General features: G+C 74.3%; 52 protein-coding genes and 1 tRNA gene (2 of these 53 only partly in view). 12 read left to right on the top strand and 41 right to left on the bottom strand.

Features of this window, described 5'->3' with window-relative positions; genetic code table 11:
- From O2V61_RS06450 to O2V61_RS06430, 5 genes are all read right to left on the bottom strand, one after another.
- A protein-coding gene (locus tag O2V61_RS06450) for a cytidine deaminase (protein ID WP_269182476.1) crosses the window boundary here: on the bottom strand, positions 1-325 show its 5' portion. Its footprint begins 14 nt before the window's first position; the window shows 325 of its 339 coding nt (coding positions 1-325); its start codon is at positions 323-325; its stop codon lies beyond the left edge, outside the window.
- 6 nt (positions 326-331) lie between these two features.
- Complete coding sequence (locus O2V61_RS06445) at positions 332-1,672, bottom strand: hemolysin family protein (protein WP_269182475.1); 1,341 nt, start codon at positions 1,670-1,672, stop codon at positions 332-334.
- Entirely contained in the window at positions 1,669-2,166 is a 498-nt protein-coding gene (gene ybeY / locus O2V61_RS06440; RefSeq protein WP_269157199.1) for an rRNA maturation RNase YbeY, read from the bottom strand. Before ybeY ends, O2V61_RS06445 begins: the two co-directional genes overlap by 4 nt.
- Before the next feature lie 2 nt (positions 2,167-2,168).
- Positions 2,169-3,302 (bottom strand): PhoH family protein, encoded by a 1,134-nt coding sequence (locus tag O2V61_RS06435; protein WP_269182474.1) that lies wholly within the window; start codon positions 3,300-3,302, stop codon positions 2,169-2,171.
- A 93-nt stretch (positions 3,303-3,395) separates the two neighbouring features.
- Positions 3,396-3,767 carry a histidine triad nucleotide-binding protein gene (locus tag O2V61_RS06430; protein ID WP_269182473.1) on the bottom strand — a complete coding sequence of 124 codons (372 nt, stop codon included), beginning with the start codon at positions 3,765-3,767 and terminating at the stop codon, positions 3,396-3,398.
- Between the two features lie 151 nt (positions 3,768-3,918).
- Between O2V61_RS06430 and O2V61_RS06425 the strand changes: the two genes are divergently transcribed.
- The gene (locus tag O2V61_RS06425; RefSeq protein WP_269182472.1) at positions 3,919-5,478 is read left to right on the top strand and encodes a GAF domain-containing protein; all 1,560 of its coding nucleotides are present in this window, start codon (positions 3,919-3,921) and stop codon (positions 5,476-5,478) included.
- Between the two features lie 36 nt (positions 5,479-5,514).
- On the opposite strand, the gene O2V61_RS06420 is transcribed toward O2V61_RS06425, so the two are convergent.
- A complete protein-coding gene (locus O2V61_RS06420; RefSeq protein ID WP_269182471.1) occupies positions 5,515-6,309 on the bottom strand; it encodes an SDR family NAD(P)-dependent oxidoreductase in 795 nt (264 codons plus the stop codon).
- A 101-nt stretch (positions 6,310-6,410) separates the two neighbouring features.
- Between O2V61_RS06420 and O2V61_RS06415 the strand changes: the two genes are divergently transcribed.
- From O2V61_RS06415 to O2V61_RS06400, 4 genes are all read left to right on the top strand, one after another.
- Positions 6,411-7,259, top strand: coding sequence for a helix-turn-helix transcriptional regulator (locus tag O2V61_RS06415; protein WP_269182470.1), 849 nt, complete (start codon positions 6,411-6,413; stop codon positions 7,257-7,259).
- A 111-nt stretch (positions 7,260-7,370) separates the two neighbouring features.
- Entirely contained in the window at positions 7,371-8,333 is a 963-nt protein-coding gene (locus tag O2V61_RS06410; protein WP_269182469.1) for a putative selenate ABC transporter substrate-binding protein, read from the top strand.
- A complete protein-coding gene (locus tag O2V61_RS06405) occupies positions 8,330-9,076 on the top strand; it encodes a phosphonate ABC transporter ATP-binding protein (RefSeq protein ID WP_269182996.1) in 747 nt (248 codons plus the stop codon). The genes O2V61_RS06410 and O2V61_RS06405 overlap by 4 nt, the downstream gene beginning before the upstream one ends.
- Positions 9,073-10,689, top strand: coding sequence for a PhnE/PtxC family ABC transporter permease (locus O2V61_RS06400; protein WP_269182468.1), 1,617 nt, complete (start codon positions 9,073-9,075; stop codon positions 10,687-10,689). The genes O2V61_RS06405 and O2V61_RS06400 overlap by 4 nt, the downstream gene beginning before the upstream one ends.
- 85 nt (positions 10,690-10,774) lie before the next feature.
- Here the strand turns inward: O2V61_RS06400 and O2V61_RS06395 are convergent, their stop codons facing one another.
- Genes O2V61_RS06395 through hrcA form a run of 3 tightly spaced genes read right to left on the bottom strand, consistent with a single transcriptional unit; the run spans position 10,775 to position 13,708 of the window.
- Positions 10,775-11,533: a 16S rRNA (uracil(1498)-N(3))-methyltransferase gene (locus O2V61_RS06395; protein WP_269182467.1), complete on the bottom strand. Its 759-nt coding sequence runs from the start codon at positions 11,531-11,533 to the stop codon at positions 10,775-10,777.
- Positions 11,530-12,669, bottom strand: a complete 1,140-nt coding sequence (dnaJ, locus tag O2V61_RS06390; RefSeq protein ID WP_269182466.1) for a molecular chaperone DnaJ — start codon at positions 12,667-12,669, stop codon at positions 11,530-11,532. The genes O2V61_RS06395 and dnaJ overlap by 4 nt, the downstream gene beginning before the upstream one ends.
- A 16-nt stretch (positions 12,670-12,685) precedes the next feature.
- Positions 12,686-13,708: a heat-inducible transcriptional repressor HrcA gene (gene hrcA / locus O2V61_RS06385; protein ID WP_269157207.1), complete on the bottom strand. Its 1,023-nt coding sequence runs from the start codon at positions 13,706-13,708 to the stop codon at positions 12,686-12,688.
- Between the two features lie 245 nt (positions 13,709-13,953).
- Here hrcA and O2V61_RS06380 point away from each other — a divergent pair, with 245 nt between their 5' ends.
- The gene (locus tag O2V61_RS06380; RefSeq protein WP_442929172.1) at positions 13,954-14,322 is read left to right on the top strand and encodes a type II toxin-antitoxin system VapB family antitoxin; all 369 of its coding nucleotides are present in this window, start codon (positions 13,954-13,956) and stop codon (positions 14,320-14,322) included.
- 4 nt (positions 14,323-14,326) lie between these two features.
- Here O2V61_RS06380 and O2V61_RS06375 read toward each other — a convergent pair whose 3' ends face one another.
- The 4 genes from O2V61_RS06375 to O2V61_RS06360 are packed head-to-tail and all read right to left on the bottom strand — an operon-like array spanning position 14,327 to position 17,732.
- A complete protein-coding gene (locus O2V61_RS06375; protein ID WP_269182465.1) occupies positions 14,327-14,935 on the bottom strand; it encodes a response regulator transcription factor in 609 nt (202 codons plus the stop codon).
- A complete protein-coding gene (locus O2V61_RS06370) occupies positions 14,932-16,056 on the bottom strand; it encodes a sensor histidine kinase (protein WP_269182464.1) in 1,125 nt (374 codons plus the stop codon). Before O2V61_RS06370 ends, O2V61_RS06375 begins: the two co-directional genes overlap by 4 nt.
- A gap of 36 nt (positions 16,057-16,092) precedes the next feature.
- On the bottom strand, positions 16,093-16,833 hold the full coding sequence (locus tag O2V61_RS06365) for an ABC transporter permease (RefSeq protein ID WP_269182463.1): 741 nt from the start codon (positions 16,831-16,833) through the stop codon (positions 16,093-16,095).
- Entirely contained in the window at positions 16,830-17,732 is a 903-nt protein-coding gene (locus O2V61_RS06360; RefSeq protein ID WP_269182462.1) for an ATP-binding cassette domain-containing protein, read from the bottom strand. Before O2V61_RS06360 ends, O2V61_RS06365 begins: the two co-directional genes overlap by 4 nt.
- 105 nt (positions 17,733-17,837) lie before the next feature.
- Here O2V61_RS06360 and recQ point away from each other — a divergent pair, with 105 nt between their 5' ends.
- The gene (gene recQ, locus O2V61_RS06355) at positions 17,838-19,691 is read left to right on the top strand and encodes a DNA helicase RecQ (protein ID WP_269182461.1); all 1,854 of its coding nucleotides are present in this window, start codon (positions 17,838-17,840) and stop codon (positions 19,689-19,691) included.
- A 124-nt stretch (positions 19,692-19,815) separates the two neighbouring features.
- Here the strand turns inward: recQ and hemW are convergent, their stop codons facing one another.
- A complete protein-coding gene (gene hemW / locus O2V61_RS06350; RefSeq protein ID WP_269182460.1) occupies positions 19,816-21,048 on the bottom strand; it encodes a radical SAM family heme chaperone HemW in 1,233 nt (410 codons plus the stop codon).
- 39 nt (positions 21,049-21,087) lie between these two features.
- Here hemW and O2V61_RS06345 point away from each other — a divergent pair, with 39 nt between their 5' ends.
- Entirely contained in the window at positions 21,088-21,873 is a 786-nt protein-coding gene (locus tag O2V61_RS06345) for an enoyl-CoA hydratase-related protein (RefSeq protein ID WP_269182459.1), read from the top strand.
- Positions 21,874-21,969: 96 nt separating this feature from the next.
- A complete protein-coding gene (locus tag O2V61_RS06340; protein WP_269171421.1) occupies positions 21,970-22,131 on the top strand; it encodes a hypothetical protein in 162 nt (53 codons plus the stop codon).
- A gap of 27 nt (positions 22,132-22,158) precedes the next feature.
- Here the strand turns inward: O2V61_RS06340 and selB are convergent, their stop codons facing one another.
- The 9 genes from selB to O2V61_RS06295 form a co-directional block, all read right to left on the bottom strand.
- Positions 22,159-23,928, bottom strand: coding sequence for a selenocysteine-specific translation elongation factor (gene selB, locus O2V61_RS06335; RefSeq protein ID WP_269182458.1), 1,770 nt, complete (start codon positions 23,926-23,928; stop codon positions 22,159-22,161).
- Positions 23,919-25,244: an L-seryl-tRNA(Sec) selenium transferase gene (gene selA, locus O2V61_RS06330; RefSeq protein ID WP_269182457.1), complete on the bottom strand. Its 1,326-nt coding sequence runs from the start codon at positions 25,242-25,244 to the stop codon at positions 23,919-23,921. Before selA ends, selB begins: the two co-directional genes overlap by 10 nt.
- A 60-nt stretch (positions 25,245-25,304) precedes the next feature.
- Positions 25,305-25,400 (bottom strand) — tRNA-OTHER (locus O2V61_RS06325).
- Between the two features lie 64 nt (positions 25,401-25,464).
- Positions 25,465-26,538, bottom strand: coding sequence for an ABC transporter ATP-binding protein (locus O2V61_RS06320; RefSeq protein ID WP_269182456.1), 1,074 nt, complete (start codon positions 26,536-26,538; stop codon positions 25,465-25,467).
- A gap of 86 nt (positions 26,539-26,624) precedes the next feature.
- A complete protein-coding gene (gene arfA / locus O2V61_RS06315; RefSeq protein WP_269182455.1) occupies positions 26,625-28,136 on the bottom strand; it encodes an arabinosylfuranosidase ArfA in 1,512 nt (503 codons plus the stop codon).
- A gap of 145 nt (positions 28,137-28,281) precedes the next feature.
- Positions 28,282-29,205, bottom strand: coding sequence for a carbohydrate ABC transporter permease (locus tag O2V61_RS06310; protein ID WP_269182454.1), 924 nt, complete (start codon positions 29,203-29,205; stop codon positions 28,282-28,284).
- Positions 29,202-30,158: a carbohydrate ABC transporter permease gene (locus O2V61_RS06305; protein ID WP_269182453.1), complete on the bottom strand. Its 957-nt coding sequence runs from the start codon at positions 30,156-30,158 to the stop codon at positions 29,202-29,204. The genes O2V61_RS06310 and O2V61_RS06305 overlap by 4 nt, the downstream gene beginning before the upstream one ends.
- Positions 30,159-30,261: 103 nt before the next feature.
- The gene (locus O2V61_RS06300) at positions 30,262-31,620 is read right to left on the bottom strand and encodes an extracellular solute-binding protein (RefSeq protein ID WP_269182452.1); all 1,359 of its coding nucleotides are present in this window, start codon (positions 31,618-31,620) and stop codon (positions 30,262-30,264) included.
- 365 nt (positions 31,621-31,985) lie between these two features.
- Entirely contained in the window at positions 31,986-32,984 is a 999-nt protein-coding gene (locus tag O2V61_RS06295; protein ID WP_269182451.1) for a LacI family DNA-binding transcriptional regulator, read from the bottom strand.
- Positions 32,985-33,193: 209 nt separating this feature from the next.
- Between O2V61_RS06295 and selD the strand changes: the two genes are divergently transcribed.
- Both selD and O2V61_RS06285 read left to right on the top strand, forming a co-directional pair.
- Positions 33,194-34,201 (top strand): selenide, water dikinase SelD, encoded by a 1,008-nt coding sequence (gene selD, locus O2V61_RS06290; protein ID WP_269182450.1) that lies wholly within the window; start codon positions 33,194-33,196, stop codon positions 34,199-34,201.
- Positions 34,202-34,250: 49 nt separating this feature from the next.
- Complete coding sequence (locus O2V61_RS06285; protein ID WP_269182449.1) at positions 34,251-35,216, top strand: zinc-binding dehydrogenase; 966 nt, start codon at positions 34,251-34,253, stop codon at positions 35,214-35,216.
- Positions 35,217-35,218: 2 nt separating this feature from the next.
- On the opposite strand, the gene O2V61_RS06280 is transcribed toward O2V61_RS06285, so the two are convergent.
- On the bottom strand, positions 35,219-35,872 hold the full coding sequence (locus O2V61_RS06280; protein WP_269182448.1) for an MOSC domain-containing protein: 654 nt from the start codon (positions 35,870-35,872) through the stop codon (positions 35,219-35,221).
- The gene (lepA, locus tag O2V61_RS06275) at positions 35,869-37,716 is read right to left on the bottom strand and encodes a translation elongation factor 4 (protein WP_269171407.1); all 1,848 of its coding nucleotides are present in this window, start codon (positions 37,714-37,716) and stop codon (positions 35,869-35,871) included. The genes O2V61_RS06280 and lepA overlap by 4 nt, the downstream gene beginning before the upstream one ends.
- A 212-nt stretch (positions 37,717-37,928) precedes the next feature.
- Here lepA and rpsT point away from each other — a divergent pair, with 212 nt between their 5' ends.
- Positions 37,929-38,189, top strand: coding sequence for a 30S ribosomal protein S20 (rpsT, locus tag O2V61_RS06270; RefSeq protein ID WP_036336679.1), 261 nt, complete (start codon positions 37,929-37,931; stop codon positions 38,187-38,189).
- A 152-nt stretch (positions 38,190-38,341) separates the two neighbouring features.
- Here the strand turns inward: rpsT and holA are convergent, their stop codons facing one another.
- The 16 genes from holA to O2V61_RS06190 all read right to left on the bottom strand — a co-directional run.
- A complete protein-coding gene (gene holA / locus O2V61_RS06265; protein WP_269182447.1) occupies positions 38,342-41,797 on the bottom strand; it encodes a DNA polymerase III subunit delta in 3,456 nt (1,151 codons plus the stop codon).
- Positions 41,798-41,835: 38 nt separating this feature from the next.
- Positions 41,836-42,711, bottom strand: coding sequence for a ComEA family DNA-binding protein (locus O2V61_RS06260; protein ID WP_269182446.1), 876 nt, complete (start codon positions 42,709-42,711; stop codon positions 41,836-41,838).
- A gap of 138 nt (positions 42,712-42,849) precedes the next feature.
- Positions 42,850-43,773: a DegV family protein gene (locus O2V61_RS06255; RefSeq protein ID WP_269182445.1), complete on the bottom strand. Its 924-nt coding sequence runs from the start codon at positions 43,771-43,773 to the stop codon at positions 42,850-42,852.
- A 46-nt stretch (positions 43,774-43,819) separates the two neighbouring features.
- Positions 43,820-44,590, bottom strand: coding sequence for a histidine phosphatase family protein (locus O2V61_RS06250; RefSeq protein ID WP_269182444.1), 771 nt, complete (start codon positions 44,588-44,590; stop codon positions 43,820-43,822).
- Positions 44,587-45,039, bottom strand: coding sequence for a ribosome silencing factor (gene rsfS, locus O2V61_RS06245; protein WP_269182443.1), 453 nt, complete (start codon positions 45,037-45,039; stop codon positions 44,587-44,589). The genes O2V61_RS06250 and rsfS overlap by 4 nt, the downstream gene beginning before the upstream one ends.
- Complete coding sequence (nadD, locus tag O2V61_RS06240; protein WP_269182442.1) at positions 45,036-45,836, bottom strand: nicotinate-nucleotide adenylyltransferase; 801 nt, start codon at positions 45,834-45,836, stop codon at positions 45,036-45,038. The genes rsfS and nadD overlap by 4 nt, the downstream gene beginning before the upstream one ends.
- A 313-nt stretch (positions 45,837-46,149) precedes the next feature.
- Positions 46,150-47,586 carry a vWA domain-containing protein gene (locus O2V61_RS06235; RefSeq protein WP_269182441.1) on the bottom strand — a complete coding sequence of 479 codons (1,437 nt, stop codon included), beginning with the start codon at positions 47,584-47,586 and terminating at the stop codon, positions 46,150-46,152.
- Complete coding sequence (locus tag O2V61_RS06230) at positions 47,586-48,470, bottom strand: AAA family ATPase (RefSeq protein WP_269182440.1); 885 nt, start codon at positions 48,468-48,470, stop codon at positions 47,586-47,588. Before O2V61_RS06230 ends, O2V61_RS06235 begins: the two co-directional genes overlap by 1 nt.
- Before the next feature lie 50 nt (positions 48,471-48,520).
- Positions 48,521-49,771 (bottom strand): glutamate-5-semialdehyde dehydrogenase, encoded by a 1,251-nt coding sequence (locus O2V61_RS06225; RefSeq protein WP_269182439.1) that lies wholly within the window; start codon positions 49,769-49,771, stop codon positions 48,521-48,523.
- Positions 49,772-49,875: 104 nt separating this feature from the next.
- On the bottom strand, positions 49,876-50,355 hold the full coding sequence (def, locus tag O2V61_RS06220; protein WP_269182438.1) for a peptide deformylase: 480 nt from the start codon (positions 50,353-50,355) through the stop codon (positions 49,876-49,878).
- 12 nt (positions 50,356-50,367) lie between these two features.
- Entirely contained in the window at positions 50,368-51,489 is a 1,122-nt protein-coding gene (gene proB, locus O2V61_RS06215) for a glutamate 5-kinase (protein ID WP_269182437.1), read from the bottom strand.
- Positions 51,486-52,973: a GTPase ObgE gene (gene obgE / locus O2V61_RS06210; RefSeq protein WP_269182436.1), complete on the bottom strand. Its 1,488-nt coding sequence runs from the start codon at positions 52,971-52,973 to the stop codon at positions 51,486-51,488. Before obgE ends, proB begins: the two co-directional genes overlap by 4 nt.
- Before the next feature lie 108 nt (positions 52,974-53,081).
- A complete protein-coding gene (gene rpmA / locus O2V61_RS06205) occupies positions 53,082-53,369 on the bottom strand; it encodes a 50S ribosomal protein L27 (RefSeq protein WP_166757520.1) in 288 nt (95 codons plus the stop codon).
- Positions 53,370-53,373: 4 nt separating this feature from the next.
- Positions 53,374-53,685 carry a 50S ribosomal protein L21 gene (gene rplU, locus O2V61_RS06200; RefSeq protein WP_269157473.1) on the bottom strand — a complete coding sequence of 104 codons (312 nt, stop codon included), beginning with the start codon at positions 53,683-53,685 and terminating at the stop codon, positions 53,374-53,376.
- A 246-nt stretch (positions 53,686-53,931) separates the two neighbouring features.
- Positions 53,932-57,357, bottom strand: a complete 3,426-nt coding sequence (locus O2V61_RS06195; protein WP_269182435.1) for an Rne/Rng family ribonuclease — start codon at positions 57,355-57,357, stop codon at positions 53,932-53,934.
- Between the two features lie 303 nt (positions 57,358-57,660).
- A protein-coding gene (locus O2V61_RS06190) for a TIGR03936 family radical SAM-associated protein (RefSeq protein ID WP_269182434.1) crosses the window boundary here: on the bottom strand, positions 57,661-57,671 show its 3' end. The gene runs 757 nt beyond the window's last position; only the last 11 of its 768 coding nucleotides appear in the window; its start codon lies off the right edge, out of view — the gene reads right to left on this strand; it ends in the stop codon at positions 57,661-57,663.

Genomic DNA, 57,671 nt, shown 5'->3' with positions numbered 1-57,671 from the left:
GGACCACCCCGTCGGGGCCGGCGAGCAGCACCGGCGCCGCCGCCGTCAGGTCGTGGACGGCGGCCAGCCCGGCTTCCTCGACGGCTTCGGCCGCGCTGACGACCGCGGCCGCCTCGAGCCCGTCGACCCCACTGGAGACGGCGGCGGCGACGGCGGCCTGCAGCGCGGACAGCTGCAGCGAGGGCAGGGCCACCGTGGCGGCGAGGTAGGTGCGGCCGTCGGTGTCCCTGACCGCGGCGCCCTCCGCGGCGCCGGTCCGGCTCCGGGCGGAGCGGGCCAGCGTGATCAGCTTGGCGTCCTCGGGGTCCAGCTCAGCGGAGGTCACGGCCGCTCAGCTTTCCACGGTCGCCGGTTCGGGTACTCGGGCGGGCTCGTCGGCCTCCTCCTCGGCGCCGGGCTCGGACACCCGGCAGACCAGGATCGTGTCGATCTGGTTGCGCCGCCCGCCGGTGCTCTCGGCGACCAGCCGCAACCCGCCGACCTCGGCCTCCGAGCCCTCGATCGGCACCACGCCGATCTCCCGGGCCAGCAGGCCACCGACGGTCTCGACCCCGTCGTCGTCGGGGAGCTCGACGCGGAACAGGTCGGCGAGGTCCTCGACCGGCAGCCGGGCGGTGATCCGCACCGAGCCGTCCTCCAGCTCCTCGATCGGCGGGCGCTGCACGGTGTCGTGCTCGTCGTCGATCTCGCCGACGATCTCCTCCAGGATGTCCTCGATGGTGACCAGCCCGGCGAAGCCGCCGTACTCGTCGACGACGACGGCCATGTGGGTGCGGGAGGCCTGCATCTCCCGGAGCAGCTCGTCCACCGGCTTGGACTCCGGCACGAAGCTGGCCGGGCGCAGCACGTCCTCGACCTTCGGCTCGCTGGCCCGGGGGTCGGTGGCGCCCTGCGTGCGCCGCACCAGGTCCTTGAGGAAGACGACGCCGATGATGTCGTCGACGTTCTCCCCGATCACCGGCAGCCGGCTGAAGCCGCTGCGCAGGCAGAGCGCCAGGGCCTGCCGCAGCGTCTTGCCGCGCTCGATCCACACCACGTCGGGCCGGGGCACCATCACCTCGCGGGCGATGGTGTCGCCGAGCTCGAAGACGCCGTGGATCATGTTCCGCTCGCCGGCCTCGACGACGCCGCGCTCCTCGGCCATGTCGACCAGCTCGCGCAGCTCGACCTCGCTGCTGAACGGGCCGTCGCGGTAGCCCCGGCCGGGGGTGATGGCGTTGCCGATGAGGATCAGCAGCGTGGCGATCGGACCGAGCAGCCGGCCCAGCAGCCGGATCAGCGAGGCCGCGGCCAGCGCGATCGGGTAGGCGTGCTGGCGGCCGAGGGTGCGCGGGCCGACCCCGATCAGGACGTAGCTGACCACCGTCATCACCGCGATGGCGACGAGGACGCCCACGGCGATGCTGGCGAAGAGCCCGTCGAGGATGACCGCCACGATGACGGTTGCCGCCGTCTCGCAGACGATCCGCAGCAGCAGCAGCAGCGCCACGTGCCGGGCCCGGTCCTCCATGACCTGGGTCAGCGGGCCGGCCCGCTTGGCGCCGTCCCGCCGCAGCTCCTCCACCGCGGCCTTGGAGAGCCGCTGCAGGGCGGCGTCCAGTGCGGCGAAGACGCCTGCGACGAGGACCAGGACGACGGCGATGCCCAGCAGGACGATCGCGGTCGAGCTCATCGGGTCTCCGGCTCCATCGGCTCGCCGGTCACCGGCTCTCGCGGAGTGGCGCGCCAGCCCTCGAGGAGCTTGGACTGCAGGCCGAACATCTCCTTCTCCTCGTCGGGCTCCATGTGGTCGTAGCCCAGCAGGTGGAGCACGCCGTGGGTGGCCAGCAGGAGCAGCTCGTCGGCCGTCGAGTGGCCGGCGGCGCGGGCCTGCCGGACGGCGACGGCCGGGCAGAGCACCACGTCACCGAGGAGCGCCGGACCGGGGTCCGGGTCGTCGGGACGGGCGGTGTCCAGCTCGTCCATCGGGAAGGCCAGCACGTCGGTCGGGCCCTTCTCGCCCATCCACCGCTCGTGCAGGCTGGCCATGTAGTCGACGTCGACGCAGAGCACCGACAGCTCGGCCAGCGGACTGACCTCCATGGCGTCCAGCACGTACCGGCAGACGCCGGCGAGCGCGCCCTCGTCGACGGAGATCTCGGACTCGTTCGCGACCTCGACGGGCACGCTCAGCTCCCCTGCTGCCGGGGCTGGGAGCGGCCGTGCCGGGCCGCGCGCGTGCCGGTCGCCTGCGCCGGGGTCTCCCGGGTGGCGTCCCAGCGCTCGTAGGCGTCCACGATGTCACCGACCAGCCGGTGCCGGACGACGTCGGAGCTGGTCAGCGTGGAGAAGTGGACGTCGTCGATGCCGTCGAGGATCTCGCGCACGATGCGCAGGCCGCTCTGCGCACCCCCGGGCAGGTCGACCTGGGTGACGTCGCCGGTGACGACCATCTTCGAGCCGAACCCCAGCCGGGTGAGGAACATCTTCATCTGCTCGGCGGTGGTGTTCTGCGCCTCGTCGAGGATGACGAACGCGTCGTTGAGCGTGCGGCCGCGCATGTAGGCCAGCGGAGCGACCTCGATGGTGCCGGCCTGCATCAGCCGCGGGATCGACTCCGGGTCGACCATGTCGTGCAGCGCGTCGTACAGCGGCCGCAGGTAGGGGTCGATCTTCTCCGACAGCGAGCCGGGCAGGTAGCCCAGCCGCTCACCGGCCTCCACCGCGGGCCGGGTCAGGATGATCCGGTTGACCTGCTTGGTGGTCAGCGCCTGCACGGCCTTGGCCATCGCCAGGTAGGTCTTGCCGGTGCCGGCCGGGCCGATGCCGAAGATGACGCTGTGGTGGTCGATGGCGTCGACGTACCGCTTCTGGTTCAGCGTCTTGGGCCGGATGGTGCGGCCCCGGCGGCTGATGATGTCCAGGCTCAGCACGTCCGCGGGGCGCTCGGAGCCGCCGGCCCGCAGCATGCCGACGACGCGGCGGACCGAGTCCGGACGCAGCGCCTGCCCGGTCGCCAGCAGGGCGATCAGCTCGTCGAAGACCCGGACGGCGAAGGCGTTGTCGGCCGGCTGCCCGGTGATCGCGATCTCGTTGCCGCGCACGTGCACGTCGGCGACGAGCTCGGTCTCGACCAGGCGGAGGAGCTCGTCCCCGGAGCCCAGGAGGGCCACCATGGAGACGCTGTCGGGGACGGTGATGGAGGTGCGGACGTCGGCCGGTACGGCCGGGGCGTCCGGGACGCCGGCTGCCGCGGCACGCGCGGACAGCTCACGGGAGGACGCGATGGTCTCCGGTACGGCGTCTGGTGAGGTGTCGGGCAAGAACGCTCGACCCTGCCTTCCTGCGACGGGGGTTGTGACCCGGCCCAGCGTACCCGCGCGGGCCACCTCGACACCCCGCTCGGGCCACCGGGCTCAGCCGGGCGGCCAGCCCAGGCCCCGGCCGCCGAGCACGTGCAGGTGCACGTGGTGGACGCTCTGCCCGGCCTGCGGGCCGGTGTTGGCCACCACCCGGTAGCCGGGCTCGGGCGCCTCCGCCGTCACCAGGCCCTCCTGCACGGCCACGGCGTGCGCGGCGGCGACCAGCTCGGCGGTGAGCCCGGGGTCCGCCGCGGCGAGCGCGCCCAGCGTGGCGTGGTGCTCCTTCGGGACGACCAGCACGTGGGTGGGCGCCTGCGGGGCGATGTCCCGGAAGGCGAGCGTGCGGTCGGTCTCCCGGACGACGTCGGGCGGGATCTCCCCGGCCACCATCCGGCAGAACAGGCAGTCGCTCGTCGGCTCGCTCACCCGCCCGACCCTAGGCCCCGCGCAGGATGCGGAACGAGGGAGTACGTCCTGTTGCGCACGACCGGATGGCTCGGCTGGATTCCGCGGTCCGCCTGCCGACCACGTCACCGGGACGTCGAAGACACGGCGCACCCCGACCGTGGAGAGAGCCATGCGCATCGTCGCGTCCCGTCGCGCCGTCCCCGACCAGGGAGCCGAGCTCGCCGAGGCCCGCTCCGACATCGCCGCGGTCACCCGGGCGCTCAGCGCACTGAACCGGGCCACCACCTGCGAGGAGGTGGCCCGGGCCGCGCTGGACACCGTCCGGGACAGCTTCGGCTGGGCGTACGGCTCCTACTGGATGGTCGCGCCGGAGGACGGGCAGCTGCACTTCACCGTGGAGTCCGGTGACGCCGGACCCGAGTTCCGCGCGGTGACCCGGAGCGCCTCCTTCGCCGAGGGCGTCGGGCTCTCCGGGCGGGCCTGGAAGGCCCGTGACCTGTTCTTCGTCGCCGACCTCGGCGAGATGACCGACTGCGTGCGCGCCCCGGTGGCCCAGCGGGTCGGGGTGAAGAGCGGCATCTGCTTCCCGATCATCCAGCAGGGCCGGGTCGTCGGGACGATGGACTTCTTCACCATGGAGACCCTGGCTCCGTCGGCCGAACGGCTCGACGCGCTGCGGGCGGTGGGGCTGCTGGTCTCCCAGGCCTTCGGCCGGGTGGCCGAGGCCGCTGACCAGAAGCGTGCCGCCGGCGACGTCGCAGCGACGAACGGACTGCTCCGCGGGCTCGCCCGGGCACGGACGCTGGAGGAGACGCTGTCCATCGCGCTGGACACCATCCGGCGGGAGTTCGACTGGCACTACGGCTCGTACTGGGCGCTGGACGCCTCGACGAACGACCTGCGGTTCGCCCAGGAGTCCGGCGACCTGGGGCCGGAGTTCCGGCGGATCACGCTGGAGGCGCGCTTCGCCAAGGGCGTCGGCGTCGCCGGTCGCACCTGGGCCGCCGGCGAGCTGGTGTTCGTCGAGGACCTCGGCCAGGTGCACGACTGCGTGCGTGCCCCGGCCGCGCGCAACGCCGGCGTCCGGTCCGGGGTGTGCCTGCCGATCACCGTCGGCGGCCGGATCGTCGGCACGATGGACTTCTTCGCCAAGCGCACGCTGATCCTGGCCGACAGCCGGCGGGACGCGCTGCGCAACACCGCCTTCCTGATCTCCCAGACGCTGGAGCGGCTGGCGGCCACCCAGCGCATCGCCGACGCCGGCCGGGAGATGGTCGCCTCGATCGACGAGGTCGAGCGCAACGTCGCCGAGGCCACGAAGGTGGCCGGTGACGGTCAGCGCGTCGCCGGCGAGGCGACCGAGTTCGTGGCGGGGCTGGGCCGCTCCAGCGCGGAGATCGACAAGGTGGTGAAGGTGATCACCGGGATCGCCGAGCAGACCAACCTGCTGGCGCTGAACGCCACCATCGAGGCCGCCCGGGCCGGGGAGGCCGGCAAGGGGTTCGCCGTGGTCGCCGGTGAGGTCAAGGAGCTGGCCCGGGAGACCGCCCAGGCGACCGACGACGTCAGCAGCCGGGTCGCGGCCATCCAGGGCGACGTGCAGAACGTGGTGGGCGCGCTCGCCTCGATCCGGGACATCGTGGAGCGGATCAACGAGACCCAGCACCTGATCGGGGGCGTGCTCACCGAGCAGGCTGCGGTCACCCGCAGCATCGTCGAGCTGTCCTGACCGCGACCCCGGACCGGGGTGCTCTCCCGTCCTGCGTCAGCTCAGCTTCGTCGCGGTGATGCCACCGTCGACGTAGAGCGTGATGCCGTGCACCATCGCCGCGTCGTCCGAGGCGAGGAAGAGCACCCCGTGGGCGACGTCCTCGGGCCGGACGACGACGCCGGCCGGCGTGGTGGCGGTCATCGCGTCCAGGACGTCACCGGCGGCCTCGTTGCCCGGGGTGCGGGTGACGCCCGGCGACACGGTGTTGACCCGCACACCGCGGGGGCCGAACTCCGCCGCCCAGGCCCGGGTCAGCTGCTCGGCGGCGGCCTTGGTCGCGGTGTACATCGCGCCGAAGGGGCTGCCCACCGAGGCCATCCAGGAGCCGATCGTCACGACCGCACCGGTGCCCCGCTCCGCCATCGCCGGGACGAGGGCGCCGACCAGCACGTGCGGGGCGCGGACGTTGACCGCCAGCATCGCGTCCAGGTCGGCGTCGGGCAGGTCGGCCGTGGCCGTCACCGGGTAGATGCCGGCGTTGTTGACCAGGACGTCGACCCGCCCGCCGAGCGCCGTTGTGGCCGCGGCGGCGAACGTCCGCAGGTCGGCGTGGCTGCCGGCGAGGTCCGCGGGGACGAACACCGCCCGGCCGCCGTCGGCGGTGATACCGGTGACGACGGCCTCGCCGCGGGCGGCGTCCCGGCCGCTGACCGCGACGGTGGCGCCCTCGGCGGCGAGGCCGCGGGCGATGGCGGCGCCGATGCCGCTGGTGGAGCCGGTGACGAGTGCAGTACGGCCGGCCAGGCGGCCGGCAGGAGTCGGTGAGGTCGGTGCGGTCGGGGAGGTCATGGCCCCACTGGACCCGGCGCCGCCGGTCCGGGCCAGGTCCGGCTCAGCCTGGGCATGGCGTGACCAGGCAGTTCCCCTCGCGGCACCCCTACCGTGAGCACGTGCCGACCGACCGCGCCGCGCTGGGCGCCTTCCTGCGCTCCCGCCGCGACCGGCTCACCCCGGCCCAGGCCGGCATGACGGCCTTCCCCGGCCCGCGTCGGGTGCCGGGGCTGCGCAAGGAGGAGCTGGCGGTGCTGGCCGGGCTGAGCCCGGACTACTACTCGCGGCTGGAGCAGGGCCGGCAGGCCAACGTCTCCGACGCGGTGCTCGACGCCCTGGCCCGCGCCCTGCGCCTGGACGACGTCGAGCACGCCCACCTGCGTGACCTCGCCGCACCCACCCGGCGCCGCCGGGCCACACCGTCGCTCCCCCAGCAGGCCGACCCCGGGCTGCTCCGCCTGATGACCGGCCTGGACCACCTCCCGGCGCTCGTCCTCGGCCAGCGCGGCGAGGTCCTGGCCCGCAACGCCCTGCTGACCGCGGTGCTCGGCACGGCGTTCGAGCCGGGGTCCTCGCTGCTGCGCTGGCTGTTCCTGGACGTGCAGGCCCGGGAACGGATCGTGAACTGGTCGCAGTTCGCCGCAGCGTCGGTGGGGTCCCTCCGTCGGGACGCCGCCCGACACCCCGACGACGTCGCGCTGCACGCCCTGATCGAGGAGCTCCGGGCAGCCGACCCCGACGTCGCCCGCTGGTGGGACGACCTGGGGGTCCGCGACTACGCCTCGGTGCCCAAACGGATCCGGCACCCGGTCGCCGGGCCGCTCTCCTTCGACATCGAGATCGTCTCGGCACCACACGACCCCGACCAGCGGCTGATCGTCTACACCGCCGAACCGGGGTCGCTGACCGCCCGCCAGCTGCCGCTGCTGGCCAGCTGGGGCGCGACCGCGCCGGCCCCGGCCGGCTGACGGACCCGGGCAGGACAGGGCAGCGGGCGTGGGTGACGATGGGCCGGTCCACCGTCCCCCACGCTCCTGGAGGTCTCCCGTGTCCGCGCCCCAGCCCCATCCGAGGACGTAGTGAGCAGCCGTCGCGCCGTCCGGTCGGGTGGCTTCGGAGAACACGCACTGAGCAGGCGCAGCCTCCTCGCCGGGAGCGCCGCGGTCCTCGCGGCCGGGCTCGCCGCCTGCGGCCGCGACTCCCCCGTGTCGTCGTCCGGGGGCTCGGCCGGCTCGTCGTCCGGCACCCGCGGCTCGCTCACCATCGGCGCGATCCCCGACCAGGACCCCGAGGTCCTGCAGCGGCTGTTCGGCACGCTGGCCGACTCGATGTCGGAGGCGCTGGACCTCGACGTCACCTACCAGCCGGTCACCGACTACGGCGCCGCCGTCTCCCTCTTCCGCACCGGCGACCTCGACCTCGTCTGGTTCGGCGGTCTCACCGGCGTGCAGGCCCGGCTGCAGACCCTCGGCGCCGAGCCGGTCGCCCAGCGCGACATCGACGAGTCCTTCACCTCGGTGTTCATCGTCAACGCCGACACCGGGCTGACCCCGGCCGACGACCTCACCCCGCTGGCCGACCTGCGCTTCACCTACGGCAGCGAGACGTCGACGTCCGGCCGGCTGATGCCCGCGTACTTCCTGTCCGAGCAGGCAGTCGACCCGGAGGGCTTCCCCGCCGGGCCCGGCTTCTCCGGCTCGCACGACGCGACGATCTCGCTGGTGGCCAGCGGCAGCTACCAGGCCGGGGTGCTGAACGAGCAGGTGTGGGCCGCACGGCTCGAGGACGGCACGGTCGACCCGGCCGCCGTCGTCCAGTACGCCCGCACGCCGGAGTACCACGACTACCACTGGCTGGCCGGCCCCCAAGCGGTCGAGCGACTGGGTGCGGACCTGCCCGACCGGCTGCTCGAGTACTTCACCGGCCTGCCCGCCGGGGACGAGGTGCTGGAGCTCTTCGGCGCCGGGGCGTTCATCCCGACCGAGGCGGCCAACTACGACCAGATCGAGGCGGTCGGCCGCGACCTGGGGCTGATCAGCTGACCGCCGTCCTCCGGCTGGACGGCGTCGAGGTCCGCTACGGCACCACCCGCGCCCTGGCCGGCGTCGACCTCACCGTCGACGCCGGCCAGCGGGTGGCCCTGGTCGGCCCCTCGGGAGCCGGCAAGTCGACGCTGCTCGGGCTGGTCAACGGCTCGGTGCCGCCCACCGCCGGCACCGTCGAGGTGCTCGGGACCGACCCCACGACGCTGCGGGGCCGGTCCCAGCGGGAGCTGCGCGCCCGGGTCGGCACCGTCCACCAGCACCTGGAGCTCGTCGGTCAGCTGCGGGTGGTGCACAACGTCAACGCCGGGCGGCTGTCCCACTGGCCGGCCTGGCGGGCCGCGTGGTCGCTGGTGCGCCCGCAGGGGCTGCCCGAGGTGCTCGCCGCGCTGGAGCAGGTCGGGCTGGCCGACCGGGTGTTCGAGCGCACCGAACGGCTCTCCGGCGGCCAGCGGCAACGGGTGGCGCTCGCCCGGCTGCTGGTGAAGCAGCCGGAGCTGGTGCTCGCCGACGAACCGGCGTCGGCGCTGGACCCGGTGCTGGCCGAGCGTGCCCTCGCCCTGCTCGCCGGGCTGGCCGCCGACCGCGGTGGCGCGCTGGTCGCCTCGCTGCACGACCCGGCGCTGGCGCTGCGGCACTGCACCCGGGTGGTCGGCCTGGTCGAGGGCCGGGTGGTGCTCGACGCGCCCGCGGCCGCGCTGACGGTCGGGGACCTGGCCGACTTCTACGGCGCCCCGCGGTGACCGTCGTCCTGGACCGGCCGCAGGCGCCGCCACGGCTGAACCGGGTGCGGCGCCGCTGGGCGTGGGGGCTGGGCGCGCTCGCCGTCCTCGGCTGGTCGCTGGCCGGGGCCGGGGCGTTCGCCGGCGACGTCGTCAACCCGGCCGGCGCCGGACAGTTCGGCCGGTTCGCCTCCGCCGCCCTCTCCCCCGCCCTGGACGGCGAGTTCCTCCGGGTGCTCGCCGACTCGGTGCTGGTCACCGTCGCCTACGCCGCCCTGGGGGCGGCGCTGGCCGTGCTGCTGGGTGCGGTCGGCGCGGTGGCGGTCGCCCGCACCACCTGGGGACGACGCAGGCTGGGCTGGACGCTGTCCCGCGGGGCGCTCGCCGTCCCCCGGGGGCTGCACGAGGCGGTGTGGGGGCTGCTGCTGGTCAACCTGCTCGGGCTGGACCCCTGGGTGGGGGTGCTGGCGATCGGCGTCCCCTACGGCGCGGTGACCGCGAAGGTCTTCGCCGACCTGCTCGACGAGGTGCCGCGCGGCGGCTACGAGGCACTGCTGGCCGGCGGGGCGGGGCGGGTGCCGGCCGCGCTGTACGGGCTGCTGCCCCCGGCGTCGGGCGGACTGCTGTCCTACTCCTTCTACCGGCTGGAGTGCGCGGTGCGCTCGGCCGTGGTGCTCGGGCTGATCGGCGCCGGCGGGCTGGGCTACCAGCTGCTGCTGTCGTTCAGCTCGCTGCGCTGGGAGCAGGTGTGGTCCTGCGTGTACGCCCTCGCGCTGCTGTGCCTGCTCGCCGACGTCGGCGGCCGCGCGGTACGCCGGCGGGTGGCCGCACCGCGCTCGTCCGGGGACCGGCTGCGTCGGGACCCGATGCTCTCCACGGCGGTGCTGGGCACGCTGGCCGCGATCGTCTGGGCGTGGTGGTACCTGGCGATCTCCCCCGCCACCCTGGTCGCCGACCGGACCGGCGAGCAGCTGCGCTACGTCCTCTCGGCCGCCTGGCCCCCGGACGTCGACGGGCCGCTGCTCTCCGCGGTCGCGGTCGCCGCGGTCGACACGCTGCAGATGTCGGTGATCGCGATCGCCGTCGCCACCGCCGGGGCGGTGCTGCTGGCCGGGGTGGCCGCGCACCCCCCGCGGGACGCACCGGTGCTCCGGCGGGTGACCGGGAGCGCCGTCCGGCTGGCGCTGCTGCTGCTGCGCGCCGTGCCGCCGCCGGTGTGGGCCCTCGTGCTGCTGTTCGTGCTGCTGCCCGGCGTGCTCCCCGGGGCGCTGGCGCTGGGCGTCTACACGCTCGGCGTGCTGGGCCGGCTGGCCGCGGAGGCCACCGAGGAACTGGACCCGCGCCCCCGGGCCGCGCTGACGGCGATGGGCGCCAGGCCGGTGGGCGGCTGGCTCTACGGGGTCCTCCCGGCGGCGACCGGGCCGGTGCTGGCCTTCGCGCTCTACCGCTGGGAGGTGGCGATCCGGGACACCGTGCTGGTCGGGCTGCTCGGCGCCGGCGGGCTCGGCGCACTGCTCGCCTCCCGGGTGTCGGCCTTCGACTGGGGCGCCGTGACCACCGTGCTGGTGGCGGTGATCGCGCTGACCGCCGCGGTCGACCTGGTCAGCGCCCGCGCCCGGGCCGCCCTGCGGTGAGGTCGCCGGCCGCCGAGTGCGCAGTCGTGGTCGTCGTCCCCGGCGTGTCCGGCCGTGTCGGCGACCACAACTGCTCAGTCGAGCGTCAGGCCCAGCGGGTGCGGACGCTCAGCGCAGCCAGTGCGGCGGCGCCGGCGGTCGACGTCCGGAGCACCTCGGGACCGAGGCGCACCGAGTGGGCGCCGGCCGCCCGGAAGGCGACCACCTCGCCGTCGGTGAGCCCGCCCTCGGGGCCGACGATGACGGCGATCGCCCCGGTCGTCGGCACCTCGACCTGCGCGAACGGCTGGCGGGCCTGCTCGTGCAGCACCAGCGCCAGGTCGACGTCGGCGAGCATCCCGCAGACCTGGCGCGTGCTCATCGGCTCCGTCACCTCGGGCACCCGCGGCCGGCGGGCCTGCTTGGTCGCGGCCCGGGCGGCCGAGCGCCACTTGGCCAGGCCCTTGTCGACCCGGTCCTCCCGCCACCGGGTGACGCAGCGGGCCGCCGTCCACGGCACGATCCGGTCGACGCCCAGCTCGGTGGCGAGGTCGACGGCGAGCGGGCCCCGGTCGCCCTTGGGCAGCGCCTGCACCAGCACGAACTCCGGCTGCGGCGCGGGGACGTCGTGCCGGGTGAGCACCTGGACGCGCAGCGCCGACCCCTCGGCCGCGAGCACCGAGCCCTCGACCAGCAGCCCCCGCCCGTCGCTCACCCGGACGCGCTCACCGGCCCCGAGCCGTAGCACGTCGACGGCGTGCCGGCCCTCCGCCCCGTCCACGGTGAGGACGTCGCCGTCCGGCACCTGGTCGAGCAGGAAGAGCGGGGCACCGTCGGCGGTGGGCGCGTCCGGGGCCTGGCTCATCGGCCGTTGAACGCGTCGCGCACCCGGGTGAAGAGGCCACCGTGGTTGGCGCTGTTGCCGTCGGTGAGGTCCTCACCGCGCAGCCCGGCCAGCTCGCGCAGCAGCTCGGACTGACGCCCGTCGAGCCGGGTCGGCGTCTGCACGTCCAGGTGGACGAGCAGGTTGCCCCGGCCGGTGCCCCGCAGCCGCGGGGCTCCGTGGGCCCGCAGGGTGAGCACGCTGCCGGACTGGGTGCCGGCCTTGATCGTGAGGTCCTCGATGCCGTCGAGGGTCTCCAGCTTGAGCGTGGTGCCCAGCGCCGCCGCGGTCATCGGCAGCGTGACCCGGCAGTGCAGGTCCTCGCCGTCGCGGGTGAAGACGTCGTGCGGGCGCTCACGGACCTCGACGTAGAGGTCGCCGGCCGGGCCGCCCCCGGGGCCGACCTCGCCGTAGCCGGCCAGCCGGATCCGCATGCCGTCCTCGACGCCGGCCGGGACCTTCACCGGGATGGTGCGGCGGGAGCGCACCCGGCCGTCACCGGCGCACTTCGGGCACGGGTTGGGGATGACCTGGCCGGTGGCCTGGCAGGTGGGGCACGGGCGGCTGGCGATGACCTGGCCGAGGAAGGAGCGCTGCACGCTCTGCACCTCGCCGCGGCCGTTGCAGGTCGAGCAGGTCTCCGGGTGGGTGCCGGGTGCGGTGCCGGCACCGGTGCAGACGTCGCAGAGCACGGCGGTGTCGACGGTGACCTCCGTCGTCGTGCCGAACACCGTCTCGTCCAGGTCCAGCTCGACCCGGATCAGCGCGTCCTCGCCCTCCCGGGTGCGGCCGCGCGGCCCGCGTCCGCCGCCCGCACCGCCGAAGAAGGCGTCCATGATGTCGCCGAGGCCGCCGAAGCCGGCGGCGTTGCCGAACGGGCTGCCGCCGCGGCCACCCCCGGTCTCGTAGGGGTCACCGCCGAGGTCGATGATCCGACGCTTGTCCGGGTCGGTCAGCGCCTCGTAGGCCCGGCTGACCTCGCCGAACTTCTCCTTCGCGCCCGGCTCGGGGTTGACGTCGGGGTGCAGGTCGCGCGCCATCTTGCGGTAGGCGCGCTTGATCTCGGCGTCACTGGCCCCGCGGGCAAGGCCCAGCACGCCGTAGTAGTCGGTTGCCATGAAGCGTTCTCAGTCCTCAGCTCTCGGCCAGCAGATGGCCGACGTAGCGGGCCACGGCTCGTACCGCGGCGATGTTCCCTGCGTAGTCCATCCGGGTGGGGCCGACGACACCCAGGCCACCGAGCGCCTGGTCGCCGGACCCGTAGCCCACGGAGACGAACGACGCGGCGGTCAGCGCCTCGTGCTCGTTCTCCTCACCGATGCTCACGGTCACCGTGCTGGGCCCCACCTCGGCCATCAACCGCAGGACCACCACCTGTTCTTCCAGCGCCTCCAGCAACGGCCGGAAGGTGCCGGGGAAGTCCAGGGCGCTGCCCTGCGCGAGGTTGGCCGTCCCGCCGATGACCAGCCGGTCCTCGGAGGGCTCGACCAGGGTCTCCAGCATGGTCGCGCTCACCGCGGCGACGAGCGGGCGGAGGTGCGGGGCGGAGTTGTCGACCAGGTCACCGACCTTGTCGCTGGCCTCCCCCAGCTTCGCGCCGGTGAAGGCGGTGTTGAGCAGCGTGCGCAGCTCGGCGACCGTCTCGGCCTCGGTGTCGACCGGCACCTCCACCACGCGCTGCTCGACCCGGCCGGTGTCGGTGATCAGCACCATCAGCAGCCGGGACGTCGACAGCGGCACCAGCTCCAGGTGCCGGACGGCACTGCGCGACAGCGTCGGGTACTGCACGACGGCGACCTGGCGGGTCAGCTGGGCCAGCAGCCGGACGCTGCGGCCGAGCACGTCGTGCAGGTCGACGGCGCCGTCGAGGAACTTCTCGATCGCCTTCCGCTCGGCGGCCGACAGCGGCTTGATCGCACTCAGCCGGTCGACGAAGAAGCGGTAGCCCTTGTCGGTGGGCACCCGGCCGGCACTGGTGTGCGGCTGGGTGATGTAGCCCTCCTCCTCCAGCACCGCCATGTCGTTGCGGATGGTGGCCGGGCTCACCCCGAGGTCGTAGCGGGCGGCCAGGGCCTTGCTCCCCACCGGGTCGTTGGTGGAGACGTAGTCCTGGACGATCGCCCGCAGCACCCGCAGGCGCCGGTCGTCGTGCGCCACGGCTGACACCTCCCGTACCGGATCGACGTGGTCCGCGGTGGCTGCCCCGGGCAGGTGCCTGGCACTCGCGTGGACCGAGTGCCAGCATACGACCGGCCGGCCAGGGCGTCCTCCGGCTCGCGGTGCCCCACCGCCAGATGGGATCGATACCGTCCGATCAGGCGTCGGCGATGGCCGCTGGGCACCACTAGTGTGATTCGGGTCGACGGACCCCACCGGGGGGCCGGGGAGCGGGAGGCTCAGCCCTGATCTTCAAGGCGGTGCGTGATGGACGCCCCTACCCCGACCACGGCTTCTCCACCCGCGACTGGGCGATGATCCCGCCCCGGCAGATCCGGATGGACACCCTCGTCACGACCAAGCGCGAGCTGGCCCTCGACACCCTGCTCGCCGACGACTCGACCTTCTACGGCGACCTGTTCCCGCACGCGGTGCAGTGGCAGGGCGAGACGTACCTGGAGGACGGCCTGCACCGCGCCCTGCGCGCGGCCCTGCAGCAGCGCAACGTCATCCACGTCCGGGTGCTCGACCTCGACTCGCTGATGCCGGCCCAGACCCCGGCCGAGCGCAGCTCCGCAGACGCCAGCCCGGCCGACGCCGGCCGGGCGCGCTGACGGTTCAGAGCCAGCCCTTCTCCTCCGCGACCCGCGCCGCCTCCACCCGGGTGCGCGCCCCGGTCTTGCCGATCGCCGAGGACAGGTAGTTCCGCACCGTCCCCTCCGACAGGTACAGCCGCCCGGCGATGTCGGCGACCGTCGCTCCGTCGGCCGCCGCCCGCAGCACGTCGGCCTCGCGACCCGACAGCGGTGTCGCGCCCATCGCCAGCGCAGCGGCAGCGAGGTCCCGGTCGATCACCCGCTCCCCCGCCATCACCGCCCGGATGCCCCGGGCCAGCTCGGCCACCGGCGAGTCCTTGACCAGGAAGCCGGCGGCGCCGACCTCCATCGCCCGGCGCAGGAACCCGGGCCGGCCGAAGGTGGTGAGGACGACGGTGCGCACCTCCGGCAGCGCGGCGGCCAGCTCCCGGGCCGCCTCCAGCCCGTCCTGGCCCGGCATCTCGATGTCCAGCAGGGCCACGTCCGGGCGGCAGGCGCGCGCGGCCTCGAGCACCTCGTCACCGCGGCCGACCTCGGCCACCACCTCGATGTCCTCCTCGAGCTCCAGCAGCGCCCGCAGCGCACCCCGCACCAGCGCCTGGTCCTCGGCCAGCAGCACCCGGATCGTCACGCGGACACCGTCGTCGTGCTCGCCGACACCGGGAGCAGCGGCACCGTGGCCCGAAGCCGGTAGCCGCCGCCGGCCACCGGCCCCGCGGCGAGCTCACCGCCCAGCGCGCCGACCCGCTCGCGAAGCCCGGCCAGCCCCGACCCCGGCGAGGTCCCCAGCACGGTGACCGGGTCCTCCGCGCCCCGACCGTCGTCGGTCACCGACAGCACCGCCGCCACCCCGTCCTCGGCCAGGCCGATCGTCACCGTGCCGGCCCGGCTGTGCCGCAGCACGTTGGTCGTCGCCTCGCGCACCACCCAGCCGAGCGCGGCGTCGACCGTGCCCGGCAGCGGCGGCACCCGGTCGGGCAGCCGGACGTCGATGCCGGCCCCGCTCAGCGCGGAGCGGGCCTCGTCGAGCGCCTGGGCACAGGTGACCTGCCGGTAGCCGCTGACGGCGTCCCGCACCTCGGCCAGCGCCCCGCGGGCCGCCGCCTCGACGTCGGCCATCTCCTGCCGGGCGCGCGCCGGGTCGGCCTCGGCCAGCCGGCGGGCCAGCTCGCTCTTGAGCGCGATCAGCGACAACGAGTGGCCGAGCAGGTCGTGCAGGTCACGGGCGAAGCGCAGCCGCTCCTCGGTGACGGCGTTGCGGGCCAGCTCCTCGCGGGCCTCCTGCAGCTCCTGGTTCACGGTGATCAGGTAGCCGGTGCCCCGGATCCCGAAGGCGGTGAGCAGGCAAATGGGCGACAGGAACAGCAGGCCGGGGTCCCCCGAGGCCAGGGGCACCGCCAGGCACACCAGCGCCGCGCCGACCACGGCCGGCCACACCCAGCGCCCGGGCACCGTGGCCGCGGCGGCCGCCGCCACGTAGATCATCAACCCGGCGAAGGCCGGCCCGAACCCGACTGCCAGCGCGACGGCCAGCACCGCGGTCACGGCGAACTCCGGCCGCAGCGCCCGCGGCCGGCCGAGCTGGCCCATCACCCGCAGGTAGACCACGGTGAAGACGAGCAAGCCGATCGCGCCGACCCAGCGCGCCGCCGTCGGGCGCTCGGTGGTGACCAGGTCGGCGATCGGGAAGAACTGGAACAGCAGCCACGGCACCGCCCAGATCGCCTGCCCCCACCAGTTCGACCGGTCCACGAGGCCGACGCTAGCGCCCGGTCGCCCGGTCACGGGTCAGCCCGCCACGGCGTGCAGCGGGCGCCGCCGGGCGACCACCAGCGCGGCGGCGGCGAACACGGCGCCGTAGCCGGCCAGCACGAGCACCGGCGCGCCGGTGAACGTGCCGGCCGCCACGTCCCGGCCCAGCTCGGCGAACCAGTAGGACGGCAGTGCACGGGCCAGGGTCACCATCCCGCCGGGGAACATCTCCACCGGGAACCACAGGCCGCCCAGCGCGGCCAGCACCGTGCCGAGGATCCCGATCGCAGCACCCGCGGCCTGGGCGTCCAGCGCCAGCCCCACCGCCACACCGAGGGCCACGAAGACCACCGACCCCGCCCACAGCGACCCGACCAGCGCCACCCAGGTGCCCAGGCCGAACTCGACGCCGTTGACGAACCGCCCGACCAGCGCGACGACGACCAGGCTGGGCAGCACCAGCAGCGCCCCGACCAGGACGTCGACGGCGAAGACCGACCCGGCGGGAACCGGCGTCACGCGCAGCTGACGCAGCCAGCCGGAGGAGCGGTCGAAGGCCATCCGGATCGTCGCGCCGAGCGCGGCCCCGATCGCCCCGTAGGCCATCATCGAGACGAGGACGGCGCCGGCCAGGTCCTGGAACTCACCGGCCGGCACCTGCCCGCCGATCACCTGGGTGAAGAAGATCGTGAACAGCGCCGGCAACAGCACCGTGAAGAACAGGTACTGCTTGTTGCGGCCCACCCGGCGGAGCTGGAAAAGGAACAGGTCGGTCATCGGAGGGCTCCGTCCGCGGTGCTGGTGAGGTGCAGGAAGGCCTGTTCGAGGCTGGCGCCGCGCACCTCGAGGTCAGGCAGTGCGTCGTGGCCGGCGAGCAGCGCGCGCAGGGTGGCCTCGGCGTCGGAGGTGGCCAGCTCGACCCAGTCGCCGTCCCCGCCCGCGCCGGTGACGCCGGGCAGCCCTGACAGGCCGTCCCGCGGCCCGGGGCAGCGGAACCGGACGGTGCGCCCGCCGATGCGCGACTTGATCGCCGCCGCCGTCCCGTCGGCCACGACCCGGCCACCGTCCACGACCACGACCCGGTCGGCGACCGCGTCGGCCTCGTCGAGGTGGTGGGTGGCGAAGACGACGGTGTGCCCGCGCCCGGCCAGGTCGCGCATCGTGGCCCAGAAGGCCTGCCGGCCCTCGACGTCCATCGCCGAGGTCGGCTCGTCCAGCAGCAGCAGCGGGGGTGCTCCGGCCAGGGCGAGGGCGAGCAGCACCCGCTGGCGCTGACCGCCGGAGAGCGCGTCGACCGAGCGGCCGAGCACGCCGCCGATGCCGGCCGTGGCGGCCAGGTCCGCCAGCGGCCACGGGTCCGCGTAGCGGCGGCGGACCAGCGCCAGCACCTCGCCGACGCGGGCCTCGCTGGGCAGGCCGCCGTGCTGCAGCATCGCGCCGACGCCGCCGGCCTGCAGCGCCGCGGTCGGCTCGCGGCCGAGCAGCCGGACCGTGCCGGCGGCCGGGCGGAACAGGCCGAGGGCGGCGTTGACGACGGAGGACTTCCCGGCCCCGTTGGCGCCGAGCAGGGCGACGGTCTCCCCCCGGGGGACGGCCAGGGTCAGGTCGTGCACTGCGGTGACGTCGCCGTACCGGACGGTCAGTCCGCGGACGTCGAGGGCGGGGGTCTCGGGCATGACCCGAGCCTGGCGGTCACCGGGGGTCCGGCGGCAGTGTGAGACGTCGTCCACACCTCGTGACGGATGTCAGACCACCGGCCCCGACCCGCCTACCCTCGCCTCGTGGACGTGATCGAGGACCCCGCGCTCCAGGACCCTGCGCTCCAGGACCCGGCCCTCGAGGTGCTCGGTCGGGTGTTCGGCTACGACGCCTTCCGCGGACCGCAGCGCGAGGTCGTCGACCACGTCGTCGCCGGGGGCGACGCGCTGGTGCTCATGCCCACCGGTGGCGGGAAGTCGCTGTGCTACCAGGTGCCGGCCCTGCTGCGGGACGGCGTCGGGGTGGTGGTCTCGCCGCTGATCGCGCTCATGCAGGACCAGGTCGACACGCTGCGCACCCTCGGTGTGCGCGCCGGGTTCCTCAACTCCAGCCAGGACCGCGCCGAGCGCCGGGCCGTCGAGGAGGCCTTCCTCGCCGAGGAGCTCGACCTGCTCTACGTGGCCCCGGAGTCCCTCGGCGGGGGCGCCTCCCCGACCGCCCGCCTGCTCGAGCGCGGCCGGATCGCCCTGTTCGCCATCGACGAGGCGCACTGCGTCGCGCAGTGGGGGCACGACTTCCGGCCCGACTACCTCGCGCTGTCGATGCTGCACGAGCGCTGGCCCGACGTCCCACGGATCGCCCTCACGGCGACGGCCACCCGGGCCACGCACACCGAGATCAGCACCCGGTTGCAGCTGGACGACGCGCTGCACGTGGTCGCCGGGTTCGACCGACCGAACATCCAGTACCGGATCGCGCCGAAGAACGAGCCACGCAAGCAGCTGCTGGACCTGCTGCGCACCGAGCACCCCGGGGACGCCGGGATCGTCTACTGCCTGTCCCGGGCCTCGGTGGAGAAGACCGCGGAGTTCCTGGTGGGCCAGGGCATCGCGGCGCTGCCGTACCACGCGGGCCTGGACCAGCGGACCCGCGCGCTGCACCAGTCCCGTTTCCTCCGCGAGGACGGCCTGGTGATGGTGGCGACCATCGCGTTCGGGATGGGCATCGACAAGCCCGACGTCCGCTTCGTCGCCCACCTCGACCTGCCCAAGTCGGTGGAGGGCTACTACCAGGAGACCGGCCGCGCCGGCCGCGACGGCCTGCCCTCCACCGCGTGGCTGGCCTACGGGCTCGCCGACGTCGTGCAGCAACGCAAGATGATCGACTCCTCCGAGGGCGACGCCGCGCACCGCCGCGTGCTGTCTGCCCAGCTGGACGCGATGCTCGCGCTCTGCGAGACCGTCGAGTGCCGGCGGGTGCGGCTGCTGGCCCACTTCGGCCAGGAGAGCTCACCCTGCGGGAACTGCGACACCTGCCTGAACCCACCGGAGTCCTGGGACGCCACCGTCCCGGCGCAGATGCTGCTGTCCACGGTGCTGCGGTTGCAGCGCGAGCGCGGGCAGTCCTTCGGCGCGGGCCAGTCGATCGACATCCTGCTGGGCAAGCGCACCGACAAGGTCGCCCAGCACAGCCACGACGAGCTGACCACCTTCGGCATCGGCACCGACCTGTCCGAGGGCCAGTGGCGTGGCGTCGTCCGTCAGCTGCTCGCGCAAGGGCTGCTCGCCGTGCAGGGCGAGTACGGGACGCTGGCACTCAACGAGGCCAGCGGGCCGGTGCTGCGCCGGGAGCGCGAGGTGCTGATGCGCCGCGAGCCCGACCGCCCGGTGCGGGCCGCCCGGGCCCGTGGGGGCAAGGCCGCCGCTCCCGAGCTCCCTGCATCGGCCGCCGGCGCCTTCGAGCGGCTGCGGGCCTGGCGGGCCGCCACCGCCAAGGAGCAGGGGGTGCCGGCCTACGTCGTCTTCCACGACGCGACGCTGCGGCAGATCGCCACCGAGGAGCCGGCGACCCTGTCCGCCCTGGGCACGATCGGCGGCGTCGGCGCCACGAAGCTGGAGCGCTTCGGCGACCAGGTGCTCGCCGCCCTCCACGGCTGAGGCCCCGTCCTCCGGCCCTGCTGCAGGGGCCCACCGCGAGCGTGCGAGCGGTGGAAGCCGCGGTCAGGCCCCGTCCCGAGGCTCGCCCTGAGCCTGCGAAGGGTGGGGAGGAGGGGGTCCTTCCTCAGTCCGTGAGGTCGCGGACGACGGCGTCGGCGAGGAGCCGGCCCCGGTCGGTGAGGACGGCGAGCCCGGCTTCGTGCGGCCCGGCGGCCAGCAGCCCCCGGACGCATGCCTCCGCGGCCCGCGCCTGCCCGGCCGCCGACAGCGCGGCCAGCGGCAGCCCGTCGCGCAGCCGCAGCCCCAGCATCACCCGCTCCAGCGCCTGGTCCTCCGCCGTCAGCAGCTCGGTGTCGGCGGCCGGGTGCAGTCCGGCGGCGAGCCGGTCGGCGTAGGCGGCCGGGTGCTTGACGTTCCACCAGCGCAGCCCGCCGACGTGCGAGTGCGCGCCCGGCCCGATGCCCCACCAGTTGGCGTTGGCCCAGTACAGCTCGTTGTGCCGGCAGCGCGCCGCCCGGTCGCGGGCCCAGTTGGACACCTCGTACCAACCCAGCCCGGCGCCGCCGAACGCCCGGTCGGCCTGCTCGTAGCGGTCGGCGAGCACGTCGTCGTCCGGCATCGGCAGCTCGCCGCGGGCGACCCGCCGGGCCAGCCGGGTGCCCTGCTCGACGATGAGGGCGTAGGCGCTGACGTGGTCGACCGGGGCGGCCAGGACGGCGTCGAGCGAGGCCTGCCAGTCGGCGTCGGTCTCCCCCGGCGCGCCGTAGATCAGGTCCAGGTTGACGTGGTCGAAACCGGCGGCGCGGGCCTCGTGCGCGGCCTGCACCGCCCGGCCGGGGGTGTGCCGGCGGTCCAGCACGGCGAGCACGTGCTCGGCGGCGGACTGCATGCCCAGGCTGATCCGGGTGAAGCCACCGGCCCGCAGGGTGGCCAGCGACTCCGGCGTCACCGACTCGGGGTTGGCCTCCGTGGTCACCTCGACGTCGGGGGCGACGGGGAAGAGCTCACGGACGGCGTCCATGACGGCCACCAGGTCACCGGCCGGCAGCAGCGTCGGGGTGCCGCCACCGACGAAGACCGTCTGCACCGGCGGACGGTCGGGGCCCAGCACCTCGGCGGCCAGCCGCAGCTCGGCGATCGCGGTGCCGGCGTACTCGCTGCGGTTGGCGCCGGGGCCCAGCTCGTCGGAGGTGTAGGTGTTGAAGTCGCAGTAGCCGCAGCGGGTGGCGCAGAACGGCACGTGCACGTAGAGGCCGAACGGCGTCGTCGCCAGCCCCTCGCGCGCCGACGCCGGGAGCATCGAGGGGTCCGCGGGCAGCGCCGGGGTCTGGCCGAGGAGAGGGAGGGTCGTGGTCATCGCTGCTCCCAGTGTGACCGCCCCCGGCAAGATGGCGGCGTGACCTCCGCGACCAATGACGACCGCGTGCTCTCCGTCGAGGTGTCCGCCGGCGTGGCCCGGCTGACCCTCGACTCCCCCGCCAACCGCAACGCCCTCTCCCGCGCCATGCGCGCCCAGCTCCGCGCCGCCCTCACCGCGGCCTTCGCCGACGACGCCGTGCGGGTGGTGGTGCTCGACCACACCGGCCGGGTGTTCTGCTCGGGCATGGACCTCACCGAGGCCACCGGTGGCGCCGCCGCCGACCAGGGGGTCAACGAGTTCCCCGAGCTGCTGCAGCTGATCTGGCACGCGCCCAAGCCGGTGCTCGCCGCCATCCGTGGCCCGGCCCGTGCGGGCGGCGTGGGGCTGGCCGCCGCCTGCGACGTCGTGGTGGCCGGCGCCGGCGCCACGTTCGCGTTCACCGAGGTGCGGATCGGCCTCGTCCCGGCGGTGATCTCCGCGGTGTGCCGGCCGCGGATGCTGCCGAACGTCGTCCACCGGCTGATGCTCACCGGCGAGGTCTTCGACGCCGCGACCGCCGCCGCCGGCGGGCTGGTCGACCTGGCGGTGCCCGACGACGAGGTCGACGCCACCGTCGCCGCCCAGGTCACCGCACTGGCCGCGGGGGCGCCGACCGCGCTGGCGGAGACGAAGCGGCTGCTGCGGTCGGGGGCCGACCTGGCCGGGCAGTTCCCCGGGCTGCTGGAGCTGTCGGCGCGGTTCTTCGCCGGCGAGGAGGGCCAGGAGGGCATCGCCGCCTTAAGGGAGAAGCGCCCCGCCCGCTGGGTGCCGGCCGGCGAGTAGTCCTGCGCGCGCTCGTGCTCTGGTGCACCGGTGCAGCCAGAGCACGAGCGCGCCGAACCCTTGTCGTGCCCGTCCCCACGGCGGCACCCTGAGGCCATGACCGAGCAGGTGGACCCCCGGGCTCAGTTCCGCCGGCTCCCGGAGCCGGTGACTCCCGACCAGCTCGTCGAGGTCCGCGACGCCGATCCCCCGCTGCCGGTCGAGACGCCGGCGCACGTCGACCTGCGGCAGCTGGCCGCCGGCGGCGGCCCGGTCTGAGCCCAGCCGGTCGGCTCACCCGCCGGGTCAGCGCAGGCGGCGGGTGTTGTCCGGCTGGCGGACGGTGACCCCGCGGGCGTCGAGCCACTCGGCCAGCGGGACGGCGACCCGGCGCGTGGTCCCCCACGCCTTGCGGGCCTCGCTGAGCGTGAACGGCTGCGGCAGCGCTGCCAGCCGGGCCCGAGCCTGCTCGGCGACGCCGGGTGCCAGGTAGATGCCCTCGGTGATCCGCACCAGCTGCTCGTCCCGCACCGCCGCGGCCAGCTCGCGCGGCCCCAGCCCGGCGGCCACCAGGTCACCGGCCTCGGGTGCGGCGAACGGCTCCTGCCCCAGCCGGGCGCGGATGCCGTCCACCGCCTGCTGCACCGCCGGTGGCAGCGCCGCGGCACCGGCGACGACCCGGCCGTCCCGCAGCGCCAGGGGCTCCCGGACGAGGGCGGGCACCAGCTCCACGTCGGGCAGCTCCAGGGCCGACCGCAGCACCGCGGTCGGCGGGCCGGGTTCCAGCGGGCGCAGCTGCCGGTAGCGGGCCACCACCTGCGGCACCCGGGCGGCCAGCTCGTCGGCGAGCCCCGGCGCCAGGAGCCAGGGGCCCACGACCGTGGCGTCCGCGGGCACCGGCCAGCCCATGGCGACGAAGTCCGCCCGACGCACGAACCGCCGGCGCACCAGGTCCGCCCGCGCCCCCGCCTCACCCAGCGGCTGTTCGGCGAGCTCGGCCGCGCGGGTCCGGGCGGCGCCGCGACGGCGCAGCTCCGGCGGGTCCACGTCGCGCACGTCGGCGCCGTGCACCCGGCGGGCACCGGGGTCGCGCAGCAGCAGCCGGTCGCCGACCCGCAGCGGCAGCTCGGTGGCCAGCCGCAGCCGGAGCGCCGACCCGTCCAGCGGCCGCACGCGCGCGGCGACCGTGGCCGACCCGATGTGCACGACCAGCTCGGCGGGCAGCTTCTCCTCGACCGGTCGCACGAGGGTCACGTCGAGGTCGGCGGTGCGCCGGAACGTGTCGGGGGTGAGCAGCGCGTCGCCGCGGGAGAGCTCCTCGACCGCCACCCCGCGCAGGTTGAGCGCCACCCGGGCGGTGGCCGAGGCCGAGTCGACCGGCGCACCCAGCGACTGCAGCCCGCGCACGGTCACCGCACGTCCGCCCAGCTCCAGGCGGTCACCGGTGGTCACCGTTCCGGCGGCCAGGGTGCCGGTCACGACGGTGCCGGCGCCCCGGATGGTGAAGGCCCGGTCGATCCACAGCCGCACCGGCGCGGCCGGGTCTGGTGCGGGCAGGCCGGCCAGCACCTGCTCCAACGCACCGGCCAGCTCCGGCAGACCGGTGCCGGCGCGCGCGCTGACCGCCACGGCCGGGACCCGGCCCACCGACGTCCCGGCCAGCCGCTCGGCGGCGTCGGCGAGCACCGGTGCGGGGTCGGCGAGGTCGGACTTGGTGACGGCGAGCAGCCCGTGCCGCACCCCGAGGGCGTCCAGGACGGCGACGTGCTCGGCCGTCTGCGCCGACCACCCGTCGTCGGCGGCGACCACGACCAGCGCGGCGGGCACCGACCCGACCCCTGCGAGCATGTTGCCCACGAACCGCTCGTGCCCGGGGACGTCGACGACCGCGAGCCGGCGCCCGGAGGGCAGCGTCGTCCAGGCGAAGCCCAGGTCGATGGTGAGGCCGCGCCGGCGCTCCTCCTCCCACCGGTCCGGCTCCATCCCGGTCAGGGCCGTCACCAGCGTCGACTTGCCGTGGTCGACGTGGCCGGCGGTCGCCAGGACGTCCATCCGCGCGGCAGGGTTCAGCTCCACCGGCGGGCCACCTCCGTCACGGCGGTGATCAGCCGCTCGTCGTCGGCGGGGAGGAGGCTGCGCAGGTCCAGCAGCGTGCGGTCGCCCTCCAGGTAGCCGACGACCGGGGTCCTGCCGGCGCGCAGCGGCTCGGCGAACCGGGGGTCCAGGGCGACGGCGGCGCTGGGCAGCTCGAACTCCGGGGCTCCCCCACCGCCGACCCGCGCGGTCGCCGGGACGGCGACGGCCTCGACCCCCCGGGCCTGCAGCGCGTCGGCGACCGCGGCGGCGCGGGCCCGCAGGCCGGCCAGGTCGGCGTCGAGCATCTCCCGCACCGGCGGCACGGGACCACGCAGCGTCGCCTCGAGCGCCGCCAGGGTCGTCTTGTCGACCCGCAGCGCTCGGTACAGCGGGTGCCGGCGCAGCCGCTGGACCAGCGCCGCGGAGCCGAGCACGATCCCGGCCTGTGGCCCGCCGAGCAGCTTGTCGCCGCTGCACAGCACCAGGTCCGCACCGGCGGCCAGCGTCGTCTGCAGGTCCGGCTCGTCGGGCAGCAGTGGATGCGGGCGGAGCAGTCCGCTGCCCACGTCCGCGACCAGCGGCACCCCGGTGCCGGCCAGCGCCGGAGCCAGCTCGGCGACGTCGGCGGACCGGGTGAACCCGCGGACGACGAAGTTGGAGGGGTGCACCTTGAGCACCGCACCGGTGTCCGGGCCGAGCGCGTCGGTGTAGTCGGCCAGCGAGACGCGGTTCGTCGTGCCGACCTCGCGCAGCCGGGCGCCGGTGCTGACCAGCAGGTCGGGGATGCGGAACCCGTCGCCGATCTCGACCAGCTCCCCGCGGGCGATGACCAGCTCACCGCCGAACGCGGTGGCCACCAGCGCCAGCGCGGCGGCGCAGTTGTTCACCACCAGCGCGGCCTCGGCGGCGGGCACGGCGGCCAGCAACGCCGAGAGCGCCCCCTCCCCTCGCGGGCCGCGGCGGCCGGTGCCGAGGTCGAGCTCGACGTCGGTGGTGCCGCTGGCCGCCACCACCGCCGCCACCGCCGCGCCCGACAGCGGTGCCCGGCCGAGGTTGGTGTGCACGAGCACGCCGGTGGCGTTGAGCACCGGCGAGAGGCTGCTGGCGGTGCCGGGCAGCCCGGCCAGTACGGCGGCGACGACGTCCTCCGGCGCGACGTCGCCGTCCCGGACGCGTTGCTGGGCGACCTGCACGGCGCGCTTCACCAGCTCCCGGCCCAGTCGCTGCGCCGCAGCCGCGACGGCGGGGTCGGCGAGCACCGTGTCGGTGCGGGGCACCTGCCGGCGTGGGTCGGTGGCCGTCGCTTCCGTGGTCATCGCGGCCGAGCGTAGGTGCCCGTCGCGGAGCCGGCCCGAGGGCCGGCTCCGCGGAGCGGTTGGCGGAGACGGACGGGAATCGAACCCGCCTGACCGAGTTGCTCGGCCACGTCGGCTTTAGAGGCCGCGGGGGCCACCAGACACCCTGACGTCTCCGCCGCCGACCTTACGTCCCGACGACCGGACCGGCAGGTCCCGCCCGTCCAGCGGGACCCGACGATCAGTCCGCCAGCCTGGCGCCGTCGCTGCCGAAGAGGTGGACGTGGCCGGCCCGCGGCACGACGTGGACCCGCTCCCCCCGGCGGGGTGGCTGCCGGCCGTCGACGCGGACCGTGACGAGGGGCTCGGTGGCCCCCTGGAGGAGCCGTCCGTAGAGGTAGGCGTCGGCGCCGAGCTCCTCCACCACGTCGACCTCGACCACCGCGCCGGAGTCGGCGACCTCGAAGTCCTCGGGCCGGACGCCGAGGGTCATCGTGTCGCCCGGGCTGGCGGCGAGGGACTGCCGCGCCACCGGGTGGACGTGGTCCCCGAAGCGGACGCCCCCGTGGGTCACCGGCACCTCGAAGAGGTTCATCGCCGGGGAGCCGATGAAGCCGGCCACGAAGACGTTGGCCGGGCGGTCGTAGAGCTCGCGGGGCGCGCCGACCTGCATGAGCAGGCCGTCCTTGAGCACCGCGACCCGGTCGCCCATCGTCATCGCCTCGACCTGGTCGTGGGTGACGTAGACGGTGGTGATGCCCAGCCGGCGCTGCAACGAGGCGATCTGGGTGCGCGTCTGCACCCGCAGCTTCGCGTCCAGGTTGGACAGCGGCTCGTCCATCAGGAACACCTGCGGCTTCCGCACGATCGCCCGACCCATCGCCACCCGCTGCCGCTGACCACCGGACAGCGCCTTCGGCTTGCGGTCCAGGTAGGGCTCCAGGTCCAGCAGCTTCGCGGCCTCGACGACCCGCTCCCGGCGCTCCTCCTTGCCCATCCCGGCGATCTTCAGCGCGAAGCCCATGTTGTCCGCGACGCTCATGTGCGGGTACAGCGCGTAGTTCTGGAACACCATCGCGATGTCCCGGTCCTTCGGCGCCACGTCGGTGACGTCGGTCTCCCCGATCCGGATCGCGCCGCCGTCGACCTCCTCCAGGCCGGCGAGCATCCGCAGCGAGGTGGACTTGCCGCACCCCGAGGGGCCGACGAGCACCAGGAACTCGCCGTCCTCGATCTGCAGCTCGAGCTGGTCGACCGCCGGCTTGTCGCTGCCGGGGTAGAGCCGGGTCGCTCGGTCATAGGTGACGGTCGCCATCGGGCGCACTCCTGGTGGTCGGGGATGCCGGGGATCCGGACAGGACGGACGGGTGAGGGGTCATCGGGTGCCCGGCGGCCAGGGGGTCAGCCAAGGGAGACCGCCGTCCAGGACACCGGGGGCAGCTCGATGGTGAGGACGCCGTCCTGCAGGTGGGCGCTCTTGTTCGCCACCGGGGTGACCCGGGTCGGCTCGGCCAGGGTGTTGACCGCGTAGGGGTCGTCGTCGTTCAGGGTGTGCGTCTCCAGGACGCGCACGTCACCGAGGCTGCGGGTGTCGACGGTCACCGTCGTCGGCCCCTCGATCGCCCGGTTGACCAGGAAGACCGCCGTGGCGCCGGTCTCCGGGTCGTGGGTGGCGACCGCGTCGACCAGCGGGACGTCGCCGTGCTCGGTGGTCCGGTACGTCTCGCTCGACAGCTCGACGCGCAGCGCGGTGCCCCGGGCCAGCCGGGAGGTCAGCGCGAAGGGGAAGAACGTCGTCTGCCGCCAGGCCGGCCCACCGGGCTCGGTCATGATCGGCGCGATGACGTTGACCAGCTGCGCGAGGCTCGCGGAGGTGACCCGGTCGGCGTGCTTGAGCAGCGAGATGAGCAGGCTGCCGACGACGACGGCGTCGGCGACGTGGTACGCGTCCTCGAGCAGGCGGGGCGCGTAGGGCCACTGCTCGATGTCGGTGATCTGGTCCTCGGCGTGGAAGCGCTCCTGGTACCAGACGTTCCACTCGTCGAAGGCGACGTTGATCGTCTTGGCGCTGCGCAGCTCGGCCTTGACGTGGTCGGCGGTGGCGACGACGGACTCGATGAAGTGGTCCATGTCGACGGCCGAGGCGAGGAAGCCGGCCAGGTCGCCGTTGCGCTCGGCGTAGTAGGCGTGGCAGGAGATGTAGTCGACGTCCTCGTAGGTGTGCTCCAGCACGGTGCGCTCCCACGCGCCGAACGTCGGCATGGCGGAGTTGGAGCTGCCGCACACCACGAGCTCGACCGACGGGTCCAGCTGGCGCATGGCCTTGGCGGTCTGGGCGGCGATCTTGCCGTAGTCCTCCGCGCTGCGGTGCCCCAGCTGCCACGGGCCGTCCATCTCGTTGCCCAGGCACCACATCCTCACGCCGAAGGGCTCCGGGGTGCCGTCGGCGATGCGCTGGTCCGACAGGGCCGACCCGGACCGGACGTTGCTGTACTCCAGGAGGTCGAGGGCCTCCAGCACACCGCGGGTGCCGAGGTTGACGGCCAGCATCAGCTCGCTGCCGGCCTTGTCGTTCCAGCGGGCGAACTCGTGCAGGCCCACCTGGTTGGTCTCCAGCGAGTGCCAGGCCAGGTCCAGGCGCTTCGGCCGGGACTCCCGCGGCCCGACGCCGTCCTCCCACCGGTAGCCGGAGACGAAGTTGCCGCCGGGGTAGCGGATGGTGGACACCCCGAGCTCGCGGACCAGCTCGAGCACGTCGGTCCGGAAGCCCTCCTCGTCGGCCGTCGGGTGGCCGGGCTCGTAGAGGCCGTCGTAGACGCAGCGGCCCAGGTGCTCGACGAAGGAGCCGAAGACCCGCCGGTGGACGGCGCCGATGGTGAAGCGGGGGTCGAGCGTCAGGTGTGCAGTGGACATGAGGGTTCCTCGACGTGGGGGCGGCCTGGCCGCGCGATGGGGTGACGGGCCTGGAACAGGTCCGTGCGAGGGAGGTCTGGCGGGCAGCACGAGGGCGTGCACCGCGCCGGCCGGGGCCCGCCGCCGGTGGCGGGCCGCCGGTGAGCTACTTGAGGCTGCCGATGGACAGGCCGCCCTGCCAGTACCGCTGGAGGCCGAGGAAGGCGGCGATCAGCGGGATGATCGACACCAGCGAGCCGACGACGATCAGCGTGTAGAGGGAGACGCCGCCGCCGTTGTTGGCCCCGGCGAGCCCCTGCCAGAGGTTGATCCCCACGGTGATCGGGAAGAGCTCGGAGTCCGACAGGACGGCGAGGGGCAGGAAGTAGTTGTTCCAGGTGCCCACGACCGACAGCAGCAGCACCGTGACGATCGCCGGGCGCATCAGGGGCAGCGCGACCTGGAAGAACGTGCGGAACTCCCCCGCGCCGTCCATCCGGGCCGCGTCCAGCAGCTCGTCGGGCACGCCGTCGGCGGTGTAGACCCGCATCAGGTAGACGCCGAACGGGCTGAGCATCGACGGCAGGATCACCGCCCACGCGGTGTTGGTGAGCTCGACCTCCGACAGCATCACGAAGGTGGGGATGACCAGGGCGGTCATCGGGACCATCACCGCGCCGAGCAGCAGCGCGAAGGACAACCGGCGCCCCGGGAAGTCGAACTTGGCGAACGCGTACCCGGCGAGCACCGCCAGGACGGTGGCCCCGATGCCGCCACCGAAGGCGTAGAGCAGCGAGTTGCCGAGCCACCTCAGGTAGATGCCGTCGTTGTAGGTGAACAGCGTCGAGAGGTTGTCGAAGAGGGCGAAGTCCTCGCCGAACCACAGGGCGCCGTTCGGCGAGTTGAACAGCCCGCCGGGGCTCTTGGTGCTGGCCACGATGAGGAACCACAGCGGCAGCACGAAGTAGAGGACGAGGAAGGCCAGGAACAGGTGCGAGCCGGTACGACGCCGACGCGGGCGTCGGGCCCGGTGCTGGCGGGGAGCCTCGGCCGGGGCGTCGGCGCGGGCGGGGCTGGACAGGACGGTCACTTGAGGAACCCCCCACGCTTGCGGGTCAGGAAGAGGAAGACGTAGACGCCGATGAACACCACGATGCCCAGGGCGAAGGAGATGGCCGAGGCGTAGTTGAACTGGGCGAACCGGAACGCCAGGTTGAACGCGTAGACGTTCGGGGTGATGTCGGTGGTGATCGACCCGTTGGAGATCGGCAGCAGCACCTGTGGCTCGGTGAAGAACTGCAGGGTGCCGATGACGGCGAACACCAGGATCAGGACGAGCGCCGAGCTGATCATCGGGATCTTGATCCTCAGCGCGATCTGCCAGGCCTTCGCGCCGTCCATCCGGGCCGCCTCGTAGACGGCCGGGTCGATCCCCTGCAGCGCTGCGTAGATGATGATCATGTAGTAGCCGGCCCACTGCCAGGTCACCACGTTCGTCAGCCCGTAGAACAGGTTGTCCGGGCTCAGCAGGAACGGTGCGCCCTCCCCGAACAGCTGCTCCAGCGGCCCGAAGTTCGGGCTGTAGAGGAAGCCCCAGAGCACCGCACCGATGACGGCGGGGATCGCGTAGGGGATGAAGATCATGAGCCGGGAGAACGTGGCGAAGCGGCTGGTGAGCGAGTCGAGCACCAACGCCGCGGCCAGGGAGACCAGCATCTGGACCGGGATGACCACGACGGCGAAGCGCACCACGAACCACACACCGGACAGGAAGGCCGGGTCGGTGAAGGCCCGGCTGTAGTTCGCCAGACCGGCGAACTCCTCACCGGTGGCCAGCCCGTTGGTGAAGAGGCTCAGGTAGAAGGCGTACAGCAGCGGGCCGACCAGGAACAGCAGGAAGACCACCGCGAACGGGGCCAGGAACAGCCACCCGACCATGCCGTTGCCGCGCCGCTTGCGTCGGCGGGCGCCCCGCCGTCCGGGGGCCACCGTGGCCCCTGCTGCGGGGGACACCGGCCGCGGTGCCGTGTCCAGCGTTGCCATCACCGTCTCGCTCTCGTTCTGGGGAGGTGGGGGTGTCCGGTCGCGGGGAAGGCGGTGCGCCCTCCCCGCGACCGGACGGAGTCGTCCGGCTGGGCCGGCAGCCTCAGTTGAGCGTGAAGCCCTGCTGCTCGGCGTAGGTCTCCATCTCCGCCTGCAGGTCGTCCAGCGCCTCCGAGCCGGTCTTCTCACCGGCGTTGATCGCGGCGATCTCCTCGGTGAACTGGGCGTAGAACGTGGTGCCGAAGGGGCTGTAGGTCGACCCCTCGTAGGCGTTCGCCGCCGGGATGTAGACGTCCTTGTTGGCCGTCTGGCCGGCGAAGAACTCCGACTCGTGGTCGACGAACTCCTGCGAGTTCAGCACCGACTGGTTCAGCGGGAAGATCGTCTGCGACGTCCACCCGTCGGTCAGCGACGGCTCGTCCGCGTAGAGCTCCTTCGCCACCTGCGCGGCCAGCTCCGGGTCCTCCGCCTGGCTGGTCACCGAGAGGACCGAGCCACCCCAGTTGACCGAGACGGGGTTGGCCGGGTCCCACTGCGGCAGCGGGGCGACGCGCCAGGTGCCCGCGTCCGCGCCCTCACCCGCGCCGGCGCCGGTCAGGTAGCCGGGCGCCCAGGCGGCGGAGATGTAGGTGGCGTAGTCACCGTTGATCGCACCCGAGATGTACTCGGTGGTGAACTGGTCCTGGGTGCCGATGAGCCCGTCCTCGACCAGTCCGGCCCAGTAGTCCAGCACCTCCTTGCTCTCCGGGCTGTTGAGGTCGATCTCCAGCTCGGTCGGGTTCGCCGAGTCGTAGGTCCACGGCTCCGCGCCGTTCTGCTGCATCAGCGCCACGGTGGGGGCCGGGACGTTCGCCGGGAGGTCGCCCATCAGCGGCCCACCGGCCGCCTTCAGCTCCTCGGCCGCGGCCCGGTACTCGTCCCAGGTGGTGGGCGGGGTGATGCCGTACTGGTCGAAGATGTCCTGGCGGTACATCATCGCCATCGGGCCACCGTCGATCGGGATGCCGTACACCGCGTCGCCACTGGAGACGTCGCGCCAGGCACCCTCGCCGAAGTTGTCCTCGACCTCGCTGGCGCCGTACTCGCTCAGGTCGACCAGCGCCTCCTGCAGGGCGAAGACCGGGACGGTGTCGGTCTCCAGCATGATCACGTCCGGGGCGCCGCGGCCGGCCGAGACGGCGGTCTGGAACTTGGCGTACTCGTCGGCCCCCTGGCCGGCGTTGGTGAGACAGACCTGCACGTCGGTGTGGGTGTCGTTGAAGTTCTCCACCACCGTCTTCATGTTCGGGTACCACGCCCACACGGAGACGACCGGCGCCTCCGCGTTGGCGATCGGCACGCTGCACGACCCACCGCCGCCGCCGCTGGCGGCGGCCTCGCCGTCCCCGCCGCCGCCACAGGCGGTGAGGCTGGTCATGACGGTCCCCGCACCGAACAGTGCGGTCATGATCTTCTTGTTCACGGGAGGTCCCTCTCGGAGTGACGGCCACGGACGCCGTCGTCGGTGGCTGGAGCCGGCTGCACGTTCGGCCCCTGTGGAGCGAGGTGCGACGAGCTGCAGTGGGCGAGGGTGTCGCCCAGCGCCGCGCGCAGGACACCCGGTCGCTGGGTGGTGACCGGGAGCAGGCGCCGGAGCGCCGCACACGTTGGCGACTGTGCCGTGGAGCACCTTCTACAACGTTGTGAAGAGCAATGTGGTCCATCCCACGACCGGTGTCAAGAGGGCTCGGCAGAACGCGCCGACGCGCTCGGCGAGTCGTCGACGAACCGGTCCACGACAGGCTCGGCGGCGGGGACGGACCCGTGCCCGGGCCGGTGGCCGAGGCCTCAGCTGGACTCGCGCTGGACGATCGAGTAGCCCACTTCCACGTGCTGCGGGGCGATGCTCCGGTCGGCGATCCGCTGCACGACCGTCTCGACCGCACGCTCGGCGATCTCCCGGCGGCCCGGGTCGACGGTGGTGAGCGTCGGCTGGGAGAACATGCCGTCGTCGGTGTTGTCGAAGCCGATCACCGCGACGTCGTCGGGGACCCGACGGCCGGCGGCGATCAGCGCGTGCATGGCACCCAGGGCGAGGGTGTCGTTGAACGCGAACACCGCGTCGAAGTCGACCCCGGAGGCCAGCAGCGCCTGAGCCGCCTCGGCACCCTCCCGGCGGTGCCACAGCTCGGCCGGCCCCAGCAGCCGCTCGTCGAACGGGATGCCCGCCGCGTCGAGCGCCGCGCGGTACCCCTGCAGGCGCAGCCCGGCCGAGCCGATCACCTCACCGGGGTGCGAGCCGACGACCGCGATGCGCCGGCGACCGCGGGCGAGGAGGTGCTCCGTGGCAGCGCGCGCCGCGGCCACGTTCTGCATGGTCACGTGGTCGACCGCGGGGTGGAAGAGACGCTCGCCGAGCAGCACCAGCGGGGTGTCGATCTCGACCATCGAGGCGTCCTCGGCGGTGAGCCCCAGCGGGCTGAACAGGAGCCCGTCGACCATCCGCAGCCGGGCGCTGCCGAGCAGGTCGAGCTCCCGCTTGCGGTCCCGGTTGGTCTGCTCGATGAGCACGACCAGGCCCCGGCGCTCGGCCGCACGGATCACCTCGTCGGCCAGCTCGGCGAAGTACGGCAGCCGCAGCTCCGGGACGGCGAGGCTGATCGCGTCGCTGCGGCCGGACCGGAGGCTGCGCGCGGAGAGGTTCGGCTGGTACCCCAGCTGCGCGATGGCCTCCTGCACGCGCTGCCGGGTGCTGGGGCGGACGTGCGGGTAGTCGTTCACCACGTTCGACACCGTCTTGAAGGAGACCCCCGCAAGGCGGGCCACGTCGTGCAGTGTGGCGGCCACGTCCGGTGTGCTCCTCCCGTTGCGACCAGGCTGTCCGGCGCCTGCCTCGGCGGATCGGGGGTCTCCCCGACCTCGCCGCCCTGGTCCTCCGGGAGACTGCCACAGCCCAGGACCCCCGGGGACCCCGGACGAGGCACTCCCCCGGTGTCGGCACCGGCCCTGCATCGTGTCCGGCCGGCCGTCCGGCGGGCCATCTAGATTGGTTCGACGTGACCACCACCGCACCGCCCGTCCGGCTGACCCAGTACGCGCACGGCGGCGGCTGCGCCTGCAAGATCCCGCCTGGTGAGCTGGAGGCGGTGGTCGCCGGCCTCACCCACACCGGCCCGCGGGACCCGGCGGCCGAACTGGTCGTCGGCCTCGACGACGGTGACGACGCCGCCGTGGTGCGGATCGCCGGTGGCCAGGGGCTGGTCCTCACCACCGACTTCTTCACCCCCGTGGTCGACGACGCGTACACCTTCGGCCGCATCGCCGCGGCCAACGCGCTCTCCGACGTCTACGCGATGGGCGGCACCCCGGTGATGGCAGTGAACCTGCTGGGCTGGCCGCGGGACGTGCTGCCGGTCGAGCTGGCCGCGGAGGTGCTGCGCGGCGGGCTGAAGGTCGCGCACGAGGCCGGTTGCCACGTCGGGGGCGGGCACTCCATCGACGACCCCGAGCCCAAGTACGGGATGGCGGTCACCGGCCTGGTCGACCTCGACCGGTTGATCCGCAACGACGCCGCCGTCGCCGGGACGGCGCTGTCGCTGACCAAGCCGCTGGGCGTCGGCGTGCTCAACAGCCGGCACAAGAACACCGGTGAGGTGTCCGCGGAGGCGGTCGCGTCGATGACCGCCCTCAACGCCGAGGCCTCGGTCGCCGCCGTCGCCGCCGGGATCCGGGCGGGCACCGACGTCACCGGCTTCGGCCTGCTCGGCCACCTCTACAAGATGGCCCGGGCCAGCGGGGTGACCGCGGTGGTCGACGCCGCCGCCGTCCCGTACCTGGCCGGGGCGCGGCAGGCGCTGGCCGACGGCTGGGTCTCCGGCGGCACCCGGCGGAACCTGGACTGGGTCCGCCCGCACGCCGACCTGTCGGCGGTCAGCGAGGACGAGGCGCTGCTGCTGGCCGACGCGCAGACCTCCGGTGGGCTGCTGCTCGGCGGCGAGGTGCCCGGCGCCCCGGTGATCGGCGAGTTCGTCGCGCAGCAGGAGCACGCCGTCGTCGTCCGCTGAGGGGGTGACCCGCGTCGCAGCGGTGGCGGTACTCGGTTAGCGTCCGCTCATGCTCGCTGCCTTCGTCTCCACCCCCGCCCCTGAGGACCCGCTCTCCGTGCTGGAGGTCGGTGACCGGCCCGAGCCGGAGGCCCCTGAGGGCTGGACGACGGTCCAGGTGAAGGCCGCCTCGCTGAACCACCACGACCTGTTCAGCCTGCGCGGCGTCGGCCTGCCTGCCGAGCGGATGCCGATGATCCTGGGCTGCGACGCAGCGGGGATCGACGCCGACGGCAACGAGGTGGTCGTGCACGCGGTCCTCACCTCCCCCGGCTGGACCGGCGACGAGACGATGGACCCGAAGCGCTCGCTGCTGTCGGAGGTGCACCAGGGGACGCTCGCCGAGCAGGTCGTCGTGCCGCGGCGCAACGTCGTCCCCAAGCCGGCCGAGCTCTCCTTCGCGGAGGCCGCCTGCCTGCCCACCGCCTGGCTGACCGCCTACCGGATGCTGTTCGTCCGCTCCGGGCTGCGCCCCGGGTCGACGGTCCTCGTGCAGGGGGCCAGCGGCGGGGTGGCCACAGCACTGATCAAGCTCGGCAGCGCGGCCGGCTACCGGGTCTGGGTCACCGGTCGCAGCGAGGAGAAGCGGACGGCGGCGCTCGCGCTCGGCGCGGACCAGGCGTTCGAGACCGGCGCCCGGCTGCCCGAGCGGGTGGACGGCGTGATGGAGACCGTCGGTGAGGCCACCTGGTCGCACAGCATCAAGTCCCTCAAGCCCGGTGGCGTCGTGGTGACCTGCGGGGCGACCAGCGGCTTCAACCCCGGCGCCGAGCTGAACCGGGTCTTCTTCACCCAGCTGTCGGTGATCGGCTCGACGATGGGCACCCGGGACGAGCTCGACGACCTGATCCAGATGTGCCGGATCACCGGGGTGCGGCCGCAGATCGACGTCGAGCTGCCGCTGGCCCAGGCCCGGGACGGCTTCGCCCGGATGCTCGAGGGCCGCACCGCCGGGAAGATCGTCTTCACGGTCTGAGGTCAGGCCCGGGCGGTGACCCGATCGATCTTGGCGGCGAGCACCGGCCGGTCCTTGTCCGGGAGGAACGGCAGCACCGGCGTCAGCTCGGACAGCCGCTGCTTCTCGGTCATCACGATCCGGAACGCGCCGGCCACCGTGACGCCGTGGTCGGGACGGGAGACGATCGTGACGGCGTCACCGGCCCCCACCTCGCCGGTCTCCAGCACCCGCAGGTAGGCGCCGGTGGCACCGCGGGCGGCGAAGCGCTTCACCAGGTCCGGCACGTCCCAGTAGCGGGCGAAGTTGGCGCACGGGGTGCGCCAGGCGGTCACCTGGAACAGCGCCGTCCCGACCCGCCACTGCTCACCGATGACGGCGTCGACCAGGTCGAGGCCGACGGTCCGCAGGTTCTCGCCGAACCGGCCGGGCGGCAGTTCCCGGCCCAGCTCGGCCACCCACCAGTCGGCGTCCTCCTGGGCATAGGCGTAGACCGCCTGGCCCTCGCCGCCGTGGTGCTTCTTGTTGACCTGGACGTCACCCTCCAACCCGAGGGGGTGGACGGCGACCCGGCCCTCCACCGGCGACTTCCGGATGCCGGAGCGGTTGGGGCGCTTGTCGGGCAGCGGCAGCAGGTCCGCACCCGAGACGCAGACGGCGCTGACCCGCCCGCTCACTTGGGCTTGCTGGCGGTGGACTCGTTGGTGGAGAGCGCGGCCACGAAGGCCTCCTGGGGGACCTCGACGCGGCCGACCATCTTCATCCGCTTCTTGCCCTCCTTCTGCTTCTCCAGCAGCTTCCGCTTACGGGTGATGTCACCGCCGTAGCACTTGGCCAGCACGTCCTTGCGGATCGCGCGGACCGTCTCGCGGGCGATCACCCGGGAACCGACGGCGGCCTGGATCGGCACCTCGAACTGCTGGCGTGGGATGAGCTCGCGCAGCTTGCCGGCCATCAGCACGCCGTAGCTGTACGCCTTGTCGGTGTGCACGATCGCGGAGAACGCGTCGACGGCCTCTCCCTGCAGCAGGATGTCGACCTTCACCAGCTTGGACTCCTGCTCGCCGGCCTCGGCGTAGTCCAGGCTCGCGTAGCCGCGGGTGCGGGACTTCAGCGCGTCGAAGAAGTCGAAGATGATCTCGCCGAGGGGCAGCGTGTAGCGGAGCTCGACCCGCGACTCGGACAGGTAGTCCATGCCGCCGAGCTGCCCGCGGCGTCCCTGGCAGAGCTCCATGATCACGCCGGTGTAGTCGCTCGGCGCGATGATCGTGGCCTTGACGATCGGCTCGTAGATCGTGCCGATCTTGCCGCTGGGCCAGTCGCTCGGGTTGGTCACGGTGACCTCGGAGCCGTCTTCCATGATCACCCGGTAGACCACGTTGGGCGCGGTGGAGATGAGGCTGATGCCGGCCTCGCGCTCCAGCCGCTCGCGGACGATCTCCAGGTGCAGCAGGCCGAGGAAGCCGACCCGGAAGCCGAAGCCCAGGGCCGCCGACGTCTCGGGCTCGTAGGTCAGCGCGGCGTCGTTGAGCAGCAGCTTGTCCAGCGCCTCGCGCAGCAGCGGGTAGTCGCTGCCGTCGATCGGGTACAGGCCGGAGTAGACCATCGGCTTCGGGTCGCGGTAGCCGCCGATCGACTCGGCGGCCGGCTTGTGCTGGAGGGTGACGGTGTCCCCGACGCGGGACTGGCGGACGTCCTTCACCCCGGTGATGAAGTAGCCGACCTCGCCGACCCCCAGGCTGTCCACCTGCTTGGGCTCCGGGGAGATGACGCCGATCTCCAGCAGTTCGTGCGTGGCACCGGTCGACATCATCTTGATCTTGTCGCGGGCGGAGATCCGGCCGTCGACGACCCGGACGTAGGTGATGACGCCGCGGTAGATGTCGTAGACGGAGTCGAAGATCATCGCGCGGGCGGGGCCCTCGTCGGCACCGGTCGGCGCGGGGACCTCCTGCACGATCCGGTCGAGCAGCTCCGGCACGCCCTGGCCGGTCTTGCCGCTGACCCGCAGCACGTCGTCGGGGTCGCAACCGATGATGTGGGCGATCTCGGCGGCGTACTTCTCCGGCTGTGCCGCGGGCAGGTCGATCTTGTTGAGCACCGGGATGATCGCGAGGTCGTTCTCCAGCGCCAGGTACAGGTTGGCCAGCGTCTGAGCCTCGATGCCCTGAGCGGCGTCGACCAGCAGGACGGCGCCCTCGCAAGCGGCGAGCGAGCGGGACACCTCGTACGTGAAGTCGACGTGGCCCGGGGTGTCGATCATGTCGAGCACGAACTCGGTGCTCGTGTCCTCGCCGCTGCGGGGCGTCCAGGGCAGGCGGACGTTCTGCGCCTTGATGGTGATGCCGCGTTCGCGCTCGATGTCCATCCGGTCGAGGTACTGGGCGCGCATGTTGCGCCCCTCGACGAGCCCGGTCACCTCGAGCATGCGGTCGGCCAGCGTCGACTTGCCGTGGTCGATGTGGGCGATGATGCAGAAGTTCCGGATCCGGGCGGGATCGGTGGATGCAGGAGTCGTCACAGTGCGCCCATCGTCCCACGGACTGCGCCCGGACAGGACGATTGCCCGGCGACGACGTCGCGCGCGGCTGTGCCGGGCCGGAGCGGGCCTGCACCGGTTGGGGTGTGGGGCGGCGGGCTGGTATCTTTGCAAGCCGGTCCGCGCTGCGCTTCGTTGTGCCGTGGACGCACTGTCAGAAGTACACCTCCCTGCGACACATCCGAGGCTCACGCGTGGCGAACATCAAGTCCCAGATCAAGCGGATCAAGACGAACGAGATCGCTCGTCAGCGCAACGTCGCTGTCCGCTCCGCCCTGAAGACGCAGGTCCGGCGTTTCCGCACGGCCGCCGACGCCGGGGACAAGGCCGCGGCCGAGGCCGCCCTCGCGACGGCCTCGAAGGCCCTGGACAAGGCCGCCAGCAAGGGCGTCATCCACAAGAACCAGGCCGCCAACCGCAAGTCGGCGCTGGCCAAGAAGGTCGCCAGCCTCTGAGCTGCGCACCGCTCCGCGACGAGCCCCCTCCCTGCACGGGAGGGGGCTCCTCGCGTCTGTGGCCCTCCACCGAGGCCGGTTCGCCTCCAAGAACCGAGCCGGTGACCCGGTCGGGGCGGTGATCCGGTCGCGACGGTGATCCGGTCGGGGCGTCAGCGGAGGGCGCGAGCCCGCCCACCGGCCGCGGCCGCGCGGATGCCCACCATCCGGCGGATCGCTCGTTCCAGCGCGTAGTCGGCGCTGGCGGCGGCGCCCTTCACGTCGGCGTTGAGCTCGGCGGCCACCCCGATCGCCTTCTGCAGCGCGTCGATGCTCCAGCCCCGCGCCTGGGCCTGCGCCTTCTTCACCTTCCACGGCGGGAGCTTGAGCTGGCGGGCCAGCTCGCCGATGTTCGTGGTGTTCAGCGAGGCGACCCGGGCGGCGGTGCGCACCCCGTCGGCCAGCGCGTCGGCGATCAGCACGTGGGCCACCCCGCGGTCCAGCGCCCAGCGCAGCATCTCCACCGAGCCGGCCATGTCCCCGACCAGCACCCGTTCGGCGACGGTGAACCCGGTGACCTCGGCCTGGCCCCGGTGGAAGCGGGCGACGGCGTCGGCGTCGATGACCCCACCGAAGTCCGACACGAGCTGGCTGGCGGCCGCGGAGAGCCCGCGGAGGTCGTTGCCCACCGCCTCCAGCAACGCGGTCACCGCGTCGGGGGTGATCTTGCCGCCGGCGAACCGCACCTCGTTGCGCACGAAGGCGACCCGCTCCCCCGCCGAGCTGATCTTCGGGCACTCGTCGACCGCCGCCCCGGCTGCCTTGAACGCCTTCAGCAGCGCCTCGTTCCGCTTCCCGCCGGAGTGGACGACGACCAGCGTGAGCTCCGGGTCGGGCTCCTTGGTGTAGCTCACCAGGGAGTCGGCCAGCGCCGCCGCGGACTCCTGCGCCCCGGTGACGACGACCAGCCGGTGCCCACCGAACAGGGAGGGTGCCAGCACGTCGGCCAGCTGGCCCACCGCCAGGCCGGCTGCCGGCAGCTCGTGCTCCTCGCTGTCGGGGTGGCGCTCGCGGACCGCCGCGCGCACGGCGGAGACGGCTCGGGCGCGCAGCAGCTCCTCCTCGCCCACCACGACCCGGAGCCGGGAGGTCGGTGCCGGAGGTGCTGCGGTTGCCACGGGCCCATGCTGCCACGGCGCGCCGACAGGATCGGGGCGCCGCCGGGACCGGGTCGCCACCGCACCCGGCCGCCTCGGCTCCAGTGGCTGGGCTCCCGCGCCGGCGCGCAGCGAGGCGTCCGGTCCCCGCACCGCCACCCCCCACTCCCCCGCCCGGCCCACCACCGCGACGTCACCGTCCCGGTCGGTGCGGTAGGTGCGCATCCCCGCGTCGGCCAACCAGTCCAGCAGCCGCCGGGTCGGGTGGCCGTAGCTGTTGTCGGCTCCCACCGAGATCAGCGCGACGACCGCCCCGCTGGCACCGAGGAACCCGGGATCGGCGTCCGCGCTGCCGTGGTGCGGCACCTTGAACACGTCGGCGCCCAGGTCGAGGCCGGCCGCCACCAGGCGCGCCTCCGCCTCCGCGCCGAGGTCGCCGGTGAGCAGCACCCGCACGCCCCGCTGGGTGGCCCGCACGACGAGGCTGAGGTCGTTCGGCTCGGCCCCGGCGACGGCCTCGGCCGGATCGGGGGCGAGCACCTCGAAGCCGGCGCTGCCCACCGTGCGCCGGTCCCCCGGCCGCAGGACGACGCGCCGCGCACCGGCCTCGGCCACGGCCCGCTCCAGCCGGGGCACCCGTTCGTCGTCGGGCGTCAACGCCCCGGTGGCCACCTCCCCGACGTCCCGCCCGGCCAGGGCACCGGCCAGCCCGCCCACGTGGTCGGCGTCCAGGTGCGAGAGGAGGACCAGCGGCAGGCGGTCGACCCCCAGTCGGCGCAGGCAGCCGTCGACGAGCGCAGGATCCGGACCCGCGTCGACCAGCACCGCCTCGCCCGGACCGGTCGGCAGCACGAGCGCATCGCCCTGGCCGACGTCGCAGGCCACCACGACCGTGTCGGTCAGCGGCCACCCCCGGCCGGCCTGGCGCAACGGCCAACCGACCAGCACGACGCCCAGGAGCGCGGCCACCGCCAGCGGACGCAGCCGGGGCCACCGCCACAGCGTCCAGACCACGACGGCGAGGAGCACCGCGAGCAGGACCGCACCCCGGGTGCCGGCCGGCCAGCCGGTGGTGCCGTCGGGCACCGCCGTGGCGCGCTCGGCGACGACGACCAGCCAGCGCACCGGCCAGCCGGCCAGCCAGGTGAGCACGTCGGCCAGCCCGGGCGCTGCGGGCGACACCAGGGCGGCCAGCACGCCCAGCACGGTCGCCGGCGGCACCGCTGGTGCCGCCAGCAGGTTGGCCGGCAGGGACACCAGGCTGACCAGCCCGGCGAGGCCGGCCACCAGCGGTGCGGTGGCCAGGCCTGCGGCCGCACTGACCGCCACGGCGTCGGCCACGGGCCGGGGCGCACGGTGCCGGCGGAGCGCCCGGGACCACCCCGGGGCCAGCAGCACGATCGCCGCCGTGGCCGAGACCGACAGGGCGAACCCGACGTCGCTGGCCAGCCCGGGCGAGAGGAGCAGCAGCACCAGCACGGTGGCCGCCAGCGCCGGCACCGCGGCACGGGCCCGGCCGGAGGCCAGCGCCAGCACGGCCACCGCGCCCATCGCCGCAGCCCGCAGCACGCTGGCCCCCGGACGGGCGAGCACGACGAACCCCACGATCGCCAGCGCCGCGGCCAGCGCCTGCCACCGCCGGTCGACGGCCCGGGCCCGCAGCGGCCACAGCACCAGGCCCACCACGATCGCCACGTTGGCCCCCGAGACGGCCGTCAGGTGGGCCAGGCCTGCCCGCCGGAACTCCTCGACCAGCGCTGGGTCCATGGCACTGGTGTCCCCCACCACCAGTCCGGGAAGCAGCCCGGCGGCGCGGTCGGGCAGGGTCCGGGCAGCCGACTCGGCCAGCCCGGTGCGCAGGGACCCGGCCACGTCCTGCACCACGCCCGGCCCACCCTCCGGGTCGGGTGGCGAGCGCGCGGACAGCACCGCCACGACGTCGTCCCCCGGCTCCGCCGGCCGGACCAGGACGTGGAGCCGGACCGACTGACCGGGGAGCAGCCCGGCCCACTCCTCCGCGGCGCCGAAGAGCAGCACCGGGTCGCCACCCGTCCGGTCCGCCGCCGGGGAGGCCTTCCCGTGCACGAGCACCCGAGCTGCCCCGGCGCCGGCCACCGGTCGCGGGTCGTCGGTCAGCTCCAGGAACACCTCGACGACGGCACCGCGGTCGGCGAACGCCAGCAGGGGTGCGGCCGCTCGCGCCTGGGCCCGGACCGCCGAGGTGGCTCCGGTCACGGTGACCGCGGCCAGGCAGCCGATGACGACCCCGCGCGCCGCGACCTGCCGGCGCACGACTGCCCGGTGGGACCGGCCGGCCAGCAGCAGGGCGGCGGCGCCCAGGGCCGAGGCCGCCGCGAGGGCGAGGAGGAGGCCGACGGGCAGGTGGGGTGCCAGCAGGGTCAGCACCCACACGCTGAGTGCAGGAGGCACGAGGCGCAGGTCGAGCCAGGACCACCGGTCCGTCGTCTGCACGCGGTGGACCGGCCGTCCCGCACCGGACGGCGGCATCGTCAGACCCGCACCCGCGCGGCCAGCTCGGCGAAGATCGCCGGGCCGATGCCGCTGACGTCGTCCAGCCGGTCGACGTTGGCGAACGGCCCGTGGGCGGCGCGGTGGTCGACGATCCGCTGGGCGAGCACGGGGCCGATCCCCGGCAGTGCGTCCAGCTCCGCCACGGTCGCCGTGTTCAGGTCGAGCACGGCCCCGGCTGCTCCCGCCGCCTCCGGGCCGCCTGTGCCCTGCACCGCCCCGGGCACCCCGACGGCGATCTGCTGGCCGTCGCTGACCACGGCTGCGGCGTTCACCGACGCCGGGTCGGCCTCGGGCAGCAGCCCGCCGGCCGCCGCCAGCGCATCGGCCACCCGCGCACCGGCCGGCAGGGTGACCAGCCCCGGGGCGCCGACCAGCCCGACGACCGACACCACGACCGTGCCGGCCCCCGCGCCCTCAGGAGCCTCCCCCGCGGGTGCGCGGCCGGCCGAGGTGGACGACGGTGCGGCCACCGACGCGGCCGGAGCGCCGCTGGACGCAGCAGCCGGCACCTGGTCGACGACCGGGCGGCCGATCCACGTCCAGCCGACGACCAGGACGGCCGCCACCACCGCGACCGTCCACAACGCCCAGGCGCCGGGACGGCCGGGGTCGACGCGGGTGGCCCGCCCGGGTGCGCGGTGCCGGCCCAGCCCGGCGGGCAGGTGCACGGGCTCGACGGGCTGGGTCGTGCGGTCGTCCTCGTCGGCCGGCCAGTCGCCGTCGTCGCCGGGGAGCTCGTCCGGCTCGCCGGTGTCGGGGACCCAGCCGCCGCCGTGCTGCCCCTCGGCCAGCAGCGCCCGCAGCCGGGCCCGGATCACGTCGGAGTCGTCGCTGCGACGGGCAGGAGGGCGCACGCCACGGACGCTAGGGAGCCGGCTCCACCCCCGACGAGGGCCGCGACCGGGTTGTGGACGGAGCACACCGTTGTGGACGGCGGCGCCCGTCGACTGCCGGAGCCACCCGACCGTGACCGGGTGCCCGGCCTCCCGACCTCAGTCCTGGACCTGCTCCGACGGATCCGGCGGCGGTGGCCCCTCGTCGGGCCGTTGCCCTGCCTGGGTGCCCGGACGCGGGGTCGGGTCGACGACCACGCCGACCGCACCCGGCCCGACGTGCGCCCCGACGGCGGCCCCCAGTTCGCTCACGTAGAGCTCGGTGAGCGCCGGCAGCCGGGCGGCCAGCTGGTCGGCGAGCCGCTGGGCGCGCTCCGGGGCGGCGAGGTGGTGCACCGCAGCGGCCACCGGGGCGTCACCGGCCACGTCGACCGCGCGCTGGACCAGCCGGTTCAGGGCGCGGGCGGAGGTGCGCACCTTCTCCAGGGCGACGACCTGGCCGTCGGTCACGTGCAGCACCGGCTTCACCGCCAGGGCACTGCCCAGCAGCGCGGCGGCAGCGCCGATCCGCCCACCCCGCCGCAGGTGCTCGAGGGTGTCGACGACGAAGAAGGTGCGGGTCGCCGCCGCCGTCTCCCGGGCCGCGTCGGCCACCTCGGCGGCCGAGGCACCGTCGGCGGCGGCCCGGGCGGCGGCGAGCACGGCGAACCCGGTGCCCATCGCGGCCGAGCGGGAGTCCAGCACGGTCACCAGGTGCTCACCGACCTGCGCCGCCGCCACCCGGGCGGCGTCCCACGTGCCCGACAGCTCGCCGGACAGGTGCACCGACACCAGCCGGTCCGCGCCGCCGTCCAGCAGCCGCCGGTACACGGCCACGAAGTCCCCCGGCGTCGGGCGCGACGTGCTGACGTGCCCGCCCCGCACGGAGAGCGAACGAGCGACCTCCGCGGAGGTGACGTCGCTGCCCTCCCGGCCCGAACGCCCGGCGAGCACGACGTACAGCGGCACGACCTGGATGCCGTAGCGCTCGACGACGTCGGCCGGCAGGTAGGCCGTCGAGTCGGTGACCACGGCGACGGACATGGCGCGAGGCTAGCCGCGTGCGGCGCAGCGCTGCGGGGCCGGCCGGTCAGCCCGCGTCGGCGTCGGTCACGGGTGCGCCCTCCTCGGGGCTGGCTCCCGCCCGCGGTGCATCGGGGGCGTCGGTGGCCGAGAGCTCGGGGAAGGCGCCGCGGTCACCGGGCGAGCGCACGCCGCCCTCCGTGCGCTCGGGCGCCAGGGCCGACAGGTTGTGCCGCATCAGCCGCCACCCCGAGGCCTGGAAGGACAGCTCGCTCCAGTGGCAGTTGCCCAGCGGCCCGAAGACCCGCTTGTGCTCCGCCCCCAGCCCCAGCAGCGCCTCGATCAACCGGCCCGCCGTACCGCCGTGGGTCACCAGCACGGCGGTGGCCGCCGGCGGCAGGTCGGCCACCGCGGCGAGCGCCCGGGCGGCGACGTCGGCCTGCGCCTCCCCGCCACGCCCGGGCACCGGCCGGCCGGCCATCCAGTCGGCGTACTGCTCCGGGTGCCGGTCGGCCACCTCGTGGCGGGTCAGGCCCTCCCAGCTGCCCAGTCCGTGCTCGCGCAGCCGTTCGTCGACGCGCAGCGGCACACCCAGCAGCGGGGCCAGCGCCCCTGCCGTGTCGACCGCGCGCTGCAGGTCGCTGGAGACCAGCAGCGCCTCCTGCCCGTCCAGCAGGGTGGCGAGATGGGGTGCGGTGCGCGCGGCCTGGGACCGTCCCTCGGCGTCCAGCGGCGGGTCGAGCTGCCCCTGGAAGCGCCCGGCGGCGTTCCACTCGGTACGGCCGTGCCGCCACACGAGCAGGCGGGACACCGCCGGGGCGTCAGCGCCCGCCGTCACCGGCCGGACTCGCCCGCGGCGTCCTCGGCGCTGCCCCCCTCGTCACCGGCGGCAGCGTCCTCCTCCGCCGGCGTCGGGGCGGCCGGGACCGCACCGTCGGTGAACGGGATCACCGGGCAGTCCTTCCAGAGCCGCTCGAGGGCGTAGTAGGCGCGCTCCTCGGCGTGCTGGACGTGCACGACGACGTCGACGAAGTCGAGCAGCACCCACCGTCCTTCGGCCACGCCCTCGCGGCGGACCGGCTTCAGACCGTGCTCGCGCAGGCGCTCCTCCACCCCGTCGACGATCGACTGGACCTGGCGTTCGTTGGGCGCCGACGTCAGGACGAACGCGTCGGTGATCGCCAGGCGGTCACTGACGTCGACGATCGAGACGTCGGTGGCGAGCTTGTCGGCGGCGGCCTGCGCTGCGATGAGCGCGGTCTCGCGTGCCTCGTCCGAGGCGGTCATCGGGGGATCTCCTGCAGGTCGGGGGACGGGTCGTCCCCGGTGATGGGGGTGTGGCTCAGGTCTGGGTCGCTCAGGTCCGGGTCCTGCACGGGGTACCCGTGCCCGAGGTCCGGCGAGGTGGCCGTGGTCTCGCGGTCGTCCGTGGCCACCCGCCGCTCAGCGGGGAACACACCGGTCCGCGGGCCGTCGGTCAGCTCGTCGGCCCCGGCGCCGGGGTGGTAGAGCCCGCGCTTCTCGATGTACTGCACCACACCGTCGGGGACCAGGTACCAGACGGGCCGCCCGCGGCGCACCCGGTCGCGGCAGTCGGTGGAGCTGATCGCCAGTGCGGGCACCTCGACCAGGCTGACCGCACCGTGCGGCAGGTCGGCGTCGGCCAGCTGGTAGCCGGGCCGGGTGACGCCCACGAAGTGGGCCAGCTGGAAGAGCTTGTCCGTCTCCCGCCAGCCGACGATCTGGGCGAGCGCATCGGCGCCGGTGATGAAGAACAGCTCGGCGTCGGGGTGCAGGCGGTGCAGGTCGGTGAGGGTGTCGATGGTGTACGTCGGTCCGCCCCGGTCGACGTCGACCCGGCTGACCGAGAAGCGCGGGTTGGAGGCGGTCGCGATCACGGTCATCAGGTAGCGGTCCTCCGCAGGACTCACGCCCCGGTCGGACTTCTGCCACGGCTGACCGGTCGGCACGAACACGACCTCGTCGAGCCCGAACAGTCCGGCGACCTCGCTGGCGGCCACCAGGTGCCCGTGGTGGATGGGGTCGAACGTCCCGCCCATCACCCCGAGTCGACGTCCTGCCACCGACCGAGCCTAGCCCGGCCGGGCCGGGGCCGGTCGTCCGACCACCGGTTCCGGGGGCCGGAAGGGGGGCACGACGGCCGGGTGGTCCCTGCGCCGTCGGGCTGGCGACCGGCTCCCCCGTGCCGCCGGTCGCTCGCGAGTCCGCCGAGTGGTGGTCGCACCCACTCCTGCAGCTCGTCGTCCACCCCGCCGTCGTGCCTGAAGCGGACGATGCCGTCTCGTTGCACGTTGTGCGAGGAGGCGGGGGCATGGGAACGATTCCGTCGGCGTGTCGTCATGGTGGTGGCTGCCCCGGCGGGCCAGAACGGTGGCCTCAGAGGGTGGTGACGAAGTCGGCCAGCTGGGCCGCGGTGCGCACCTCCACCATCGGGACGACGTCGGCGTACCGGTCGGCGGCCGAGTCACCGCTCCCCCACAACCGGCGCGGCTCCGGGTTGAGCCAGTGCGCCGACCGCGACCGCCGCACCAGGTCGGCCAGCGTCGGCAGGCCTGGGTGCCGGTAGTTGGTGCGGCCGTCGCCGAGGACGAGCAACGACGTCTTCGGGCCCACGGCCGCGGGCCACCGCTCGGCGAAGACCTCGAAGGCGTTGCCGTAGTCGCTGTGCCCGTCGAAGCTCACCACGTCGGCCTCCCGTCCGATCCGGGCGATCGCGTCGACGACGTCGGCGCCGGGCGTGAAGAACCGGGTCACCTCGTCGGTCGAGTCGACGAAGGCGAACGCCCGCACGCCGCTGAAGTGCTCGCGCAGCGCCTGGGTGAGCATCAGGGTGAAGTGGCTGAAGCCGGCCACCGAGCCGCTGACGTCGCAGAGCACCACCAGCTCGGGCTTGTGCACCGCCCGCGGCCGGTGGTGGGTCACCAGCGGCATCCCGCCGGTGGCCAGGGAGGCGCGCACCGTGCGCCGGAAGTCCAGCCGCCCGGCCCGGCCGAGCCGGCGGCGGGCCGAGAGGCGCACGGCCAGCCGCCGGGCCAGCGGGGCCACGGTGCGGCGCAGCTCCGCCAGGTCGGCCTGCTGGGCGCGGAGGAAGTCGACCTGGTCGGCCATCGGGCGGACGGCGTTGCGGGCGACCTTGTCCCGCCCCTTCTCCGCCGCGGTGCGCCGCCGGACCTCGGCCTCCACGGCCGTCCGGAACGCCGCGATCCGCTCCTTCGCCGTCGACCGGGCCACCTGCTCGGCCAGCCCGCCGGTCTCACCTCCGCCGAGCATCCCGGCCAGCAGCTGCGCCACGAGCGTGTCCGGCGAGAGCGCGCGCAGCACCCGGTAGCTGAAGAACGACTGCCCCGATGCGCTGGGCGCCCCGGCGCCGAGCTGGTCGACGGCGAGCCGGGCGAACCGGCGCAGCGCCTCCTCGTCCCCGTCCAGCAGCAGGCGCAGCAGCTCGGCGCGCAGCGCCTCGGCCAGCGCGCCCGGATCGCCCACCGGCAGCGGCCCGTCGGCCCCCGGCTCGCCGTCCTCGTCGCCGTCCCCAGGGGCATCGTCGTCGGCGACCGGCACCGGCCGGTCGGTGAGCGGCCACCAGAGGTCGAACAGGACGTCGAAGACCTCGCGCTGGGCGGCCCGGCGGAGCAGCACCGCGGCCAGTCCGTGCCGCAGCTGTTCCCGGTCGAGCAGGTCGACGACGGTGAGCACCTGGGCGGCGTCCACGGCCTGGCTGATCCCGACCGGCACGCCCGCCTCCCGGACCGCGCGGACGAAGCCGTCCAGGTGCCCGACCAGCCCACCCGGCTCGACGGCGGCTCCCGGCGGCATCAGTTCAGCCGGAGCTCGGCGGCGGCGCGCACCTGGTCGCTGGCGTGCTTGAGCACCACGCCCAGGGTCGAACGCATCGCCTGCTCGTCCAGGGTGTCCAGGCCCAGCGCCAGCAGCGTCTGCGCCCAGTCCAGGGTCTCGGAGATCGACGGCGACTTCTTCAGCTCCAGGGCGCGCAGTGCCCGCACCGTGCGCACCAGCTGGTCGGCCAGGCCCGGTGCGAGGTCGGGGACCCGGGACAGCACGATCTCCCGTTCCCGCTCGGCGCTCGGGTAGTCCAGGGCCAGGTACAGGCAGCGCCGCTTCAGCGCCTCGGAGAGCTCCCGCGTGGCGTTGGAGGTGAGCACCACGAGCGGCCGCCGGGTGGCGGTGATGGTGCCGAGCTCCGGGATGGTGACCTGGAAGTCGCTGAGCACCTCCAGCAGCAGGCCCTCCACCTCGACGTCGGCCTTGTCGGTCTCGTCGATGAGCAGCACGGTCGGCTCGCTGCGCCGGATCGCGGTCAGCAGCGGCCGGGCGAGCAGGAACTCCTCACCGAAGACGTCGTCGTGCACGGTGTCCCAGTCGGCACCGCCGGTGCCCGCCGCGGAGATCCGCAGCAGCTGCTTCTTGTAGTTCCACTCGTACAGCGCCCGCGCCTCGTCCAGGCCCTCGTAGCACTGCAGCCGGATCAGCTCGGACCCCGTCGCGGCGGCCATCGCCTTGGCCAGCTCGGTCTTGCCCACCCCCGCCGGCCCCTCCACCAGCAGCGGCTTGCCCAGCCGGTCGGCCAGGAAGACCGTCGTGGCGATCTGGGCGTCGGGCAGGTATCCCGCGGCCGTCAGCCGCGTCGTCACGTCCGCCACGTCGGCGAACTGGGCGGCGTGCGTGGGCGTGCGGGACATGCGGCTCCTCGTTGAGCGTTTCAGGCGTTCGGCCGTTCGGGCGGGCCGGGTCAGCGGGTGTGGCCGTTGCCGGTGACGACGTAGGTGGTGGAGGTGAGCTCCGGCAGCCCGAGCGGACCGCGGGCGTGCAGCTTCTGGGTGGAGATGCCGATCTCGGCGCCGAACCCGAACTCGCCGCCGTCGGTGAACCGGGTGGAGGCGTTGACCAGCACCGCGGCGGCGTCGACGCCGGCGGTGAACTCGGCGATCGCCCGGGCGGAGTCGGCGACGATCGCCTCGCTGTGCCCGCTCCCCCACCGGCTGATGTGGTCCAGCGCGCCGGGGAGGTCGTCCACGACCCGCACGGCCATGTCCAGCGACAGGTACTCGGTGGCCCAGTCCTCGTCGGTGGCGGGGACGACGCCTTCGTGCGCCCGGCGGGCGGCCTCGTCGCCGTGCAGGGTGACCCCGGCGTCGGCCAGCGCGGCCAGCAGCCGGGGCAGGAACGCGACGTCCCGGTGCACCAGCAGGGTCTCCGCGGAGTTGCAGACGCTGACCCGCGAGGTCTTGGCGTTCAGCACGATCGCCTCGGCCATCGCCGGGTCGGCGGAGGCGTCGACGTACACGTGGCAGTTGCCGACGCCGGTCTCGATCACCGGCACGGTCGCCTCGCGGACCACCCGGTCGATCAGCGAGGCGCCACCGCGCGGGATGACGACGTCGACCAGCCCGCGGGCGTTGAGCAGCTCACCGACCGAGGCGCGGTCCGCAGGCAGCAGCGCGATCGACCCGGCCGGCAGCCCAGCCTTCTCGGCGGCCTCGGTGAGGACGGCGACCAGCGCGGTGTTGGTGCGGTGCGCCGAGCCGGACCCGCGCAGCAGCGCCGCGTTCCCGCTCTTCAGGCAGAGCCCGGCTGCGTCGACGGTGACGTTGGGCCGGGCCTCGTAGACGATCCCGACCACACCGAGCGGCACCCGCACCTGCCGCAGCTGCAACCCGTTGGCCAGCGTCGACCCGCGGACGACGTCGCCGACCGGGTCGGGCAACGAGACCAGGTGCCGCAGGGCGTCGGCGACCGCGGCCAACCGGGCCGGGTCCAGCCGCAGCCGGTCCAGCACCGAGGCCGGCGTGCCGTCCGCCGCGGCGGCCTCGACGTCGGCGGCGTTGGCGGCGAGCACCTCGTCGGCCCGCTCCAGCAGCGCCTGCGCCATCGCGGTGAGCGCGGCGTCCTTGGTCTCGGTCGGCAGGGTGCGGAGCACGCGGGCGGCCGCACGGGCGCGGACCGCGGCGGCCCCGATCAGCGGGAAGTCGACGTCGGACACGCGTCGAGGTTACGCGGCCGCCGACGGAGGCATAGGAGGCTTTCCACCCGGTTCCGGAGCCCAGACCGGGTGAAGAGCTTCCTTTGCCTGGGGTGGCGGAGCCCTCAGGTGCGGAGGGCGCGGAGCACCTGCTTGCGGGCATCGCCGGTCAGCCGGTCGACGAAGAGCTTGCCGTCGAGGTGGTCGACCTCGTGCTGCAGACAGCGGGCCAGCAGTCCGCTGCCCTCGATGCGGAGCGGCTCACCGTGCACGTCGAACCCCTCGGCCACGCAGTGCATCGCCCGCACGGTGGGGGCGTAGAGCCCCGGGATCGACAGACAGCCCTCGTCGTCGTCCTGGGTCTCCTCGCTGCGCTCGGTGATCACCGGGTTCACCAGGTGCCCGATGACGCCGTCCACGTTGTAGGAGAAGACCCGCAGACCCACCCCGATCTGGGTCGCCGCCACGCCGGCCCGGCCGGGGTGGTCGACGGTCTCCTCCAGGTCGCGGACGAGCGCGGCGAGGTCCTTGTCGAAGGCGCGGATCGGGTCGGCCGGGGTGCGCAGCACCGGGTCGCCGATCTCGCGGATGGGGCGAACGGTCACCGCACCAGTCTCTCAGCCCCGGGTGGCGCGCCCGACGAGGACCATCTCGTCGCGGTGGACGACCTCCCGGCGGTACTCGGGGTCCAGGTCACCGGTCTTGCGGCCCAGCAGCGCCGGCAGCTCGCGCGCGTCGTAGGCGACCAGGCCGCGGGCGATCACCTCGCCGTCCGGGCCGACCAGCTCCACCGGGTCGTCGGCGAGGAACTCCCCGGTCACCCCGGTGATGCCCGCGGCCAGCAGCGACGCGTGCCGCTCGCGGACGGCGCGCACCGCTCCCTCGTCCAGCAGCACCCGGCCGCGCGGCCGGCTGGCGTAACGGAGCCAGAACTGCCGGGCCGAGGGACGACGCCCGGTCGGGGCGAACAGGGTGCCCACCCGCTCACCGGCCAGCGCGTCCGCCGCCTGCGCGGTGGAGGTGACCACCACGGGCACTCCGGCCGCCGAGGCGATGAGGGCGGCCTCCACCTTGGTGGCCATCCCGCCGGTGCCGACGCCGTTGCGGCTGGCCGAGCCGAGCGTGACCGCCGCCAGGTCGGCCGGGCCGCGCACCGTGTCGACCAGCGCGGCCGGGCCGGTGCGCGGATCGCCGTCGTAGACGCCGTCCACGTCGGAGAGCAGCAGCAGGGCATCGGCCATGGCCACGTGGGCGACCAGCGCGGCGAGCCGGTCGTTGTCGCCGAACCGGATCTCCTCGGTGGCGACCGTGTCGTTCTCGTTGACGATCGGCAGCACACCGAGGGCCAGCAGCCGCTCGATCGTCTGCTGGGCGTTGCGGTAGTGGCTGCGCCGGGTCAGGTCGTCGGCGGTGAGCAGCACCTGGCCGACGGTCACGTCATGGGCGGTGAAGGCGTCGGCGTAGGTCTGCACCAGCCGCAGCTGCCCGACGCTGGCGGCCGCCTGCGCGGTGGCCAGGTCACGGGGGCGGCCGGCCAGCCCCAGCGGCGCCAGCCCGGCGGCGATCGCGCCCGAGGAGACGAGCACGACCTGCCGCCCGGCGGCGCGGAGCGCGCCGAGGACGTCGACCAGCGCCCGCAGCCGGGTCTCGTCCAGCCCGCCGGGCAGGGTGGTCAGCGACGAGGACCCGACCTTGACCACCACCCGCTGCGCGGCGGCGATCTCCGCGCGGGCGGTCACCGGTCGGCGTCGTCGAGGAGGTCGGCGTCGACCCAGCCGTCCCCCTCGGCCACCTCGTACGGCAGCCGCCGTGCCTTCTTGGCGAGCAGTCGCTCGTCGGCCGAGGGGCGCGAGTTGTCCTCGAGCCGGGTGTCGGTGCCCCGACCACCCAGGCCCGCGGTCTCCTCGATGGTGAGCGTGCCGGCCGGCAGGGTGGGCTCCCAGTCGAAGGTGACGTCGCCGACGGTGATCGCATCACCGGGGACGGCGCCGGCCTTCGCCAACTCGTCCTCCACACCCAGCCGGTTGAGCCGGTCGGCGAGGTAGCCCACAGCCTCGTCGTTGTTGAAGTCGGTCTGCCGGACCCAGCGCTCCGGGCGCACCCCGAGCACGACCCACCCGTCGGTGCGGGGGTCGGGCTCGACGGTGAAGCCGCCGTCGTCGACCGCGCGCGGGGTGATCGTGATCGGTGCCGGCGGGAGGTCGGGCAGCGAGGCCCGGTGCTCCTCGACGGCGGCCGCCAGCGCGTAGCCCAGCTCGGTCACGCCTTCCCCGGTGGCCGCGCTGATCGGGAAGACCTTCAGCCCCCGCGCCTCCAGCGAGCTGCGCACCAGGTCGACCAGTTCGCGGCCGTCCGGGACGTCGATCTTGTTGAGCACGGCGATCCGGAGCCGGCCGACCAGGTCGAGCTCCTCGCCGCCGTACTCGCGCAGCTCGTGCTCGAGGGCCTCGATGTCGGTCTCCGGGTCGCGGCCGGGCTCCATCGTCGCCATGTCGACCACGTGCACCAGCACGGCGCAGCGCTCGACGTGCCGCAGGAACTCCAGGCCCAGCCCCTTGCCCACGGACGCGCCGGGGATCAGGCCGGGGACGTCGGCCATCGTGTAGGTCGTGTCACCGGAGCGGATCACGCCCAGCTGCGGGACCAGCGTGGTGAAGGGGTAGTCGGCGATCTTCGGCCGGGCCGCGGACATCGAGGCCACCAGCGAGGACTTGCCGGCCGAGGGGTACCCGACCAGCCCGACGTCGGCGATGCTCTTCAGCTCGAGGACGGCGTCCACGGCGTCACCGGGCTCGCCGAGCAGCGCGAAACCGGGTGCCTTGCGGCGCGCGTTGGCGAGTGCGGCGTTGCCCAGCCCGCCCTTGCCGCCGCGGGCGAGCACGAGGCGGGCGCCCGCGCCGACCAGGTCGGCGACGACCTGACCGCCGACGGTCACGACCGTGCCGGAGGGGACGCCGAGGACGAGGTCGGCCCCGCGTCCGCCGTTGCGGTAGTCGCCGGCTGCCTGCTTGCCGTTGCCGGCCTTCTGGTGCGGGCGGTGGTGGAAGTCCAGCAGGGTGTGCACGCTGGAGTCGACCTGGAGGACGACGTCGCCGCCGTCACCCCCGTCGCCCCCGTCGGGACCGCCCAGCGGCTTGAACTTCTCGCGGTGCACGGAGCTGACCCCGTTGGCACCCTTGCCTGCCGAGACGTGGACCGTCACGCGGTCGACGAAAGCGGCCATGATCGCCGCCTCTCTGCGCTACGGCCGAACTGTCCGGAAAGGGAAACGGGTGGCGGCGCCGGACTCCGGCGCCGCCACCCAGTCAGAGCTGGTGGAACTGGGTGGTGCTCAGACCGAGACGGTCTCGCGGGCAGCCACCGGGGCGCCGACGGCGGTGATGGCGACCTCGCGGCGGCCGCGGCGGAAGCCGAAGGTCACCGCGCCGGGGACGAGGGCGAACAGGGTGTCGTCCTTGCCGCGGCCGACGCCGAGACCCGGGTGGAAGTGGGTGCCGCGCTGGCGGACGATGATCTCGCCGGCCTTGACGACCTGACCACCGAAGCGCTTGACGCCCAGGCGCTGGGCGTTGGAGTCGCGACCGTTACGGGACGACGATGCGCCCTTCTTGTGTGCCATGTCGTCAGCCCTTCGTGATGTCGCGGACCACGACGCTGGTCAGGGGCTGACGGTGCCCCTGGCGCTTGTGGTAGCCCGTCTTGTTCTTGAACTTGTGGATGTGGATCTTCGGGCCCTTGCCGTGCTCGACGATCTCGCCGGTCACGGTGACACCGGCGAGCGTCTGAGCGTCGGAGGTGACGGTGTCGCCGTCGACCAGCAGGATGGCCGGAAGGGTGACGGTGTCACCGGCCTCCCCGCTCAGGCGGTTGATGGTGAACGTGTCACCGACACCCACCTTGTGCTGCGCTCCACCGGCCTTGACGACTGCGTACACCACTGACTCCTCGATCGATTCCATGTGTCCAGCACTGTTGTCCTGCGCGCACGACCGCCACGAGGGCCGAGTGCTGGACGTGCTGCTCGCGCCTCCCAGGCGGCACCGGAGTGCACGGCCCGTGGTGGAGCAACCCGTCCAGCGTACCCGAGGCGTCGTGCCCGGGTCGAACCGCGTGCGGTCGACCCGGTCGGCCCCGTGCCCCCACCGCGAGCTCGCCCGCGGTGGGGGCACCGGGCCCCTCGATCAGGCCGGCGGGCCTGCGGGCCGCGAGGCGGCCCTGCGGCGCCGCGGCCGGGCCGCCGGGACCTCCGGGGCGGCCGCGGGCTCGGCGACCGGCTGGGGTGCCACGACGACGGTCGGCTCCGACCGGTCCTCGGCGGGGGCCGCGGCCTCCGGCTCGGCCGGTGGGGCCACCACCGCCGCCAGGACGCTGTCCGGCGTCGGCTCCTCGGCAGCGGGCGCCCCGGTGCCAGGAGTCCCGGTGCCGGGAGCGTCCTCGGCCGCCCGGGCCTCGGGAGACTGCCCGCGTCCACGGCGACCCCGGCTGCGGCGACCCAGACCCTCGTCGACCGGCTCGATCTCCGGCTCGGCATCCGGCTCCGCCACGGCCGGCTCGTCGAAGGACGCCCCGCCCTGCAGCGCCATGGCGTCCGCGACGTCCCAGCCGGCGGCCGGGTCCTCGCGACGTGACGTCGCAGTGCCCCCCTCCACGGTCTCCGGCGTCTCGGTCACCGCTGCGCCCTGCTCCTCCTGGGGAGCGGCGTCCGGCGCACCGGTGTCCGCGGGACCACGGTCCTTGGTGCCGCCGTCGCGGGCGCCACGGTCCCGGCCGCCGCGGCTGCGTCGGCCGCGACCGCCGCCGGTCTCGGTCCCGTCGGTCTCCGGGGCCTCGGCCGCCGGCGTCGGGGTGGCCTCCTGCTCGGTCGCGGGCGCCGTCTCCTCGACCTCGGGGGTCACGACGTCGGCGTCCTTGGCCCGGTCGTTCCGGCCCTTGTCGCGGCCGGAGCCCGACGCGGTGCCGGAGCCACTGCCCGAGGCGCCCGAGCCGTTGCCCGAGTCACCCCGGTTGCGCCCGCCGCCACCGTTGCCGGCGCCACCGTTGCCTGCGCCGTTGCCCGCGCCACCGTTCCCGCTGGACCGCTTCTTGTCGTCCACCGGGTCGACGTGCACCAGGACACCCCGGCCGCGGCAGTGCTCGCACGGCTCGGAGAAGACCTCCAGCAGGCCCTGGCCCACGCGCTTGCGGGTCATCTGCACCAGGCCCAGCGAGGTGACCTCGGCGACCTGGTGCTTGGTGCGGTCGCGGCCGAGGCACTCGGTGAGCCGCCGCAGCACGAGGTCGCGGTTGCTCTCCAGGACCATGTCGATGAAGTCGATGACGATGATCCCGCCGATGTCGCGCAGCCGGAGCTGGCGGACGATCTCCTCGGCGGCCTCGATGTTGTTGCGGGTGACGGTCTGCTCGAGGTTGCCGCCGGACCCGACGAACTTGCCGGTGTTCACGTCGACGACCGTCATGGCCTCGGTGCGGTCGATGACCAGCGAGCCACCCGAGGGCAGCCACACCTTGCGGTCGAGGGCCTTCATCAGCTGCTCGTCGATCCGCAGGTCGCGGAAGACGTCGCCGGTGCCGGTGTAGCGCTGCAGTCGCTCGGACAGCTCCGGGGAGACGTGCGCGACGTAGGCCTCGACGGTGTCCCAGGCGTCGTCGCCCTGGACGACCAGCCGCTTGAAGTCCTCGTTGAAGACGTCGCGGATCACGCGGATGGCCAGGTCCGGCTCGCCGTAGAGCAGCGTCGGCGCGTTGCTGGTCGAGGACGCCTTGGTCTGGATGACCTCCCACTGCGCCTGCAGCCGGGCCACGTCGCGGGTGAGCTCCTCCTCGGAAGCGCCCTCCGCGGCCGTGCGGATGATGACGCCGGCGTCCTCGGGGACGATCTTCTTCAGGATGTCCTTGAGCCGCTGGCGCTCCTTGTCCGGCAGCTTGCGGCTGATGCCGGTCATCGAGCCACCGGGCACGTAGACCAGGAAGCGGCCGGGCAGGTTGACCTGCTGGGTCAGCCGGGCGCCCTTGTGGCCGATCGGGTCCTTGGTGACCTGGACCAGGACCTTGTCGCCGGACTTGAGCGCGGTCTCGATCGACCGGGACTTGCCGGACAGACCGGCGGCGTCCCAGTTGACCTCGCCGGCGTACAGGACGGCGTTGCGGCCCTTGCCGACGTCGACGAAGGCGGCCTCCATGCTGGGCAGCACGTTCTGCACACGGCCCAGGTAGACGTTGCCCGCGAACGAGGTCGCCTGCGCCTGGGTGACGTAGTGCTCGACGAGGACGTCGTCCTCCAGGACGGCGATCTGGGTGCGCTCGCCCTGCTGCCGGATGACCATCGCCCGGTCCACGGCCTCGCGCCGCGCCAGGAACTCCGACTCGCTCAGGATCGGCGCGCGGCGACGGCCACCGTCGCGGCCCTCACGACGGCGCTGGCGCTTGGCCTCGAGCCGGGTGGAGCCCGCCACGCCCCGGACGTCGTCGTCGCTGGAGGTGCGGCCGTTGCGGCCCGCGCGCTCCGGCCGGTCGTCGGCGTCTTCGGCGGTCTCGTCGCTGCCGCTCTCGCCGCTGCTGCCGCGGCGACGGCGACGGCGACGACGTCGGGTGCTGGACCCCGAACCGCCCTCGGCAGCGTCGTCGTCCTCGTTGTCGTCGTCCTGGCCGTCGCGCTCGCTGCCGTCGCGCTCGCTGCTGTCGTCGGATGCGTCGGCGACGGCCGGGGTCTCGACGTCGGTGTCCTCGTCGTCGCGGTCGCCGTCGGTGGCGTCCTCACCGGTGCGTCCGCGGCCGCGGCCCCGACGGCCCCGGCGCCGGCGACGGCTGCCCGAGGAACCGCCGTCCTCGCCGTCGCGGTCGTCGGAGTCCTCGGCGTCCGGCTCCTCGGTCTCGGTGTCCTCGGTCTCGGTGTCCTCGGTCTCGGTGTCCTCGGTCTCGGTGTCCTCGGTCTCGATCGGCTCGCTCTCGGCCGCACTGCGGCGACGGCCGCGGGAGCGCCGCGGCGGTGCCTGCTCGGCGTCCCGCTCCTCGGTCTCGGTGCTCCCGGTGTCCTCGGCCTCGATCGGCTCGCTCTCGGCCGCAGTGCGGCGACGGCTGCGGGAACGCCGCGGCGGTGCCTGCTCGGCGTCCCGCTCGTCGGTGGCCGGCCGCTCGTCGGTCCGGCCGGTGTCCACCTCGGTCGACTCGCTCGGCGACTCGGCCTGGGGACGGCGGCTGCGGCGGCGCGGTGCGGCGACCTCGGGCTCGGGGGCCACGAAGCTGACGAAGGCGGGGGCGACGTGGGTGACCTGCGGCGCGGGCGGCTCGACCGAGTCGGGGTCGGCGGTCACGGCCGGCCGCGTCGCCCGGCGGCGGGGCCGGGCGGTGACGGTGGTGGGCTCGGGTGAGCTGAACTGTGCGCCGAACCTCGGGAGCTCGTGCTCCGGCTGGGGCGTCACCGCCTCGGCGATCGGGATCTCCGCCGGCTCCTCGGAGAGGTCCTCGGCGGTCGGCTCGTCGTCCGGCCCGCCGAGCGGGCCTCCGCTCTCGACCGGGTCCGCCGGGCCGCCGAGCAGATCGGCGGGCGGCGTCGATCCCTCCGCGATGCCCAGGTCGGTGCTGTTCTCGTTGTCGTCGTGGTCGGCCACGAAGGGCTCGCCTCCTGTGCGTCCCCGGGCGCCGATCGTCTCCGACTGGCGGCCGCGCAGGAACGTGGGTTGGGCGGATCGGGCGGCCACTGGGAGCGGCGGTTCTGCCCGACCCGCGAAGTCTGGGTCCGCGCCCCGGCCGGTGCGGCTGGGGCCCGGTGGTGCAGCGTGCTGAACACGGGTGGTGCGGTGGTCCGAGAGCTCAGGTGGTGCAGAGATCAGGTGGTGCAGAGATCGGGTGGTGCAGCGCCACGGCTGGCAGACGTGTCGCGGGCGACGCCGGGCGCATCCGGGTCCACCGGGTCAGACCTGAG

The sequence above is a fragment of the Modestobacter sp. VKM Ac-2985 genome (assembly GCF_026967925.1).
Taxonomy (GTDB): Bacteria; Actinomycetota; Actinomycetes; order Mycobacteriales; family Geodermatophilaceae; genus Modestobacter.
The sequence above is the reverse complement of the archived record's forward strand: the minus strand, read 5'-3'. Positions and strand labels throughout refer to the sequence as shown.

Excerpts from the sequence above, each read along its gene's own strand:
- O2V61_RS06420 (WP_269182471.1), bottom strand. The coding sequence starts at position 6,309 with ATGACCTCCCCGACCGCACCGACCTCACCGACTCCTGCCGGCCGCCTG.
- rpmA (WP_166757520.1), bottom strand. The coding sequence starts at position 53,369 with ATGGCACACAAGAAGGGCGCATCGTCGTCCCGTAACGGTCGCGACTCC.
- O2V61_RS06230 (WP_269182440.1), bottom strand. The coding sequence starts at position 48,470 with ATGTCCCGCACGCCCACGCACGCCGCCCAGTTCGCCGACGTGGCGGAC.
- rsfS (WP_269182443.1), bottom strand. The coding sequence starts at position 45,039 with ATGACCGCCTCGGACGAGGCACGCGAGACCGCGCTCATCGCAGCGCAG.
- O2V61_RS06340 (WP_269171421.1), top strand. The coding sequence starts at position 21,970 with ATGACCGAGCAGGTGGACCCCCGGGCTCAGTTCCGCCGGCTCCCGGAG.
- hemW (WP_269182460.1), bottom strand. The coding sequence starts at position 21,048 with ATGACCACGACCCTCCCTCTCCTCGGCCAGACCCCGGCGCTGCCCGCG.
- O2V61_RS06320 (WP_269182456.1), bottom strand. The coding sequence starts at position 26,538 with ATGGCGACCGTCACCTATGACCGAGCGACCCGGCTCTACCCCGGCAGC.
- O2V61_RS06360 (WP_269182462.1), bottom strand. The coding sequence starts at position 17,732 with ATGCCCGAGACCCCCGCCCTCGACGTCCGCGGACTGACCGTCCGGTAC.
- dnaJ (WP_269182466.1), bottom strand. The coding sequence starts at position 12,669 with ATGGCAACCGACTACTACGGCGTGCTGGGCCTTGCCCGCGGGGCCAGT.
- O2V61_RS06235 (WP_269182441.1), bottom strand. The coding sequence starts at position 47,586 with ATGCCGCCGGGAGCCGCCGTCGAGCCGGGTGGGCTGGTCGGGCACCTG.
- arfA (WP_269182455.1), bottom strand. The coding sequence starts at position 28,136 with ATGTCCACTGCACACCTGACGCTCGACCCCCGCTTCACCATCGGCGCC.
- O2V61_RS06395 (WP_269182467.1), bottom strand. The coding sequence starts at position 11,533 with ATGAGCCAGGCCCCGGACGCGCCCACCGCCGACGGTGCCCCGCTCTTC.
- O2V61_RS06445 (WP_269182475.1), bottom strand. The coding sequence starts at position 1,672 with ATGAGCTCGACCGCGATCGTCCTGCTGGGCATCGCCGTCGTCCTGGTC.
- O2V61_RS06305 (WP_269182453.1), bottom strand. The coding sequence starts at position 30,158 with ATGGCAACGCTGGACACGGCACCGCGGCCGGTGTCCCCCGCAGCAGGG.
- O2V61_RS06425 (WP_269182472.1), top strand. The coding sequence starts at position 3,919 with ATGCGCATCGTCGCGTCCCGTCGCGCCGTCCCCGACCAGGGAGCCGAG.
- O2V61_RS06365 (WP_269182463.1), bottom strand. The coding sequence starts at position 16,833 with ATGACCGACCTGTTCCTTTTCCAGCTCCGCCGGGTGGGCCGCAACAAG.
- selA (WP_269182457.1), bottom strand. The coding sequence starts at position 25,244 with ATGACCACGGAAGCGACGGCCACCGACCCACGCCGGCAGGTGCCCCGC.
- O2V61_RS06285 (WP_269182449.1), top strand. The coding sequence starts at position 34,251 with ATGCTCGCTGCCTTCGTCTCCACCCCCGCCCCTGAGGACCCGCTCTCC.
- obgE (WP_269182436.1), bottom strand. The coding sequence starts at position 52,973 with ATGGCCGCTTTCGTCGACCGCGTGACGGTCCACGTCTCGGCAGGCAAG.
- O2V61_RS06255 (WP_269182445.1), bottom strand. The coding sequence starts at position 43,773 with ATGTCCGTCGCCGTGGTCACCGACTCGACGGCCTACCTGCCGGCCGAC.